This window comes from Amycolatopsis pithecellobii, assembly GCF_009707865.1.
GTDB classification, from domain to species: domain Bacteria; phylum Actinomycetota; class Actinomycetes; order Mycobacteriales; family Pseudonocardiaceae; genus Amycolatopsis_E; species Amycolatopsis_E pithecellobii.
In genome coordinates this window covers 1-55310 of sequence record NZ_WMBA01000035.1, presented here as the reverse complement: position 1 = coordinate 55310, position 55310 = coordinate 1, and the positions used below count along the sequence as shown (strand labels likewise).

The window sequence follows — 55310 nt, the reverse complement described above, 5'->3', positions numbered from 1 at the left end:
TCTCGCTCGAGCAGTTCCTGGCCCTCGGACACGACGAGCCCGCGCCCGATCTGGGCGATCCATTCGGCGCCCCGAACGCGGTGGCGGCCATCGTGGGGACGGGGGGAACGACCGGGCGTTCGAAGGCCGTTGTCCTCACGAACCAGGTGTTCGCGACGGCGTTCGAGGCTGGCGCGCAATGCTTTCCGCAGCGCGGGAAACTCGTGAACTTGGCGGTCGCGCCGTTGACGCATGGTGCCGGAATGACCGCGGCGATGCTGTCGGCCCTCGGAGCGACAATCGTCGTCCACGAGCGCTTCGACGCGGGGGAGACCTTGGCCGCCATCGAGCGTGAGCACGTGACGCACATGTTCCTCCCGCCCACCGCGTACTACGCGATGCTGGACCACCCGGACCTCGATCGTCGTGATCTCAGCAGCCTGCAGATGCTGCTCGTCTCCGCCGCACCGGTCGCACCGGAGAAACTCCGTGAGGGCGTGAAGCGTATTGGACCGTGCCTGGCGTCCTGTTGGGGGCAGACCGAGGCACCGAATCTCCTCACCTGGCTTGCGCCGGAGGTGATCGCGGAGGCCGCGGCCGGCGTCCATCCTGAGCGGCTGGGCAGCTGTGGCGTCGCCACTATGCAGTCGCACGTCGCGGTGATGGCCGACGACGGACGACTACTCGGCACCGGTGAGCGGGGAGAACTCGTCGCGCGCGGCAGGCTCGTCTCGCCAGGCTACTTCGACAACACCGTCGCGACGACCGAGGCTCACGAGCACCAGTGGCATCACACCGGTGACATCGGTTACGTCGACGACGACGGGTACTTCTACATCGTCGACCGCAAGAAGGACGTGATCATCAGCGGCGGCTTCAACGTCTACTCCGCCGAGGTGGAGGCCGCGATCCTGTCCCGGCCGGACGTGCTCGAATGCGCCGTGGTCGGCCTCCGTGATGACTACTGGGGGGAGCGCGTCACCGCGGTCGTGGTGATGCGCGCCGGCGAGGCGGCAGACAGCGACGGCATCATCCAGATGTGCAAGTCCCTCTTGGGCAGCGTGCAGGCCCCCAAACAGGTCGTGGTTCGCGACCATCTCCCGCGCACCGCGCTCGGAAAGATCGACAAGCGTGCTTTGCGCGAAGAGCTGAACGTATGAGGCCGTAAAGTTGGTGACGCCTGTGTGAGTCGGGTGGCGGGTGGGTGGTGTCCGGCGTGCTTTGGGAAGCAGATCGATTCCGGTGGTCCGGGACGGCACCGGGGTGGCGTGAGCGCTTCCGTGGGGATCACGCCGCACGGCCCCTCGCTGCCCGTCGGTCTCGTCCTCGCGTCCGCCGGCAAAGCCATCAGCCAGAACAACGGCCTGGCGGGCGGATATCCGGGCAACAGCGGTCGCGAAGTCATCACCCGCGACGCGGACGTCACGACGATGCTCGCAAACGGGGTCATGCCGGTCTCGCTCGACGAGTTCGACGGGAACCCGGAAGTGCAGCCCTGTTACGGGCAGACGTATGTCGCCCCCGGCGAGGTGTTCTCCATGTTCTGGCAGTGTCGAGCGTCTTGGTCGACGTGCGTGATGGTCTGGTCGGCTCTGCCGCTGCCAGCGATCTGTACGGCGTGGTGATCGACCAGGACGGGCACGTCGACGAGTCCGACGAGTCCGCGACCGCGGCCCGACGGGCCGCCATCAGAGCCGCGAGGCGCCGGAACGATCACCGCTGGAGTCAGCTCCAAGATCGTGTCACCGATGCGATCCGGTTCGAGATTGGTTCGTATGACCGGCCAGCGAAGATGGGTTGCTGCTTGGGACGTGATCGGTCAGATCGGGGTCGGCGTCCACAGTCCGGCATCTGGCGGGGTCCGGTGCCAGAGGGCGAACAGGTCCTCGCCCGGACCGGCCGTGCCCCACCGGTCGGCGTAGTCGGGCGTCGCCGGCCACACGCGCGGCACCCAGCTGTCCTCATCCGGGATTTGCTCCAGCGCGGTCGTGTACTCGACCACGACGTCATCCGGGGCGGCGAAGTAGGAATAGACGTTGTCGCCCGAGCTGTGCCGGCCCGGTCCCCACAGCGGCTCGTGCCCGTGGCGCATCATCCGGCCGGTGCCGCGCATGTACTCGTCGAGCCCGCGCATCTCGAAGGACACGTGGTTCAGACCGATGTGCGGCGCATGCGTGATCGCCAGGCTGTGGTGGTTTTCCGAGCAGCGCAGGAAGCACATTCGGTCCTCGAGCCAGTCCGACAGCCGTAATCCGAGGTAGCTCTCGTAGAAGGCCATCGCCCCGGCGACGTTGGTGCTGTTGAGCACGACGTGGCTGAGCCGCTGCGGCACAGACTCGCGCTCCTCGAGTTCGCGGTAGGGCTTGTCGGCGACCTCCGCCGACACCTCGATCAGCCGACCCTCCGGGTCGAAGAACCGGAACCCGTAACCGCCGCCTGGCGTGACGAGCACGCCTGGCTCTGACGCCAGGCGCACACCGTCACGCGCGAGCGTGGCGGCCAGCTCGTCCACGGCCGCGAGCGACCGCGCCCCGAAACCAATGATGTCCGTCCGCCGCTCGGTCGCGGCCCGGACCCGGATCACGAAGGGCTCGGGGCTGCCGACCGCACCGAGGAAAACGACGTCACCGTCGCTCGCGACCGGGTAAAGTCCCCAGATGCCCTCGTAGAAGGCGACCGTCGAACGCAGGTTCTCGGTGGCGAGCGCGACGTAGCGCAGGTGGGTGATCGGCGAACGGGCGGCGCGTACGGACGGCGCTTCGCCGCTTTGGGGGGCGGGCGGCGGGAGCGGCGGTTCGGCCAGCGGCGACGGAACGGCGACGTCGACTGGTGCGCCGGACGTGACTGTCATGAGGGCCTCCGATTGGGTGGGGTCAGGCCGGCGCGTTGAGCATCCGGTCGGTCTGCTGGGACTGTGCAGGCAGGTGCTTGCGCATCCCCGCGTACGCGTCACGGCGATTGGTCTCGTCGATACTCATCTCGGCGGCGAGAATCGCGTAGGAAAGGTCCTGCACCAGCTTCACGCGCGGGTACCGGCGCTGCTGGAAGCGCTCGAGCCGCTCCTCGACGCTTTCCTGCCCGGTCAGTTCCTCAGCCAGCACGACGGCGTCCTCGAGCGCCATCGCTGCGCCCTGCGACGTGTGCGGTGCGCAGGCGTGGGCGGCGTCGCCGAGCACGCCGACCCGGCCACGGAACCACGGCAGTGGGAGCGTGATGTCGGAGATCGGGCTCCACACTATGGCGGCCGAGCCGGCGCCGAGGCCGTCGCGGACCTGCCCGGGCAGCGAGTCGTCAGCGAATCGGGTCATCCGCTCGCGCAAGATCTCCTGGAACCGCGCGGGGTTGTGGACAGTGCCCGCGGGATCGCCGGTCACGAGGAACATGTACATCGTCTCGGCGCTGAGTGGGCAGAAACCGGCTTTGGCTCCGGGCGCTTGGTACACGCGGATCCCGATGATGTCGGCCGGGCGTGGCAGGGTGATCCGGAAGACACCGAACCCGGTGTAGGTCGCGTCGTACTTCGGCCCGAATAGCCGGCGCCGTGTGGGCGAATGGATGCCGTCAAACGCGGCGACCAGGTCGTAGCGCTCGCTGCGGCCGTCGCTGAGTCGTACATCGACGAGGTCGCCCCGGTCGTTGAAGGACTGGACCGTGGTGCCGTAGTGGATCTTCACGCGACGCCGCTCCGTCGCACCGATCAGCGCGCGGTGCAGGTCGACCCGCGAGAGCGCGTTGTTGGCCGGGACATCTGGGTCGGGTGCGCTCGGCACATGCACGATGAACTCGCCGTCGCCGTCGTAGAAGTCGGCATGGCCGAACTGGAAGCCGGCCGAGAGCACCTCATCCAGCAGCCCCAGCGAACGCAGCGCACGCAGGCCGTTCGCGGGCACGTTGATGCCCACGCCGTAGACGGAGAAACTCGCCTTTTTTTCGACGACATCGACTTCGACACCGCGGTCGGCCAATGCAATCGCGGCTCCCAGGCCACCGATGCCGCCACCCACTACGAGAACCTTCACCGCTGCCTCCTCGCACCGTTACGGAGTGGTGCCATCGGAATTACGCTAGGACGGGTCGCACAGCCTGAACCAGCCAATCTTGGCGATGCTCGTTATCGACGGTGTCGATAACGAGCCGGTGTTCTGGCAGGATGCGCGCATGGATGTCTCGGCCACCCTACGACGCGCGGACCTCAACCTGGTGGTGCCGCTCAACGCGCTGCTCGAACACCGCCACGTCACGCGCGCTGCCGAGTCAATCGGCATCGGACAGCCGGCGATGAGCGCGGCTTTGGCCCGGCTCCGCCGGATGTTCGACGATCCGCTGCTCGTCCGCAACGGCCGCGTCCACGAGCTGACCCCGGTGGCGCAGTCGCTGGTCGAACCGGTCCATGTCGCGCTCACCGGCCTCGAGCAGTTGCTCGTCACGAAGCCGCACTTCGACGCGGCGGTGGACACCCACACCTTCACCGTCGTCGCCAGCGACTATGTGACGGTGATCCTGCTCCGGCCGCTACTCGAGCGGCTTTACGCCGAGGCGCCGCACGTCGCCGTCAACGTGGCCCCGGTCAGTGGAGCGACCGCGGCCGAGCTTGACCACGCGCAGGTCGACCTGGTGATCATGCCTGGCGAATTGGCTACCCCGGACCTGCGGCGGTTCCCGCAGCGGGCACTGTTCACCGACCGCTACATCGCTGCCGTCTGGAACCAGCACCGCGAGGTCACCGGCGAGGTGCTGGACCGCGATCAGCTCGAGCGGCTGCGCTACGTGCGCTACAACGCCGCGCCGGGCGGCGCGGCCTTCGTCGACATCCAGCTCGACCGGCTGGGCATCCGGCCGAACGTCGCGCTCTCGACGTTGAGCTTTGTCCTCGTCCCGTTCCTGCTGCCGGGCACCTCGCTGTTCGCCTTCGTCCACGAACGCCTGGTGCGCACGTCGCCACTGCGGCGCGAACTGAAAATCCTCGAACCCCCGGTGCCGCTGCAACCACTCGTCGAGACGATGTACTGGCACCCGGTATTCCATAACGATCCTGCGCACCACTGGCTGCGCGAACGCATAGCGACGCTGGCCGCGAACCTCTGACCAACATCGACGGCATCGATGATCGTCATCGGCGACAGCTGATTCCAGTCGGCTCTGCTCATCCGTAGGGTCGCGACCATGACCCAATACGGCCTCGGCACGTTCCGTGATACTGACGGCATTGTCTTCGGCGCAGCGATCGTCGACGACCGCGTCCTCCGGCTCGCCGACCTCACTCCCGCCACGCCGACCGTCGACGCGGTCCTCGCCGAGTGGCCGGTGGCGTCGGCCACACTCGCCGCGGCCCTGCCCGGCGCCCGACCTGGCCGTGCGCTCGGCGACTTGACGGTACTCGCCCCATTCACGCCGGGCCAGCTCTTCCAGAGCGGCGCGAACTACCACAAGCATGTCGTCGACCTCACCGTCGCGGCGGCGATCGAGGCTGGGCGGCCCGAAGCCGAGGCGCGCGCCCGCGCGAAGGCGATGATGGACGAGCAGGTGGAAAACGGCACACCCTACGTCTTCATCGGCCTGCCTTCCGCGATCTGCGGACCCTACGACGACATCGTGCTGCCGCCCATCGGCGTGCGGCACGACTGGGAGCTCGAACTCGGCGTCGTGATCGGCCACGAGGCCCGCAACGTTCGGCGCGAGGACGCGATGGCGCACGTGGCCGCATACGTCATCGCCAACGACCTGACCACACGGGACCGGGTATTCCGCCCCGACCTCCCATCGATCGGGACGGACTGGCTTGCCGGCAAGAACTCGCCCACTTTCTCGCCACTCGGACCGTGGGTAGTGCCGGCTGGGTTTGTGGCCGATCCGATGGACCTGCGCCTCACGTTGCGACTCAACGGCGAGACCATGCAGGACGAATCCACCGCGGACATGATCTTCGACATCGCGGGGCTGATCGAGCATGTTTCCTCTATCACCGCGCTGCGCCCGGGCGATTTGCTGCTCACCGGTTCCCCTGCGGGCAACGGCGCCCACCACGGTCGCTACCTCAAGCCCGGTGACGTCCTCACCGCGGCCATCACCGGCCTCGGCGAGCAGCGCAACACCTGCATGGCCATGCCGTGAGAAGACTATGCCCGAGGAACAAGCAAGCGAACATGGCTCAGATAATCACCGAAGGCGAGGAAGCACGTGAAGTGGGCAACTCTGCGGGGGCAACAACAGCCGAACCAACGCCGCGTTGCTCGTTGACGACGAGTTCCGGCTCCTGGACGGCACGACGACGTTGCTCGAACTGATCGCCGATGGACCAGCGGCGATGCAGGAGGCGGCGCAATCGGCACGCCGGGCGCCGGCCGCAGTGGTGCCGGCGGGGGCTGCCCGTCTCGTCGCACCACTGGAGCCTCGGACCATCCGCGACTTTCTCTGTTTCCTTCAGCATCTGCGCAACACGGCTGCCGCCGCCGAGATCGCGCTCCACACCGCATGGACGACATCCCTGCCTTCTCCTTCACGAACCCGACAGCCGTGCTGGGCCCGTCCGACCCGGTGCCCATCTTCCCCGGATCAGAGCAGTTCGACTTCGAGCTCGAAGTGGGAGCGGTCATCGGCCGCGCCGGCCACGACATCAACCCAAACCACGGTTGGGACCACATCGCCGGCTACACCATCTACGGCGACTGGAGCGCTCGTGGCTTGCAACGCCACGAGATGCGCCTGAGTCTCGGACCGGCCAAGGGCAAAGACGGCGCCAACACGATCGGCCCACTGTTCGTGACAGCCGACGAGATCGCCGTGCACCGCACCGGAAACGGATTTCACCTGCGGATGAACGCGTGCGTCAACGGCAAGCTGATCAGCGAAGGTTGGCTCGATCAGATGGACTGGTCGTTCGCCGAGATGGTCGCCTACGCATCTCGCGGAGCAGAACTCCGTCCCGGCGATGTGCTCGGTTCCGGCACCGTCCCGACCGGCTGCCTCTACGAACACTTCGCGATGGGCACGGAAAAATTCGATCGCTGGCTGCAGGCGGGGGACCAGGTGCGTCTCGCGGTCGAACATCTAGTGGTCGCGCCTGGAAGTTCGTCGGGTGTGGTCATGCTGCCAGTGGTTGGGGTGCGTGGCGGTCATGCCTGCCGATCCGGGTAAGTAGCTGGTTGAGGTCGTGGCGGGTGAAGGTCCAGCCGAAGGGGCGGGCGGTGGTGTTGTAGCGGCTGTGGAAGGACAGCAGCCGTTGTTCGACCTCGTTGAGGTCGTAGAAGTCGTCCGGGGTGAGTGCTTTTCGTTGGACAGCTGAGAAGTAGATCTCCACTTGGTTCAACCACGAGGCGTGTACTGGTAAGTGGATCATGTGGGCATGGGAAAACGCGTCGTTGAGGCGGGCTGCGGCGGGCCAGTTGCGATGCGAGGCACCGTTGTCCACGATCCAGAACACGCGGCGGGCACTGGCATAGGGTTCGCTGGTCATGACCTGATCGACCAGGCGGGAGAACGGGACGATGCGCGGACCAGCCGGCAGGGGGTGGTGTTTTCGGTAGCGGGCTTGGACGCCGGGTTTCTCATCGGCGCTCAGGACGAAGTCGTTCTCGCCCAGCGGTTCGCCTTCCCAGACGCGGGCATACAAGTCGAGCACCCGGGCTGCCTTGACCGCGGTGGGTCGCGGGGAAAGATCCACGAGCGATGCTGCCAGGGCTTGATCGCGTCCGCGGCCAGCCACCGGCGCACCGTGGAGGCCGATACCCGCTCGCAGACACCGCGAGTCACCGCTTCACGGGCCAGCTCCGGGCAGCTCCACCGCGCCAACGGCGCCTCTGCCTGGGCGGGCAGCTCGCAGGCCAGCGCCTTCACCTCGGCCACGACCGCGGCCGGGAAGACCCGGGGCCGCCCATCACGCGGCCGGTCGACCAATCCTGGCAGCCCTTCACGGCAGAACCGCTTGCGCCACTTGCGAACCGTGTCCACCGTAACCCCGAGCGCGCGAGCGATATCGGCATTGCATTGCCTGTCAGCGGCGAACAGCACGATCCGCGCCCGCAACACCTGGCGATGCTCGGCGCGACCACGGCGCGACAGTGCCTCCAGCGTCTGCCGGTCCGCCGGGTCCAGCGTGATCACATACGGGCTACGCGCGGCCACCAACCCACTCATTCCAAGATCGGCTATGGGAGTGAGACGGTATCGGGCAGGATCGTGCCCATGGCTTCCCCACCCGAGTCGACCAAGACCTCGCTGCGTCAGCGCCTGCTGGCCCGCGCTCGGGACCGCTGGCCCCAACTGGCCACAGTCCAAGTGCGGCACCACGGCGCGTTCGCCTACGTCACCGGCGAACTCACCGACGGCACCACTCTGCCGCTGTTCCGGTTGCGCTACAACGGATCCGCCAGCAGCTGGGGGTTCGCCATCTACCGCGCCAGCCACGAGGACTACGAAAACTCGATCCTGCCCAGCGGCTACCCCTCCGGCACACCACAAGAAGCACTCGACTGCGCCTGCGGGCTCTACCTCAACGACACCACAGCCTGACAACCCCCGACGAACTAACAGGCGCGACCACTGGACCGTTTCCTAGCCGGAGAGCCGTTCCAATCCGACAATTGTGTCCGTCCCGTTCTGACTGAATTCTCGGCCTCAGGCGGGGCCCATGCCGAACCGTTGGCTGCGGTTGGCGTTTGCGGCTGTTGGGAGGCGGGCTTCGTGTTCGAGCCACCGGCTGACGAGCCGCCGTCAGTCCTGCTGCTGACCGGCCTTCCGGAAACGTCCCGGAGACACGCCGTACACGCGGCGGAAGGCGCCGCCGAACGCGTATTCCGTGGAATAACCGACCTGGCGGGCGATCGTCGCCAACGGCGCTGCGGTTTCGCGCAGCAGCCGGGCGCCCCGAGTCAGGCGCACGGTGGTCAGGTAGGCGCGCGGCGACGTGCCCAGCACGGAGATGAAGCGCCTGGTGAACACGGTCCGGGACAGCCCGGCGGTTTCGCTGAGCTGCTGGACGGTCCACGCCTTCCGCGGGTCACCATGGATGCAGCGGAGCGCGGTGACAACGGCCGGGTCGCTGACTTGCGGCCACTCGGGCGTGCCGTTCTGCTCCAGCCACCGGCGCAGGACATGCACCACCAGCAGGTCGAGCAGCGCCGGACGGGTCACTGAGGTACCTGGCCTGGAGTCGGCGGTGTCCGCATGTAGCAGCTCAGCCAGCACCCGCAGTTGCGGGTCGTGCTCGTAGTCGGGCGACACGGCGATGATTTCGGGCAGCGCGGTGAAGTAGTGGTGCACCTGTCCGCGGTCGAGCCGGTAGGCGCCGCAGAGAGCTTCGAAATCCGCGGGCCCCGGTGCGGCCGGTTCGGCACTGAACTTCGCCCACGGCAGGTCGCCGAGTGCACTGGGCGCGTGACTGAGCCCGTGCTCGGCACCGGAAAGGACGAGCACCACATCACCCGGTTTCAGGGCGCGAGGACTGCCACTGGGCGTGATGAGCCAGCCACGACCACGCGACACGATGTGGAACCCGCTACCGGCGAACGCGGCGTATCGCAGACCCCAGGAGCCGGATTCCTTGACCTTCCGGGCATACGGATTTCCCACCCGCAAAGTGCCCATCGCTTCGCCGATTACGTCCACCATCAGATGCTAGCCCGCACGAACTCGTATCCCTCGGTCCCACCGGCGTATGGCCGGTGGGACCGAGGGAGTGGTTAAGTCGCTGATGTGATCAACTCCGTGAACACCGAGCAAACCGGGATTCTGCGCGCGAATGCGGAAAAAACCGAGCTGCGGGACCGGCTGGCCCCGGAAAGCATCGAAACGCTGAGGCGAAGCGGGGTCTTCGCCTGGCGGACACCCGCTGCCTTCGGTGGTCCTTGGGCGAGTACGACCGCGGTTGCCCGTTCTTTGGCCGAATTCGGCCGGGCCTGCCCGTCCGCCGCGTGGGTCGCCGGCACCTGTGCGACCGCGAAGACCTTGCTGGCCAGGAACTTCGATGATGAGGAGGTGCTTGGCGAGATCTTCGCCGAGCCGGACACGCTCGCGTGCGGATCGGGCCACCCGACGGCGCAAGGACAACGCACGGCGGAGGGTGTCCGCATCACCGGCCGGTGGTCGGCCCTTTCCGGCTGTGAGGACTCGGACTGGGCCGCGCTGGCGCTGACCATCGACGGCAGCTACAGCTGGGCCTACGTCCCGACCAACCGGCTGGTCCTCGATCGGACCTGGCAGGTGCCCGGTATGCGCGGCACCGGCAGTCACACCCTGGTGGCGGACGATGTGCTCGTGCCGGCCCAGTGGGTGACCGCGGGGTCGTTGCCCAGCCCTGCGGACCGGCCGTTCTACGCGATCGCGGTGCTGGCGCCCATCGTGGGTGCGGCATACGGCGCGCTCGAGGTGATCGATGCGATGTTCGCGTCTGGGCGAGCGCCATCCATGTCCAGCTATTCCAGCATGGCCGAGTCGGCCGGCGCTCGTCAGTGGCTGGCCGAGGCCACCCACCTCGTGGACCGCGCGGACCGGGCGATGATGACGGTCGCTCAGGCCGATGAGCGTGGCGACGCCCCGGCGGAACTCGACAGCGCTCGCCTGTCGATGATGCTGGCCGAGGCAGTGAGCGACTGCCGGTCCGCCATCGAACGGATGCTCGACCTGCACGGTGTCAGTGGTTTCAGCACCGCCAACCCACTCCAGCGGTACTGGCGCGACATCGCCGTCGCGAGCCGTCATCCGCAGTTCAACGGATATCTCGCGGTGGAACGCCTCGGTGCGGTCCTGGCCGGCTGAGACGCCTTGGGCGGTAAGCCGGTCACGCGCGAGCCATCCCGAGGGCGCTTTCCACGGTCTCGTGGTTCGCACCTCCCGGTGCGACGGTATACGCGGCATCCAAGACGGCGGCGTGGTGCTTCGGGAATGGGCTTCGGGTGGAACCGGCCGCAGTGGTCGCCGCCGCGCTGGCGACTGCGATGCCCGAAACCGGCCTTCACTTGGAGCCGGTCCTCGAGCTTCCTCGGGACCACGGAGACTCCAAGGAGGACGAAGAACACCACTGCGACGATCGCGACGCCGGCATACAGCAACACCACCACGACGTGGCACTGATCGATGCCAAGGGCGACCAGGTGGCCAAGCGGCGCATCAGCGATGACAGCCCGGATTCGGTGCGCTGCTCGATCTGCTGGCCCAGCAAAGCGACAGCACCGAACACCCGATCCCGGTCGCCATGGAAACCCCACGGGGCCTGCTGCCGCAATGCCTGCGCGCCACCGGCCGCAAGGTCTACGCGATCAACCCGCTCGCCGGCGCCCGCGACGGGGATCGCTAACCGCTGTCTCGGTTTTCTCGTCGCCGCAGATCTCGGCATAAGCGATGCGTGAGTGATCATCGACAACGGTGTGCACGTAGGCGCGTCCGACGATCGGATTGCGCCACTTGCTCCGCGGTTCGCCGGTACGGGCTGCCGTCGCCGATCGGTTGCGATAGCCCGGCTGCTTGCCGACGTAGCGCCAGCCGCCGCCGGGGATGTTGCCGAACTTAATGATATCGACATGGATCAGCGAACCTGGATGGTCATATTCGTAGCGGCGCACCGGCTCGCTGGTGACACGGTCGGTCGCGGCGAGCCGGTTGATCCCGCAACGCACCAGAAGCATTGGACCACTCGTTCTTAGTGGGCTGGCTTGATCCAGCCGCGCAGGCGGTCAGTGGTGTGATCACCGCGCGTCCTTCGGCCAAGGCATTTTCAGGATGCTTCGGAGGATCGCGACGGTTTCCGAGCCGAGATGGTCGCCGAGTTCGTCTTCCAGGTCCGCGAGGATATCTTGGGCTTTACGGCGTCTCTCGGTCCCGGTTTGGGTGACACGCACCAGCCCGGTACGCGGAAAACCCGTGCCCGGTTCGAGATACACCAGTCCTTCGGCGGTGAGTTGCCGGATGGCTCGGTGCATGGTCTGGCGAGTGACCCCCGCGCGGCGGGCCAGTTCGGCTGTGCTGGCGCCGGCTTCGTCCAGGTGGGCCAGGACCAGCGTATGCGCCACGGTCATCGGCGTGATACCGGCATCCTCCATGCGGGCCGTGAGCTGGTCGGTGAACCAGCGCTCCCCCTGACGCAGCAGGCTGACCAGCAGTTCGGCCGGTGGTGTGTGGTTGCGCGGGGGCATGAGGTCCTTTCGAAGCGCTTGCACCGGGCCATCATTATGCCTATGCTCAGTGTCAGCAATGCTGACACTGAGCATAGGCGGGCCGGGCGGTAAGGAGTGAATGGTGACCGCAAACGATGCAGACGTCGAAGAAAACATGAAGGCGGTGCGTTTGTTCGAATACGGCGGTCCTGACGTGCTGGTCTACGTGGATGTGCCGGTGCCGGTGGTGGGGGTGGATGAGGTGTTGATCCGCGTTCGTGCCACGTCGGCCAATGCCTGGGATCTTCGTTATCGGGCCGGCCACCTGCCGGCCAGTCTTCCGGGGCGAGGCGCGTTTCCGCTGCCGTTCCAACTCGGCCGTGACGCGGCGGGGGAAATCGTGGCCGTCGGGGCGGACGTCAACCGGTGGCACGTCGGCGATCGCGTGGTACAGATGGCACACCCGGCCTGTGGGCGCTGTGCCATGTGCCTGCGCGGCAACGACAATCTGTGCCTCGACGTCGAAGTCCCCGGCCATCAGATCTTCGGTGGGAACGCCGAGTACATCGTGCGCCACCAAGACGCCGTGCTGACCATTCCCGACGGCGTCGGCTTCGAAGTGGCCGCGGCGACCATGTGGTCGTACAGCACGCCACTGAACTGCGCGCGACGGGCTCCGGTCGGGCCGGGCGACACGGTGCTGATCACCGGCGCCAGCGGGTCGATGGCGACGGCCTGCGCTCAGGTTGCCAAGCTCAACGGCGCGATCGTCATCGGAACGACCACCAAGACCGATCGCGATGACCGGCTCAAGGCCGCCGGCTACGACCACATCGTGCACTCGACCGATCCGCGGATGACCGACCACGTCCGGGACCTCACCCGCGGGCTCGGTGTGGACGCCGTATGGGACTGCGTCGGGGGCGACGACTTCTTTCAGCTCTCGGTGCTCTGTGTCCGTGTCGGCGGTACGGTTCTCGTCCTCGGCGCGCCTCTCGACGCGGGACGGAACCTGGACATGAGCATCATGACTTTCATTGCCAAGGAAATGAACGTCCACGGTGTTCGTGGCGCCAGGCGCCGGGACAACGAAATCTGCCTGGAACTTCTCGCCGACAGGAAGATCAGCCCGGTCATCGACCGGACTTTCCCGCTGTCTCAGGCTGCGGAGGCGCACGCATATCTGGAAAGCCAGGGCCCGATCGGAAAGGTGCTCCTACTGCCGTAGAGACCTGGCTGAGGTTTCAGCTACCCCGGTGTGGGCGAGCCGGCGGTGGCATGCGGCGGATCTGTGTGTTCGAATTCTTCCAGGTCGTCGGAATCGGCCACGTCCATGCGCGTGGCGGCCCGGGTTGATCACCACCGGGCCGCCGAAGGTCACTGGTCAGCACCGGCTCGTTCCGCGGCCAGACGGAGCCAGTTCGAGCGCATGTCCCGGAGTACCCACGTCAGGCGGACGTCGGGGATGAGATACCCGCCGATTCCGATGTCGGTATGGAGGAGGTCGAAGATGCGTTCGCTGACCTCGCTCACTACCACGTCCGTTTCGCCGGGGTCCGCCGGCAGCGGCGGGATGAGGATGGTGATCAGGCCGGGCCGTTCGTCGATGCTCTCGACGTGGTGGTCGCCGTCCGGCAGGTAGCCGAAATGTCGCTTGAGCGCCGACTCGGGGTCGGTCACGAACTCGCCGCGGACCCGACTGTCCGTGGTGAGCAGGCGGAAATGCTCGTCGGCCAGTTCGTCAGGAGTCATCGCGAACCTCGGTGTTTTCACGGAACGAGCGGCGCATGGCGAGCAGGGACACCTTCATTTCTTCCGGCAGGATCCAGCAGAACATGTCCGCGCTTCGCCACAGGTCGATCTGGTTGATGCGAGGTTGTGCGGGTGCCTCGTTTCGGAGCGGGGGAACCAGGTAGTAGAGGGTGTCGCGCCGCTGGATGCGGACGTCCAGCTCGACCCCCTCCGGTACCTCGACGCCGAGTTCGGCGAGCGCCTTCTTCGGGTCGGTGCGCAGGAGATCCCGGAACCGGCCGTCGGTCCACGCTCGCTCGGTGATGGCTCGTTCGAGTTCGACGGTCATGTCGTCCGCCTTTCGTTTCCGGTGATGGCCGCACAAACCGGGGTGGCCGCAGTCCACAGTCCTAAGTGGCCAGTTGCGACCGTCAGGCACTCTGCGCCCTGTTCCAGGGCACGGGCGGCCATGGGGGTGAAGGGGGAGCGGTCGCCGAAGAGGATGTAGCGGCTTGGTGGTCGCTTGCCGTCCGCGGCCGGCGGCAAGGGTTCTTCGTGGGTGGCCAGGCCGATCGGCCGCAGCCGGGAAACCACGTCGGGGTCGGTGAAGCCGAGGGTGTCGAGCCCGAACGGAGGCACCGTCCGGCCGGCCGGATCGTGGGACGCAGCCGCTTCGGTGAATGGCTGCCGGCGCATCGGCATCAGGTCGAATGCGGATTCGCCGGGTGAGGGAAGGTAGGCGTCGAGATAGCCGTGTTCGGTGGCTGCGCCGGGGTCGGTGAGGGTGGGGCGACAACTGTGTGTCCTTGGTCGGACAACCGCGCCGCGATCCGGTCCCACACCCAGCCGTCGCACCACGGTCCGTGCACCAGGACGTAGTCGCTCATCGGGCGGGTACCTTCGCGACGACGTCGACTTCGACGAGCACGCCGGGGGCGAACAGCGCGGAGACTCCGACCAGGGTGCTCGCCGGAGCCGCGGGCACTCCTTGGCGCAGTGCCGTGAAGAGTTCGGGGAGCAGTTCGGGGTGGTAGTCCACGATGTACACGGTTTCCTTGATGATGTGTTCGCGTCCGCAGCCGGCGGCTGCGAGAGCGGTGTCGAGGTTCTGAGCGATCCGCCGCATCTGGGCCAGATGGTCCCTTCCGGACAGGTTCCCGTGTTCGTCCCAGGCGACCTGTCCGGAAAGGAAGACGAGGTCGGCGCCGGGGACGAGCACGGCGGGGGTGAAGGCCCCGGGAACATGGTGAAGACCGGCGGGCGTCAGGTACTCGGGATTGGTCATCGCCACACCGCCACACGCTCGGGAGTACCGGCCCAGGCCGTGATCCCGGCTTCCCGGACCGCGGCGTCCGGCGGGTCGTTTTCGCGGCGAACCCACGCGATATGGCCGTCCGGTCGGACAAGCACTTCGCTGACGTCCTCGGCCCAGAGCCGATCGCCACCCGTGGCCACTGTGATCCGGTTCTTCCAGCCGTCGGTGACCTGTGCTGTGCAGTCACCGGTGAAGTCGACGTAGCCGAATTTGCCGCTGTGCACCAGCTCCGAGACTCTCGTGCCCGGTGAACCAAGCGACAGGTCGGGCATGCGGGTACCGACGAGCGGGTCGTCGGCCGGTGCCGGGTAGGACGTCGCCAGCGCGGACACGAGACCGGCCAGCCGGGCGTTGACCTCGGGGATATCAAGAAGGGAGTCCAGCAGCCCGCGCAGCGCGATCACTGGACGCTGGTAGTCGGGTACCAGGGTGAGTTCTAGCAGCAGCGTCTGGGCCTGGGTATTGTCGGTGACCAGTTCTCCCACCGGAAACCGCTCGGCGTGGTAAGTGTCGAGCAGGCCCGGCGGTGCCCAGCCGTTGATCTCGCCGGCGAGTTTCCATCCGAGGTTCATCGCGTCCTGCAGGCCTGTGTTGAGGCCCTGGCCCGCCGCAGGGAAGTGGATGTGTGCCGCGTCGCCGGCGAGGAAGACCCGGCCGGCCCGGTAGGTCTCCGCCAGCCGTGTGGCGTTTCCGAAACGTGACAGCCAGTGTGGCTCCGCGATCCCGAAGGACGTGCCCGCCAGTTCCACCAGCGCTTCGCGGAACTCCTTGAGGGTCACCGGTTCCGTCGCCGGGATGCGCATGCGCTCCGGGTCGGTGAGCACGAAGCGGGTCAGGCCGCCGGCCAGTGGGGCGATCAGCACGGGGACCTGCCCGGCCGCGGCAATCTCCTCCTTGTCGGTGACGGCGAAGTCGCCGAGCATGGCGCTCATCGTGCTGTCCGATCCTGGAAAACCGATGCCGGCGGACTCCCGGACCTTGCTCCGGCCCCCGTCACAGCCAACGAGATAGGCCGCGCGTAGACGGAAGTCCCCGTCTGGCCCCACGCCCGCGACGTCGACCCCGTCGTCGTTCTGAGTCTGCGACACGACTTCGTGCCCGTAGGAGATTTCGACGCCGAGTTCCCGTGCGCGTTCTTCCAGCAGTTGCTCGGTGCGTGCCTGTTCCAGGAACAGGGTGTAGCCGTGGCGAGTGTCCAGTCCGGAGAAGTCGAGTTCCCGTGACAGGCCCGCGAAATGCCAGCTCGGGACGGTGTGGCCCAGGGCGAGAAAACGATCGGCGATGCCGCGCAGTTCGAGGATCTCGATGCTGCGGGGATGCAGTGTGAGGGCGCGGGACTGCCCGTGCCGCGTCCTCTGTCGTTCGAGTATCCGGACCCGCACTCCGGCCAGTGCCAGTTCGGTGCCGAGCAGCAGGCCCGTGGGGCCAGCTCCGCTGATCACTACATCGGTGTCCACCAGGTCGTCTCCTTGATTTTAATTTACGAACAACGTTCATTTAATACCTCGGCCAGTATCCTGGCGAAGCGTGAAGCTGTCAAACGCGTTGCTAGGCTCTATCGGGACATGACCGCGCACCAGCCCCGCACACGAGGGCGACCACCGGCCGCCGACCGAGCCAACGTCACCGCAGCCGCACTCCGGCTGCTCGACGAAGCGGGCCTTGACGCGCTCACGATGCGGAAACTGGCCACCGCGGTCGGCGTCCAAGTGGGCACGCTCTACGGCTACTTCCCGACCAAGCGGGCATTGCTGACCGCCATGGCCGAGGCGATGTTGAACGGCTGCCGTGACGCGGCTGAAGGAGTCCCCCAGCCGCGTGAACGGGTATGGGCCCTCGCGAAAAGCCTGCGCACAGCGCTCTTGTCTTATCGCGACGGAGCGCGGGTATACGCGGGGACGCACGCCACCGGACCGAACACCCTGGGCTTCGCCGACGCTCTCAACGGCGCCTTACGTGAGGCCGGACTTGACGCCCCGGCGGCGATGAAGTCCGCGCTCTTGATCCTGCACTTCGCGACCGGCCATGTCCTCGAGGAACAGGCGGCGATCCAGTCTGGCCCTGAACTACCCGCCGACATCGACAACCTGCGCCAGGCGATCCGGAAGGGCGACTATCCGCATCTTGCCCAAGCCCAAGATCACCTGACAGGAATGGATCTGACCGAACTCTTCGAACAGGGCCTGCGGCTGCTCACCTCAGAGTTATCCTGATGGTGTCAAGTCTGCGGTCTCAACTCACCACGTTCCCTGCGGCCAACCGCGGACAACTCCGCTCCAAGCCGAATCGCGAAACTCTCCTGAGTGAAACCCAGACGTGCCGTCAGCGCGTCCTGCAGGTTCGCCACCTCGACGACTTCCGCTCCGGCCGCCGCCAGGTGCCAAGAACGGGCGGGGGAGGGATCTCGCGTGAGCGCCAAGGCAGGCGTAGGCGATGTAGGCGTAGAGCCGCTGCCGATCAGCGCGGCCAGGGTCGCCTGCCACAGCTGAGGTCGAGGGTGACGCCGACGACGCCGAGGATGACCAGGACCAGGTTCGCCTGGACGCCGACCATGAACGGGTTGGCCTGCTCGACGGTCATCGTGCGTTCGGGCCCGCGCGAAAGCACGAGGCCGGGCGGTTCGAGCATCAGTGGTCGCCGAGGGTGGTGGAGGTGGAGCAGCTAGTCCGGCCGCCGTCCACGACGTGAACTCACACGCCCACACCCACGCTGGCCCACGTGGTTCCGATCTCCTCGAGCACCTGCAGATAGACCTCGTATTCCTGGCCGCCGCCTCCGTACTCCCCGGGAATAGGGCAGGCTCAGCAGCCCGTAGCTGCCAAGTTCGGCCGGCACCTCGCGAGGAAACGCCTCCTCGCGCTCGGCGTCGCCGGGCGGGCGGCAAGTTTGTTCGACGCGAGATCTCGCACCATCTCGATGAGCCTGAACGAGTATGTCGGCTGTGAACGCCGCTCGGCCGGTCGAGCGGTGAATGAGACGGAGTTGCGCTTGCCCGCCGCGCGACGTTCGGCGTGGCATCACGGGACGCCGAACGACTGCGCTCTTCCCTAAGCCGGCAGGTATGGACTTATCGCGTCGCGAAACTCCTCCATCGTGATGTCCTCCTCCGGGGACAGCTTCGTAACCACCATCTCGTCGATGGCGTAGACATCCTCGCCGATGAGCAGCGCTTCCGGCGTGTACCACCATCGGTTCGCGACCGGCGTCATCGCGATATAACGCGCAGCAGGGTCGTCTACTTCAAACCCCTGAGCCAGGAAATGTGCGCCGTCCATGATGAAGGCAGCCCGAAAGAATGCCATCAGACCCCAGTCGGCGACCAAGAAGGTGCACTGCGGTGGTCCGTAGGCGCACGCGAAGGCGATGACGCCCGCGCTTATGGTGTGTTCATAAAAGCGCCGCACCTCGTCACCTTGCATGGTCGTGAGGGCGTCGAAGCCGAGGCCTCTGAAGTGATAGGTGGGGCGCTCGACAATGAATCGCCCACTGAAAAGCTCCTCATTGTGGCCAAGCTGCTCTAGCGCTGCATGGTGCTGTAAATTGCGCAAGATTGCTTGATGATGCGGGTTGGTTGTCTTCTCGATAGTTGCCTGAAGATGTTCGTGCCAGTCTTTACATAGCTGCATGTACTTGCTCATGTGCGATGCGCTCCTCGTCGCGTGACGTGCCTCAGATCTACATAATCGACCACCCAGTAGTGTCACCTCCCGTCGGCCACACCCCCATTACTGGCTAGAAGGTAGCCTTCCGCGGATTGTCGGGACGACTTCTCGTCGCCATCACATATGAGACCGGCTGCTTTTTGGCCAATCATCATTGTCGTGGCGAATGGCCCCCGGTGCAGAGGTGTTGGGAATACAGACGCGTCCGCAACCCGCAGATTCTCGAGTCCATGAACGCGAAGATTCCGGTCGACGACCGTAGACTCCGAAGTTGACTTGCCCATCGACAGGGACCCGGCCGTGTGGGCCGTCGCGCCGAAAACGTCCCGTACCCAGGTTGTGAGTCCGGTGTCATCCTTGTAAAACTGTGATATGTGAGGCGCGATCTCTTCAATCTGGTCGTGGAAAGGCGACTGGTGCATGATGTCCAGACAGGTTGCGACGGCCGATGCAAGTCGCTCGATATCGCGCCCGGCAGATCCAAAGTTGTAAGCGAGACGTAGCGGCACTCCGGGATCGGGCGAAACGATTTCCATCGATCCTCGACTGTCTTCGCGATGAAGAATAACGCACATCGCGTGCCCGAGAGCGCCCATGGGTTGCGCGAAGAGGATCACTTCGAGGTCACCCGCCGGCGCATTTCCGGAGTCGAAATTCAGCGCGGCTTGTGGTGCGAACATCTCCTGGCGGTGAATGGCCAGTTCAGGGGTGGGCCGGTATGGCACCCAGATGCACGGATCGTCGAACCAATCACGCCCAACGCCAGGCATATCTTGAACTATCTCAATGCCGGCTCGCCGCAGCATGTCGGCTGGCCCGACGCCGGACACCATCAGCAGGTGCGGGGAATTGAACGGGCCTGCGGACAGGACGACTTCGTCGGCCATGAAATTTGTTCGGTCGCCGGCAGGGCCGACGGCTTCGACGCCAACAGCACGCTGTCCATCAAAGAGAATGCGCTGGACCTGCGTGTTGCCCATGACTGTCAGGTTGGATCTTCCCAGGTGTGGCACGATGCAGCGCACGCCTGGTTGGGAGCGGAACCCCTCTAGGGTGACATTTCCGGGAAGCAGACCTGCCCCCGGTGCCGATCCAGCATTCTTGTCGGGTTCCACTGGGAATCCTGATCGCTCACATGCTTCCAGGAACCCGACAGACAGCGGTGAGAGCAACTCGTTGGCGGCGCGGCGTACTTCGATGGGCCCTGCTGTCCCATGTGCGTGAGTGTCGAAGTCTTGATCGGTCTCGATTGCGCGGAACGACGGCAACACATCTTCGTAGGACCAGCCGTCGAGGCCCAATGCGGCCCATTCATCGAAATCCGCTGGTACCCCACGGACAAAGTAGCTGCCGTTGATCGCTGACGACCCGCCGAGGATCTTGCCGCGCGGCGTCTTCCAGCGCCGGTCCGACGTGATGCTCAGTTCGTATGACCAGGTGTTTGGATGGTTCGGGACCGTAGTCGCCTCGCGATTGGCCGAGAACCGCGCCGCCGTCGGGAATAGATCTTCGCTTGTCGGAACGTCGCCGGCCTCAATGACGAGGACACGACAGTTCGGGTCTTCCGACAAACGCATTGCAAGTACCGAACCGGCCGAGCCTGCTCCAACTACTATGACGTCATGCATATCTATTCGTTCCCCTTCTATCCGTAGCGTTCCACGATCCACTCAGCGATTTGCCTTCGTGAGGCGAACCAGACGTCGTCGTATTTTTGGGCGTATTGGATGCATTCTTCGACGGCCCAGGAACCGAACGGGCGACCGTAGATGGCTGCGTGCGCGGTGGCGCCGACCATGCCGCCGGACTTCGCACTCTCTCGGTAGATGGCATCAAATTTGCTCTTGAACCAGTCGACATAAACGCTCGGGTGGTGCTTGCCACCGATGTAGACCTTGATGTCGTTCAGATCGAGTTGATAGGGGATGGCAACCAGTGGGCCGGACTTGGTCTCGACGAAATAGGGACTGTCATCGTCCAAATAGTCTCCGTGCCACTGGTAACCTTGCTCTTTGAGCAGGTCAGGCGTGTGGACGCTCGGCTGCGCACTGGGGCTGATCCAGCCCACGGGAGCGATGCCTGTAGCAGCTTCGATGGCTTCGGAGCACCGACGGATATTGTCTCGTTCTCCGGCTTGATCGAGCTTCCAAGCGCGAACCTCTTGGGCGTAGGAGTGTGCACACAGCTCATGGCCGCCGGCATGTACTGCTTTCATCAGGTCCGGCCACTTGTGCGCCGCCAGTCCGGACACAACGGCCGTTACCGGAATGTTGTTTCTGTTGGCGATCTCGAGCAGTCGTGGCATGCCGCGACGCGGGCCGTAGTCCTGCCATGAAGCGGCGCCGGGATCGCGATAGCCATGCGAGAGCAACTCCTGCGAAATCTCGACAGGGGCACCGTCGTGATAACCGGTCTCGACTGACCCGCCCTCCCATAGTTCGAGCGCGAAAGACAAGACAACCGCAACGCGCGCATTATTGGGCCATTCGATGCTGTTGAACCTCACTGTGCCGCGGTCGCCTTGAGGGTGCGGCTGATCACTGGCCATGGAATTCGGCCTCCTAGTTGTTCTGCTCTTGTCGCTGTCTTGCAGCCGCTCATTGAGCGACCATATGAGGTTGTTTCAGGATGGAGGAACGAAACGGAAAGACGCAGGGCGATCTGAGCTGCGGTTCCCGTCGGCGGTCACCGTCCTTCAGGCGTGGTGTCAGATGATCTCCCGCCGAACCCGGTTCTCGATTGCCCCGATCTGCTCGATCTGGCAGCGGACCAGGTCGCCGTCCTGGAGAAATTGCGGTGGCTCCATGAAATTGGCGACGCCCGCGGGTGATCCGGTCAACAGCACGTCGCCTGGGTTGAGTGTCATGATGCTGCTGGCATAGGACACCAGGATGCTGATGCTGTAGATGAGGTCGGAGGTGTCGCTGTCTTGGCGAACGCCGTCGTTGACGGTCGTGCACATTCGCAGCGGCTGCGCCCAATCGATCTCATCGCCGGTAACGAGCGCGGGACCCATTGGACAGAATGTGTCGAAGCTCTTTCCCAAATAATGGGTCAATTTGAAGAGTGGCACTTCCTCGTGCTCGGCGATCTGTATGTCGCGCGCCGACAGGTCGTTGGCGACGCAGAAACCGGCAATATGATTGTTCGCCTGGTCTTCTGTGATGCGCCGGCACGGTTTGCCGATGATGGCGGCAATCTCGACCTCATAATCGAGCTTCTTGGTCTCTGGGGGCAAAACGATGTCGTCGTGTGGCCCGCATACGGATGAGGTGGATCTGCCGATAAGCATGGGCCGGTTGGGCGGATTGATTTTGCCGACGAGCGGTTCGGCCTCTCGCAGGTGCGAATAAGTGTTGGCGCCGGCAAGCAGGACATTTCCCGGTTGGGGTATTGGGGCGCCGAGACGGGTGGAGGTGGGGTCGAGAAGCTCCATGCTGTCGACCGCTTTCGCCACGCGCTCCAGCTTGTCGCGCCAGTTCTGCTGGCTCAGAAGGAGCCGTAGATCGGACACGGGATCCTCGAGGTTGGCCAGTCGCATTCCCTGCTCCAGGTCGGCGATGCCGTTGTCGAGCCAGATGCCGGCGCGGTAGGCGCCTGGTTTGCCGTAACTTACGAGTTTCACTCTGCTGCCTTTCATGGTCGTTCGAGAGCTGCAGCCTCCGGACACAACACCCGTCGCAGGACCCGCAGGGCTGCTGATGGCTTCGATCAACGAAGGTCGATGAAAGTCCGGGTTGCCGTCGCGACGCTGTCAACTGCGCGTAGCTCCCGGCGCACCCGCTTGTCGGATGACGATGCGGGCTGTAGCTGAGCGCCGGAGGCGCAGGCGTCCCCAGAGCCCGCGGCCTTCACGTTGCTCTCGGTGTCGATGCCGTGGCGTTGGCGAGCGGGCCGGCCGCGAGGACGGTCGGTCAGCGTGTCGGCGGCGCGGTACCTGGCGCGTGTGGGAGCGCAACCCACATCGAGAGCCCGGTCATCGAACGTGATGACCGGGTTTTCGATCTGATGGTTGGAGACTGGCAAGACGAACGACACCCCTTTGAGTCGATCTTCGCGCTGATGCGATATCGCTCCAGAATGGGCCTTACCCGCGGTGGCCGACAGCCACATTTGTGGGGGTCTTTACAGCAGTCCCTGGCGACGTGCTTGGACGACGGCTTGGCCGCGCGAGTGCGCGTCCAACTTGGCATAGAGGGACTTGGAGTAGGTCCGCACCGTCTCGGTTGTCAGTCCGAGCTGATCGGCGATTTCGTGGTACGACAACCCCGAGTCCAGTTCGCGCACCAAGTCGAGTTCACGTGGCGTCAAGGCCGCCACGCCCGGAGCCGATGCGCTACCCACTGGCTTCGTGTTCGCTTGTGCGATGGCCGCCAGGATTCGTTTCTTGGACCAGTGCCGAGCGATGACCACGGCGGAGCTAGTGACGATCGGGGATTCGCGGTCGGTCACGACGACGTCAGCCCAGTTCAAGGATTCGGGCAACTCCGGCGCGTACGGGCCGTGAACCAGCCGGACTTCGGCGTCGAGGCCTTGCTCGAGTATGCGGGCCAGGCCTTCGGCGGCGAGCATGTCCTGATGCAGTACGAGCACGCGCAGGGTGGGAGCCGGACCGAGCCCCAGCGTTGTAGCGATGGTGGGCGCGGCTGCTGTGATGACGCGGGCGACGGCATCCCAGGACGTGCGGTAATCGGAGGAGGACAGCAGCACGGCGCCGCACGTCTTGCCCTCAACGGCGATCGGCACGGCACATCCGGCGCGGTGGCCCGCGACCATGGATATCCTGTCAAGAAGCCGGTCGAAGTCTGGCTCGTGGCCAAGGTCGCTCGAGGCCCAAATCCGTCCGGCGGCAACGGCCTCAAGGCGGGTCGACTGTTGCGTAAATGCGACGGCTCCGACTCGGATGAGGTCCATGCCGGTGACGGCGAGCACGCGACCTTCACTCGCACGCGTATCGACAGCGGCAAGGGTCACATGCTGGACGTCGGCGCGACGAAGTATAAGATCGGCCAGTGGACCCGCTTTGTCCCGCCGCTCTCCAGCCGCGATGCGCCTGACCTGCGCGGCAAGCCCGGCTGCCTTCGGCCTGACTTCGATGTGAGCCACACAGTCAGCATAACCGCGATGTTCCGGCCGGCCGTCTCGGATGCTGCACCGGTACCGGTAGTCATGACCCAAGGCCCCTACGGCAAGGGCGTGCCGTTCCAGGAAGCGTACCGAACGCAGTGGGAATGGCTCGAACAGACCTACCCCGACCTGCTCGCCAGCTCCACCCGCTCCTACTTGACGTGGGAGACGGTCGACCCCGAACTCTGGGTGCCCTTGGGGGTACGCGGTGATCCGCGTGGACTCGCGCGGCGCAGGCCGCTCACCTGGCCGCCGGGACGTGTTCTCCCCAGGCGAGATCGCCGACTTCGCCGAGGCTATCGAGTGGGCCGGCACCCGGTCATGGAGCACCGCCAAGGCCGGCCTCAACGACATCTCCTACTACGCCATCACCCAATGGCAGGTAGCCGTCCTGCAGCCGCCTCACCTCGCGGCCATCATCCCGTGGGAAGGGGCCGGGGACTACTACCGTGACGTTTCCCGTCATGGCGGTATCGCCAGCAACGTCTTCACCGAATGGTTCAACCGGCGGGTGGCGTCGGTCCGGCACGGCAACGCAGACGCCTCCACCCGACCCATGGTTGGACGGGCTCGCGACCGGGCCTGATGTCCTGGATGCTGCGCAATGCGCCGCGTCGCGCAGCGAACCGGTCGAGGAGATCCTTGCCCGGCCCTTGGACGGGCCGTATCACCGGGAGCGGTCGGTGACTGATCGAAGGTCGTCGTACCGTTCCTGTCCGCCGCGAGCCTGGCCGGCTTCGGGCTGCACCAGCGTGGCAACTTCGAGGCGTTCATGAACGCCGCCTCGCCCCAAGCACCTCGAGATCCACCCGGATCGCCACGAGGAATGGTTCTACCTGAAAGAAGGCATCGAAACCCCGAAGCGATTCCTCGACCACTACCTCAAAGGCGAGGACAACGGCATCGACCGCGAACCCCCAGTCCTGCTTCGCCTGCGCCGGCCGTTCACCAACGACACGGAGCAGCGACACGAACACGAATGGCCCCTGGCGCGAACGCAGTGGACCCCCACTCACCTCGACGCCGCCTCGCTCGGACTGTCGATCGGCGCCGCACCCGACACGGGGTCCTGGACGCCTGCTGTGTGAGCAGGCGTGACAAGCCGAGGCTTTCGCCCTACTTGGGTGGCGTGCTTTTGAGAAGCGCGCCGAGACTAATCAGGATTTCCCCCAAGTTCGTTCTGGCGCTCGACCGCCGTTTCCGTCGCAATTTCGACCATCGACGCCGGCAGACCGATGTTGACGGCCCGGATCGCGCGGACAACCGCATCGGTCTCATCCACAACGTCCTCGGTCATTTGTCCATGCCTCCGCTCTCGCCCTTTTGGAAGGCTGAACCAGCGACATTGATCGGGGGTTCACTGCGGGAGGAGAAGTGCTCAACCCCGCCTACGCCTTAACTCCAACTCGTCGCGCAAAGTTGCGGAGCTGTGAGCGGCTGTTGTCCTGCGCCAGCGACCCCGGGCCGGTCGGTGTTTTAGCGGGGTCGCGAGCTTCACGCTCTCGGCGGTCAGGCCATCCAGTAGTTGTGTGAGCCGGGCGCCGTCGAGGTCGCCGAGGTGGTCGGGCAGGGCGTCGCTGATTGCGCGGGTGAGATCCGGCGCCGTCCACCCAGCTTTGGTGGACTGTACATCGGCCAAGGCCGTGTTCAGCACTACCTCCCGTGACCATTCGGGCGCTTCGGGCTGCTCGTGCGAGAGGGCCGGAACGTCGCGGGCCACGCCGGCGAGTCCGTCGGCGACCTCCGCACGCAGCTCCCGGTCCCAGCGCTCGAGCCGGGCCTCGGCGGTTTCACCGTCGTGGGTCCTGGCCTTGCGGGTGGCGAAGGTGGCCTGCCGTTGCAACCGGTCCAGCTCCAGCGAATTCGGCTGGCGGCCGCACTTCGCCTCGAACGCCTCGACCAGCGGCGCGGTCTTGCGGGTGATCGCTCGGCGCCTTGCGGGTGAACAGCCTTCATAACCTGCGGCGAAATCCCCACCACCTCGCGGGCCTTGCCATCCGGGTGTGACGCGAACCGCACCCCCAGGGCCCGGACGAGGTGTTCCTGCGTGGTGCGCTCCCCGACTGCGGCGGCAGCACCGCGATGCAGGTACAGGGCGCGGCCGTGCAGGGTGCGCCACAGCCCGTCGCTGCCCTCGACGCGGTTGAGGATCGCGTTGTGCATGTGCAGCTGCGGGTCGTGATTGCGCGAGTCGTGCTGAAAGAAGCTCGCGACCACCAGGTCGTGCGCGTCGATGAACCGGCCCGCGGCGCCGCCGTGGTGGCCCACTCGGGAGTAGCCGGCGTGCTCGGACAGGTAATCCAGCACCGCCCGGTTCCCGGCCCAGGCCGCGTCCTGATCGGCGCGTTGAGCATCATCGAGAACGACTTGCCGGCCGCGTTGCCCTGGAGCCACAACTACTGACCGCCAGACCACGACGTACCACAACAGTTCCCCTGAGGCCCTAGGGAATGTTTGCCGTGCACGCGGCCAGGAACTCGCTGCAGCCCGTGATCACGGTCGCGGGCATGGCCGTGGCGAACCTGTTTGCGTACGCCACGGTGGTGGAAAGATTTTGCGGAACGCCCTCGGGCTTGCCCTTGAACGAGCGGCTGGCCATGCGGGCGTGCCGAATCCGGGGTTACGACCATATTCCTTACTGGTCTCCACCGGGCGGGGCCTCCGCGAACGAGCGGAGCACTTCCCGTAGGGCCGCGGCGGTTTGGGAAAGTGCCCGGTCGCTTCGGGAGGCAAGGCCGACGTCGAAGGATGGCGGCTTTTCCACCAAATCCACCGGTGCGAGCCGGGGTCGTTCGACTAGACATTCCGCCGGCAGGAACCCGATGCCGACGCCAGCCGCGATGAGGGATTGCGCGCTGCGCGTGTCGGCCACTTCGATCGCGACCTCGCGCCGCACCCTCGCCTTGGCGAACAGTCGGTCCATTGTCCGGCGGTTGCCCCAGTCTCGCGGAAAATCCACGAACGGCCGGTCGGCCACGTCGGCCAGTCGTACCCCTTTCCGGTGTGCCAATTCGTCGTCGTCTCGGCAGGCGAGTGTGGCCTGCATACGGGACAGATGATCGATTCGGATCTGTGGCGGTTCCCTGCCGCTGACGGGGATCACGGCGAGGTCGACCTCGTCGTGCAGCAGCACATCAGTGCGGCCGTCGACGGGGCCCATCGCCAGCGTGATGCCTATTGTGACCTGCGGGGATTCTGCCCGGAAGGCTGCCAGCGCCGCGGGCAGGTCGAAGTCTCCGCACGAGACCGGCACCGCGAGTCGAACGTGGCCGCGCAGCGGGCCTTTCAGCAGCGCGAACTGCTCGCGAGTCTGGCGGGCCTCGCCGAGCATCACGCGGGCTCGCTCGAGAAGCAGGTTGCCAGCATAGGTCAACCCGACCCGGCGGCCGACCCGGTGGAACAGCTTTACGCCGAGTTCCTCTTCGAGGCGGTGCACCGCTGCCGATGCGGTCGATTGCGTCACGTGGGCCCGCCGCGCCCCGTTGGTGACATGTTCCTCTTCCGCTACGGCAACGAACAGTTCGAGCTGACGCAGGTCCACAGCGCCTCCCCATCATTCGCCTGTACCGAACGAACTTATCGGAAAACATCGTTGGACTCGATGCTTCTGCGGAGGCAATCTGGCGTGCAGAGCATCCGTTTCGTCGTCAGGAGAACAGGCCGATGACCCCCGACCAGATCGAAAAGACCCTCACCACCTTGGCGGACGGGTTCATTCAGCCGCGTTCGCCGATCTACCACCGTCCCGACGAGGCGGGACTGGCCTACGAGGACGTTACTTTCCCTTCCGTGGACGGTGTTCCGCTCGAAGCCTGGTACATCCCCGCGGAGGGCTCCGGCAAGCTGATCATCTGCAACCATCCGCGCTGGTTCAACCGTTCCGGTCTAACCTCGCACCTCGAGCCCTGGAAGTCCTTCGCCGGAGCGACCGGCAACGATTTCGAGATCAATTTCGTGCCGGACTACAGGATTCTGCACGACGCTGGCTATCACGTGCTGGCCTACGACTTGCGCAACCACGGTCACAGCGGTAGCGCCAACGGCGGGATTTTCACGGTCGGTCGTTACGAATACCGCGACGTGCTCGGCTCGCTGAAGTACGTTCGCAGCCGGCCCGACACCGCCGCTCTGACCATCGGTCTGTTCAGCCGCTGTGTCGGCGCGAACTCCACGATGTACGCGATGCAGCGCGACCCGGCCAGCTTCGAGGGCGTCCGTTGCATGGTTGCCCCGCAGCCGCTGTCCAGCGGGGTCGCGCTCGAGCGGGCGCTGGAGCGGCTGGAGATCCCGGTTGGCCACCTGGCCGACTTGGACGAGCTGATCTACCGGCGGACCAGCTTCCACATCGATGAGTTCTCGCCCGTGCCGTGGGCCAAGAGCGTTACTGTCCCAACCTTCCTGTACCAGGTCCGTGACGACGTGTACACCCGGCCGGACGACATCCAGGCCATGTACGACAACATCCCCGCCGCGAAGGAACTCTTCTGGATCGAGGGCACCACGCGGCGCTGGGATGGCTACGCCTACTTCCAGCGGCACCCCGAGCGGATGCTGGCCTGGTTCGACACCCACATGCGCTGATGTCTCCCGAGGTTCTACGACCGCCCCCGCAGTGTCAAGGCCGGGCCGCCGCCGCGAACCAGGTGGCGGCCCGTGGCCTGGGCCAGCTACGCGCCGCTGCGCACGCGTCCACCGTCGACGTGCAGGATCTGGCCGGTCATGAAGCTGGCGTTCTCAGATACCAGGAAAGCGAGCACGTTGGCCAGGTCCTCGGTCGTCGACCAGCGTTTGATCGTCTGTGTGGCCACGATGAGGTCCATTTCTTCGTCGTTGGTGAGCCCCGCCGGGCCGGGCGGCCGGGCGTAGAACCCCTCGGTCGGCACCACGCTCGGCGCGATCGCGTTAACGGTCACGCCGTCGTCCCCCAATTCGTTGGCCAGCGCCCTGGTGAGCGTGTGCACTGCGCCTTTGCTTGTCATGTAAGCGAGTTGGCCGCGCACCTGGGACAGGGTCATCGTCGAGCCGGTGTTGACGATGCGTCCCCAGCCCGCGGCTCGCATGCCAGGAGCGAATGCCTTGGCGAACAGAAACATCGAGTCGACGTTGGTCGTCTGGATGCGCCGCCAGTCGGACAGCGTGAGGTCTGCCAGGGCGGCTCGCAGGAACACGGCGGCGTTGTTGACCAGAATGTCGCATCGGCCGAACCGGGCGGTCACAGCTTTCTCCACGTCGGCGACCTGGTCGGGTTGGCTGACGTCGCAGCACACGGCAAGTTTCTCGGCCGCACCCGGCAACTCGTCGAGACTTCCGGTCGCGTCGATCACGTCGACAGCCACGACGTTCGCGCCCTCGGCCGCCAGTCGGCGGCAGTAGGCGTACCCGATACCCCGGGCGGCTCCGGTGACCACTGCGGTCTTTCCCTCGAGACTCATCTGAAACTCCATTCCTGTGCCCACGATGGGGGTGGGGAGCCGAAGACGGCAGGCGCGACCACCGTGACCTGCGCCGGGAACCGCAGTCTGCGCGATCTCGCGAGTTCAGTCCTCGGCCTTGCGGTCGGCAAGGCCGAATGTGGACGCGTAATCAGTCAGGATCTGGCATGTGCGGGTGATGTGGTCGTCGAAGAGCTTGACCGCCTTGTCGGCGTCGTGGGCCAGCGCCGCGTCGAGCAGTGCCCGGTGTTCGCCTTCGACGTCGCGGTCCGTCTCGCGGCCGCCGGCCGCCGCCCAAGCGCGGTAGAGCTCGGCTGTGTCAGACAATCGCAGCGCCAGATCGAGCAGGACCGCGTTGTCGCACCCTTCGATCAGCGTGCGGTGGAAGTCCAGATGCGCGCGAGCCCAGTCCTCGTTGCGCACCGGCGGATCGCCGTCGTGGAAGATCGGCTCGCTGGCAAGTCGGTGATGAGCGGCCAGGACCGCGGACTCCCAGGCCACATCGCCCCGCTCGACCGAGAGCCGGAGCGCGCCTCCCTCGGTCACCAACCGGGCTTCGGTCAGCTGCTCGAGCACATCCAGCGACAACGGCACCACATGAAAGCCGCGGTTACGGTCGATACGCACCAGACCCTTGGCAGCAAGGATGCCGAGCGCCTCCCTGACGACGCTCACACTTACGTCGTAGCGTGCCCCGATTTCGGCGGGTTTGAGCCGCTGCCCAGGCAGAAGCTCACTTCCGTTCAGGATCGCTGAACGTAACCGCTCGTACACGAGCACACCAAGGCTTTCGCCGCCCCCTCGCTTCGCCATAGGCCGACGATAGCACACTCTCCGGCAAAGAAAATTTTTTAGTATTGACTAGCGAATATTGGTCTGAGATTGTTTCGTCAGTTCGCTCTTAGGTAGTCGGTGCCGCCGAGGATGTTCGATCGACGGCACTCCACTCGAAAGGTCCCCTCATGCGAATAGCCGATCTCGCCGGCCGTCTTGTTCTGCTGACTGGTTCCCGAGCGGTCGGCGTCGAGGAGGCGAGCGACAAGCGCTTCGGTTCCGACTCGCAGGCCATCTACGCGCGCTGGGACGAGTTCGCCGGCTGGGCGACGGATGCGCCGACAGCTGGCGCCGCCAACTACAACGAGGCCGATCTCCGCCCACCCGCTCCCGCTCCCACGCAACTTTTCGCGGTCGGCCTCAACTACAAGAATCACGCGGCGGAGGCCAGCCTCGACCTGCCGGAGTCCCCGGCGGTCTTCACCAAGTTCGCCACGTCGCTGACGGGGCCGTTCGGCGAGGTCGTCCTGAGCGGGGACTCCGTGGACTGGGACGGCCCCACCGGCCCGTGGCTGGTGACGCCTGACGCACTGCCGGACCGGAACGACCTCGAACTGGGCTGCACCGTCAACGGCGAGACCGTCCAAACAGGACGCACCGCGGAACTCGTCTTCCCGGTTCCCGAACTCATCGCCCGGAGTCCACAACGGTTTCTGACCCCAGGGGACGAGCTGGTGAGCCGGATCGAAGGGATCGGCGAGATGCGCCACCGGCTGGTCGCGGCACAGCAAGGAGAATCTGCATGATCGTGTCAAGCCGCTGCGGTAGCGGGTTGTGGCGCGGTCGGTGTGAACTTCCGGCGGTCGCGCAGCAGCCTGCGGTTGTAGCGTTTCGGCCGGCGCAGGTTGCCGGTGACCCGGCCGGAGTCCTGCGGCACGGGCGCCAGCCCGGCGTAGGAGGCCAGTCGACCGGAGGTGGCGAAAGCAGCGAGGTCACCGCCGGTGGCCACCAGGAATTCCGCCCCCAGGATCGGTCCGAGACCGGGCAGCGACTCGATGATCTCGGCCTGCGGGTGTTCCCGGAACCGGCTGGTGATCAGCTTGTCGGTGTCCTTGGTCTGCCGGTCCAGATCGAGCAGCTGCTGGGCCAGGCGGGCGATCAGCGCGGCGGTGGTCTGCTCGCCAGGCAGTCGCAGTGTCTGAGCCCCAGCGGTGGCCAGCGCGTCGGCGGCCATGCGTGGGATGCCCTTGGCCCAGGCGCCGTGTTCAGGCAGATAAGTGTCCACACCGGACTTTCCGGCGTCGCGGATCGCTTGTGGTGTCTGGAAACCGGTGACCAGTATGAGAGCGCTGCGGGTGGAGTAGTCGAAGGCGCGTTCCAGCGCGGGGAAGATCCCGGTCAACATCTCGCGCAACCGGTTGACCCCACGCACCCAGTCGGCCATCAGGTCCTCGCGGTGCGCGGTCAGCCGGGTCAGCTCGACGACGAGGTCGTCGGTGGCGGTGACCGGGGTGAGGTCGGTGCGCATGCGGGCGGTTTCGGCGATCACCCGGGCGTCTTTGGCGTCGGACTTCGCCTCACCACGGAACACCCCGGTCATCCGGTTGACGACCCGGCCGGGCACATAGACCACCTGCTGCTCGATCGCGGCCTGGTCGTTGGCGAGTTTCTGCGAGAACACCACTGTGCCGGCCGGGTCCATCACGCACGCGTGATGGGTGGCCTTGCCGACGTCGATACCGACCCACCCCAGCGGTCGATCCGTCCCGCTCGTTCTCCTGTTGTCGCAGGTCAACCCCGTGGACAACCCCGCCAACAGGTCCCTGAACAGCGACGGCCCGCATGAGATCTAATTCAGCCAGGGCGTCCGGAACGACGGGGCGGCCATTCTCCTCGAGCCACCGTGCGGCAACCACTGATCAGCCACACCCCATCGCCCTGGGCATCCGGGGCACCAACCCCGAACAACATCAACCTTAGGGACGACTGATGGCTCTGCACAGCCTTACGGACGTCACCATCGGCGTGCCGAACGTCGAGGAGACTGCCGCCTACTACACGGAGTTCGGGCTTCGCCCGACCGCCCGCGGCGCTGAGCACAGATTCGCCACCGCTGACGGGGGCGAGCAGTTGCGGCTCCGGCCCCATCCCCGACGCCGGCTGCTCTCGCTGGGGATCGGCGTCGATGACGCGGACGACCTCGCCCGGATCGCCGCCTCGCTGGGCGGTCTCGAGGTCTCCTGCCGCCGCGAGCGCGACACCCTACGGACCGCCGACCCGGTGACCGGTCTGGTGGTGACCGTTTCGGTGGCCCCGCGGTTGCGACAGGAAGTGACTCACGCGGAGCCCGTCAACTCACCGGGAAACCTGGTTCGCCCCAACCGCCGGGCACCGGCGATCGAGCGGCAGGATCGGGTGCGGCCGCGCAAACTCGGCCACGTCGTCTTCGGCTCCGTCGATCAGGCCGCGACGCAACGATTCTTCACCCAGGGACTGGGCTTCAAGGTCAGCGACGAGGCCCCCGGCCTCGCGTCCTTCCTTCGGTGCTCGACCGAACACCACAACGTCCTCGTGCAACAGGCTCCGGTGAGCTTCCTGCACCACACGTCGTGGGAGGTCGACGACGTCGACGAGATCGGCAGGGGAGCGACCGCCATGCTCGAAGGGCATCCGGAACGGCACACCTGGGGCCTGGGCAGGCACTACATCGGCTCGAACTTCTTTTGGTACCTGCGCGATCCGGCAGGCAACTTCTCCGAGTACTACTCCGACATCGACTGCATTCTCGACGACCAGCTATGGGAGCCCGCAGTGGTCGCCGGCGAGAAGAGTCTGTACGCATGGGGCCCGCCGCCACCACCGTCGTTCCTCGCGCCCGAAGACCTCGCCGACCTGATGGCCGATTCCCACGACGGGGCATGAGCCACGTCGTTCGTCTTTCCCGCGGACCCACAAAGGGCCCGCAATCCTTCACCGATTGGAAGGAGCCGTGATGACCGTAGCAATGACGCGCGGTGCACGCTCGGCTAGCTCGCTGATCATAGTCCTTTGTGGACTCCTCATTTTTTTCGACGGGTACGACCTCGTGGTCTACGGAAACGTCGTGCCGTCTCTGCTCGCCGAGCCCGGGTGGGGACTGTCCTCCGTGGACATCGGCCGTATCGCATCGCTTACCACGACCGGAATGGGCGTCGGCGCACTGGTCTCGGGACCGCTGGCCGACCGGGTCGGCCGACGGGCGATCATCCTTGTCAGCATGGTGCTGTTCTCGGTGTCGATGGTGGCCTGCGCCCTGGTCCCGGGGGCCGGTCAGTTCGAGATCGCCCGCGCCCTCGGCGGCGTCGGCCTCGGCGCGCTGTTTCCGTCGGCGATCGCCCTGATCGTCGAGTTCGCGAGGCCCGGCAAGCAAGCCCTAACCTACTCGTTGGCCTTCTTCGGTTATCTGATCGGCGGAATCGTCGCCGCCGGTCTTGGCATTCTGCTCATCCGGTCGGCCGGCTGGCGGGTCATGTTCGGGATCGGGGCGCTGCCCCTGCTCCTGCTGCCCGTGATGCTGCGTTACCTGCCCGAGTCACCGACCTGGCTGAACGCTCGGGGGCGGATCGCGGACGCACGCGCCATCGCCGACAGGTTCGGGATTGTCCTCGGCCTGCGTGACGAGCCTGCGAAGTCGGCTTCGGGCACGGCCGGCTCGTGGCGCGGCGCCTTCGCACGGCACTACCTGGTGTCCACGTTCGTGCTGTGGCTCGTCGAAATCTGCGGCTACTTCCTGGTCTTCGGCATCGTGACCTGGTTGCCCGCGATGATGAAGGCGGTCGGGTATTCGCTGGGAGCAGCGTTGACCTTCTCGCTCGTGCTCAACCTCGGCGCCGGCATCGGTGCGCTGGCCGGCGCTCGCCATGCCGACCGTCGCGGTCCGAAGACCTCGGTCACGGTTCTGTTCGCGGTGGGGACGGTCGGGCTGGTCCTGGTGCCGCTGCGGCCTCCGGGCTGGGCGGCGTTCCTGCTGATCGCCTTGGCCGGGGTCGGCACGCTCGGCGCCCAGATGCTGCTGAACACCCTCGCGGCCTCGCTGTATCCGGTCACGTCGCGCGGCAGCGGCCTCGGTTGGGCGCTGGCCATCGGTCGCGTCGGCGCGATCGTCGGTCCGCTCGTGTTCGGCGCATTGCTGGCCAGGCACGGCGGGGCGGTCACCTCGTTCTACATCCTCGGGGCCGTGTCCGCGGCGGCCGCTGTGCTGGCGACGGCGCTGCCTCTTACACCTGCCGCCCGCGCTGCGGTGGCCGCGTTGCGGCATCCACGTCCGGCAGAGACGGCAGATCAGGCCGCGGCACCCGCGTCTGGCCAATGACCGTGCCGACTGAAACAGGAGCCGTCCATGGAGTACGTGAAGATCGGTGGTTCCGGCCTCCGGGTTTCCCGGATCTGCCTCGGAATGTTGAGCTACGGCAGGAACGTCGGCCAGTCCTGGACCGTCGATCGCTGGCCATGGACCCTTGACGAGCGGGAAGCGGAACCGATCGTCCGGTCCGCGGTGGACGGCGGGATCACCTTCTTCGACACCGCCGATGTCTACAACGGTGGCCAGAGCGAAATCGTGACCGGACGGCTCCTGCGGAAGTTCTTCGCCATGCGGGAGGAGTACGTCCTCGCCACGAAGGTGCGGATGCCGAGCATGCCCGGCGAAAACGGGTGGGGTCTCTCACGCAAGCACATCATGGCGGCGATCGACGCGTCACTGACGCGCCTGGGCACCGACTACGTCGATCTCTATCAGATTCACCGGTGGGATCCCGACACCCCGATCGAGGAAACGATGGAGGCACTGCACGACGTGGTGCGGGCCGGTAAGGCGCGCTACCTCGGGGCAAGCAACCTGTTCGCCTGGCAGTTTGCGAAAGCGCAGTCGGTGGCGCGAACCCGGATGATCTCGATGCAGAACCATTACAACCTCATCTACCGGGAGGAGGAACGGGAAATGATCCCCCAATGCCTCGACATGGGGGTCGGCGTGCTTCCGTTCAGCCCGCTTGCCCGCGGCCTGCTCGCCGGGGCCCGCGACAGCTCCGCCCGTGCCCGTTCCGACACCGTCGCCGACGAGTTCTACCGGCTCGAACTCGACCGGCCGGTGATCGACCGGCTCAACGCGGCGGCAGACCAGCGGGCCGTACCGCCGGCGCAGGTGGCGCTTGCCTGGCTGCTGCACCGGCCTGGCGTCACCGCGCCGATCGTCGGCGCCACGAAACCCGGGCACCTGCACGATTCGCTGGCCGCCGAGCAACTCGACCTGAGCGCTGAGGAAATCGCCCTCCTCGAGGAGGCGTACCAGGCGCATCCGGTCGTCGGCCACACCGTCGCTCCTGCCCCGGTTCGCGCATGACCACGCCGACCGACATCGTCGACGCCCAACTTCACCTCACCCTCGAGATGGACGAGCACCGCCTGCTGGCCTCGATGGACCGGCTCGGGATTCGCGGCGCGGTCCTCGACGAGTTCTGGTACCGCACCGACACGGCGCAATTCATGCCGTGCGTGCCGCTGCCGGGCGGCGCATTCCGGCCGTTGAGTCCGTACGTGCAAGCGGCCGTGGTGCGCAACCCCGACCGGTTCCGTTTCCTGCAGCGCGTCGAAATGGCCGACCCGCGCCGACAATCCGTCGCCGCGCTGCTTGCGGACCACCCGGGCTGCCGCGCAGTCCGGGTGATGCTGTTCACCGCTGAGGACCGGCGGCAGTTCACCAAAGGGGACTACGACGGAGTTCTCGCTGTAGCACAGGGACGATCGATGCCGTTGTGTCTGTTCGGAGCGGACCCACAGGTGCTGCGGTCGACGAAGGAGCGCTTTCCTGGGCTTCGCATCGTCCTCGATCACTGCGGTGGGGCCCGCGGGCCTGAGGACTGGGAGTCAGTCCTCGGCGCCGCCACGTTTCCCGGTGTCTACCTGAAATGGTGCCATCCGCATCGCGTGTTCGGCCACGATGGTGCACGCATGCAGCGCGAATTCCTGCGTGCGGTCGAAGCCTTCGGCGCGGAACGCGTGATGTGGGCGAGCGACATCACGATGGAGGATTCCGGCGTCGACTGGGCCGAACTGCTCGGCTTCGTCCACGACAACCCGGCGCTGTCCGACGACAACAAGCAATGGGTTCTCGGGCGCAGCGCCCGCACCGTTTTCGCCTGGACCGACGGTTCGATGGAATCGCTTTCGTCCCCCCGACTCACGGAGGTCGAACAATGAAATTCTGGGATTACAACTGGATGAAGTTGGAGACCTATCTGGAAACGGACGACCGTGTGCTTGTTCCGCTCGGCTCGACCGAACAACACGGTTACCTCTCGGTCGGCGTCGACGCGATCCTGTGCGAGGCGGCGGCGTTGGAGGCGGCAGAGCCCGCGGGGGTGCCGGTGCTGCCCACGGTGCCCTTCGGCCCCACCCCCACATTCACGGCGTTCCCCGGCGCGATCGACCTCCGCGAGTCGACGTTCCTCGCCCTGGTACGCGACATTCTCGACAGCCTGCGTAACCAAGGGTTCCGTCGGATCCTGCTCGTCAACGGGCACGGCGGCAACGCACCGGCCGAGGCCGAGGCCCAAGCCTGGGCGGCGGAACACCCGGACTGCGACGTCCAGTTCCACGGGTGGCTCATTGCCTCGGAGATCTGGGAGTTGGCCAAGGGAATCGACGAGGTCAGTCACGCCTCGTGGGTGGAGAACTTCCCGCTCGTACGGCTGCCCGGCGTGTCGATTCCCGCGGGGCGGAAACCGTTGGTCGATGCGGGCGCCCTCCGTGAGGCCGATCCGGCAGGCGTCCGTGCGCTCCTCGAGGACGGCCCCGGCGGTGGTCCGTATCAGCGTCCGGAGGAGGACACCGAGCGGGTGTGGTCGGCGGCCGTCGACCTGCTGCGCCGACGGCTGGACTCGGGGTGGAGCCGGTCATGAGCGACGGCATCGAGGATGTGATCCTGGTCGGGCTCGGTCCGGTCGGTTTGACGATGGCCGCGGTGCTCGGTCAGCGCGGGCACAGAGTCACCGCGATCGAACGGCACCCCCAGTTCTACGGGCTGCCCCGCGCGGGTCACGTCGATCACGAGATCGTGCGCATTCTCCAATCACTCGACGCCGAAGGACCGTTGCTGGCCGACTCGTACCCGACCGTCGAGTACCGGTGGGTGAACGCGACGGGCGAGACGTTGCTCGAGTTCGACTGGGGTTCGGCGGGCCTCTCCGGCTATCACTCGCACTACATGCAGTACCAGCCCGTGCTGGAGGCCGCCCTCGCGGATCGTGTACGGGCCGATCCCGCCCTGGCCCTGCTGCAGGGGTGGGAGGCCGTCGGGCTCGTCGAGCACGAGGACCACGTCGCGGTGACCGCCCGTCGCGACGGCGACGACGAAGTGCGAGTGCTGCGCGGACGGTATCTCGTGGGTGCGGACGGTGCGGGGAGTTTCGTCCGCAAGGCGCTGGGCATCGAACGCGAGGACCTCGGGTTCAACGAGCGGTGGCTCGACGTCGACGCTCGCAAAAAGCGCGAACTGCGATTCGACTTCGACTGCGGCCAGATCTGCGATCCGCGCCGCCCGGTGACGATCCTGCCGCTCGGCAAACGCCACCGCCGCTGGGAATGGGCGCTGCTGCCGGGTGAGGTGACCGGCGAGTTCGAGAAGCCGGACATGGCGTGGCGGCTGCTGGGTGAACTCGGTGTGGGACCGGACGACATCGAGATCGTCCGCCAGATCGTCTACACCTTCGAGGCCCGCACGGCGCGTGCCTTCCGCCGCGGCCGCGCCTTTCTCATCGGCGACGCCGCCCACACCATGCCGCCGTTCATGGGGCAGGGCATGTGCTCCGGGATGCGCGACGCGAAGAACCTTGGCTGGAAGCTCGACCTCGTGTTGCGGGGCCTCGCTCCCGACGGGTTGCTGGACACCTTCGAAACCGAGCTGCGTCCCTACGTGCGCGACTGGACGACGATCTCCCTGGAATCCGGGAAAGTCCCGTGCACGACGGATCCTGACGAGGCACGCGAGCGCGACGCCCGGTTCCGCGCAGGCTGGCTACCGCCGATGCCGGACTTCCCGCAGATTCGGCACGGCCTCATCCACCGCGACCCGGGAGGCGCTCCCATCGCGCCCGCCGGCGAGCTGTCGCTGCAGGCGCGCGTCGAGCGGGACGGCCGCACGGAGTTGTTCGACCGGGCCTTCGACGCGGCCGGGCGGTGGCAGGTCGTCAGCACGGCCGGCGACCCCCGCGCTGAGCTGGACGCTGCGCAGCTGGCGTTGTTGGAGCGGCTCGGCACCGTGTTCGCCCACATCGGGTCCGATGTGGGCGCCGACGCCCGCGATGTCGACGGCACCTACCGGACCTACGCCAAGGAACGCGCTGTCGAGGTGACGATCGCGCGCCCGGACTTCTACATCTTCGGTGCCGCGACCACGCAGGCCGGACTGCCGCGGCTGGTGGACGACCTCGCGGCGCAACTACGCATGACCACCGTCACGGGAGGCCTCGGATGAACCCACCAGTGATCATCACCTGCGCGCTGACCGGCGGAATCCACGGGAAGGAGGCCAACCCCAACCTGCCCGAGCAGCCGGACGAGATCGTTCGCCACGGCGTCGCGGCGGCTGCTGCCGGCGCGGCGATCCTGCACATCCACGTGCGCAATCCCGACGGGACGAACACGATGGACGTCGAGATCTTCCGCGAGGTGCACGACCGCCTGCGCGCGGAGACCGACGCGGTGCTGCAGCTGACGACGGGAGGAAGTCCGCTGCTTCCCGTCGCCGAACGGATCCAGCCCGTCAAGCTCGGCCCGGAGATGTGCTCACTCAACATGGGCCTGCTCAACTTCTTCATCCGCGGCGAGCAGGTGTTCTTCCCCAACCACCGGTCCGACATCACCTGGTTCGCCACCGAGATGGCCGAACGCGGCATCCGGCCCGAGCTGGAGGTCTACAACAGCGCGATGCTCGAGGAGGTCGCTCATCTCATCGAGCAAGGCATCCTGACCCCGCCCTACGTCGTGAACCTCGTGCTCAACACGCCGACGCAGGGTGGCATGCGCGGCACTCCCGCCAACCTGCAGGACATGGTGTCCCGCTGCCACGATCTGCCTGCCGATCCACGCGACATCCGGATCAACGTGTCGTCCATGGGCCGCACGCAACTGCCGATCACCACCATTGCGATGGCGATGGGTTGCAACGTGCGCGTCGGGATGGAGGACAACGTGTTCTGGGCGCGCGGCGAACTCCTGCGTGACAACGCGCAGCTGGTCGAGCGGGCAGCGGCTTTCGCGGGTCTCCTGCAGCGCGAGATCGCCACCCCGGACCAGGCCCGGGAAATTCTGGGAATTCCGGACAGGAAAACGGAGAAAACGACATGAGGTCCACAATGGAACCTGGCCGGAGGGCGACATGACCGGCGCGGTGCTCTCCGCCCTCAGGGCGCAGGAGTCGAGCAGCGGTGTCACGGACACCGCGCGCCTGCTCGTGTCATGCGCCGACCGGCCCGGCATCGTCGCCGGGGTTTCGCGGTTCCTCGTCGAGCGCGGCGCGAACATCGTCCAGTCGGATCAGTACTCCACCAACCCGGAAAGCGGATCGTTCTTTCTCCGCGTGGTCTTCCACCTTCCGGGCGTGTCGGCGCGGCTGGACGAGCTGAGCGAGCAGTTCGCCGTCGAAGTGGCGCAACGGTTCGGGTCGGACTTCGAGTTCCACGACGCCGCAAGGCCCAAACGGGTCGCGATCATGGTCTCGCGTTACGACCACTGCCTGCTCGACCTGCTGTGGCGCACGTCGCGCGGCGAGCTGCCGATGGAAATCGGCGCCGTAGTCAGCAACTGGGGCGATCTGCGCGACGAGGTGACCCGATTCGGCGTGCCGTACCACGAGATTCCGGTGACACGCGCGACGAAGGCGACATCGGAATCGGCTCAGCTCGACGTGCTCGGCGGCGGCCGGTACGACCTCGTCATCCTGGCCCGCTACATGCAGATTCTCTCCGACGATTTCCTCCGGCGCGTGGGCTGCCCGGTGATCAACATCCACCATTCGTTTCTCCCGGCCTTCGCCGGCGCGGGTCCGTACGAGCGAGCGAAGGAACGCGGCGTGAAACTGATCGGCGCGACTGCGCACTACGCAACGGCCGACCTCGACGAGGGGCCGATCATCGAACAGGACGTCACCCGCGTCAGCCATCGGGCGACGACGCGCGATCTGGTGCGCGCGGGCGCGGATGTCGAACGCAGCGTCCTTCAGCGCGCGGTGCGCTGGCACTGCGAGGATCGGGTTCTCCTGCACGGCAACACGACGGTGGTGTTCTGATGGACGCCAGGTTCGCGCCGCGCGCGTCTCGGTTCGAGATCCTCCCGTTCGGCGGCGCCACCGCTGCGGCGCTCGAACTCGCGGAACCGGTCACGATCACGGTCACCTGCTCGCCACGCCACGGCATCGACCGGACCGTCGAGATCGCTGCCCGGCTGGCCGCGCACGGACACGACGCCGTGGTGCACCTCGCGGCGCGGCAGGTGCTCGGGCCCGGACATCTCGATGAGCTGGCCGAGCAGATGGGCGAAGCCGGTATCCGGGACGTCTTCGTGATCGGCGGCGACGTCACCGAGCCTGCGGGCCCCTACGACTCTGCGCTGCCGGTTCTCGAAATGCTGAACGACCACCGCCGTCGGCCCGCGCGTCTCGGAATCGGGGCGTATCCGGAGGGCCACCCCCTGATCAGTCCTCCCACACTGCGCCACGCCCTGGCCGAGAAGGCGAAGCTGGCGGACTACGCCGTCACGCAAATCTGTTTCGACCCGAACCATCTCCTGGCCTGGATTTCCGAGCTGCGGACATCGGGGATCTCCGTACCCTTGTTCGCCGGCGTCCCGGGCGCGGTCGACCGCAAACGCCTGCTCGAGATCTCGATGCGGGTCGGGGTCGGCCCCTCGATCTCCTTCCTGCGCAAACAAAAGGGGCTACGAAGACTGTTGAGCAGTCCGCTGCAGGCAGCTCATCGGCTGCACCGGGCCATCGCGCCGTGGCTCGGCGATCCGGCCCTCGGTCTCGCCGGCCTGCATTGGTACACGTTCAACCGGCTCGCCCAGACGATCCGGCTGGAGAAAAGCGAACTCGGTGCCGTGTTCGACGACGAAGCATCGGAGGGGCAATGAACAGCAACCCCGTCATCGACTTCCATTCGCACATCCTCGTGGCGGACGTGGTCGAGGAGACAGCCGCGCACAACGTCTACACCGGCTTCGGAGCGCGCACCGTGCAACCGCCGGCCGGCTCCCGCTTCGACGAGGTCTTCAAGCGCATGCTCGACCCCGCGCTCCACTTGCCCGACATGGACAAGGCAGGCGTGGACGCCGAGGTTCTACTGTCCACCACGGTGATCCAGGGGTCGAGCTGGGCGCCACCGGAGCGGGACCTCGCCTTGAACGCCTGTGTCAACGACGAGATCGCCGGCTGGGTGGACCGCGACCCGGAGCGTTTCGTCGGCAGTTGCACCGTGCCGTTGCAGGACCTCGCACTGGCGATCCCGGAACTCGAGCGATGTGTCCGCGGCCTCGGTGCACGAGTCGTGCAGGTGCCCTCCCACGTCGGGGGACGCTACCTCGGACATGCCTCGCTGCGCCCGTTCTGGGAAGCCGTGCGGGACCTGGGGATCGTCGCCCTGCTGCACCCGGAAGGCATCGCGGATCCCTGGTTCCAGGACTACGCCTTGTGGAACTCGGTCGGACAACCGATCGAAGAGGCGAAGGCCCTTTCGTCCATGATCTACGACGGCCTGCTCGAAGCCATGCCGGAACTGGTGATCGTCATCGCCCACGGCGGCGGCTTCCTGCCGCACTACTTCGGGCGTCTCGACCGCAACGTGCACAACATGCCGCACAGCGCGCGCAATCTCAGCAAGAACCCCGGCGAGTACCTGGCACAGCTCTACTTCGACACCTGTGTCTACGATCCGGCGGTATTGGCAGCGCTCGTTTCCCGGTTCGGCGCCGACCACCTCGTCATGGGCGCCGACTACCCGGTTGGGGAGAACGATCCGGTCGGTTTCGTCCGCCACGCGAACCTGCCCACCGAACAGGAGAACCTGGTTCTGGGTCGCACTGCGGCCCGCCTTCTCGGCCGGTAACCCGTCTCGACTCGTGCGAAGAGGAATCATGAAAAGCCTGCAGGACCTGATCGACGCCCACGAGAACCTGGTCGACCACTTCTATCACGACACCGTCTCGCAGTTTCACCAGTCGCGGACGGATCTCTTCGCCGCCAAGAACCTGATTCAGCCGGAATACACCAACTGGCGCGACGAGCAACAGGCCATTCGCGAGACCTGTCTGCTGCTGAACCAGTCCCATCACATGCCGGTCCTGTATATCGCCGGCCCCGATGCGAAACGGATGCTCCAGTACCTCTCGCCGTGCACATTCTCGAATCTGGCCACGGACCGCGCCAAGCAGTACTTCGCCTGCACGCCACGAGGGCACCACATCGGCGACTGCGTGCTGTACTACTACGGCGAGGAAGCCGGGTTCGAGCTCGTCAGCGGGATGCCGTTGTTGAACTGGGTGCGTTTCCACGGCGAGTCGGGGGATTTCGATGTCGAGATGACGTTCGACCCGACCACACCGTTCAACCCGACAGGCGGACGGACGAAGTTCCGGTTCCAGCTCGAAGGACCGACCGCGCAGGCGGTTCTCGACCAGATCACCGACGGCGGCTGGCCGGAGCTGAAGTTCTTCCGCACCGCGCGGGTGCGCATGGCCGACCGGGACGTAACGGTGCTCCGGCACGGCATGGGCAGCGTCGGCGGCGCCGAGATTTCCGGCGACTACGCGGATCTGGAGGTCGTCCGGCAGGCGATCCTGGAGGCCGGTGCGCAGCACGGCCTTCGCGAAGGCGGCACGAAGACCTACTTCAGCAGTGGGATCGTGAGCGGGTGGGTCCCGTACCCGCTCCCCGGGATCTACACCGGCGAAGAGCTCCGGCCGTACCGGGAATGGCTTCCGGCCGACAGCTGGGAGGCCCGCATGCAGCTCGGCGGAAGCCTGCGCAGCGACAACATCGAGGACTACTACTGGACCCCGTCCGCCCTGGGCTACGACAGGTTCGTCAAGTTCGACCACGACTTCATCGGTCGAAAGGTACTCGAGGCCGCCCGGTCCGTGCCGCGCCGGGTGCGGCGAATCCTCAAGCGGCACAAGGACGACATCGTCAAGGTCCACGCATCGCAGTTCGACGACGGTCCGGTGTACAAGAGCATCGAGCTGCCGACTCCGATCTTCGGGTGGCCGCAGGCCGACGAGGTCCGGTCGCCGAACGGCGAACTGATCGGGATGTCGCAGTACTGCGCTTACACCATCAACGACCGGGACCTCATGTCAGTGAGTTCCCTCGATGAGGACCACGCCGAGATCGGGTCGCAGGTGCTCGTCACCTGGGGTGAACCGGATGGGGGTTCACGCAAGCCGCATGTGGAACACCATGTGCAGACCACGATCCGCGCGACCGTCTGCGCCGCACCGTACGGGAAATTCGCGCAGGAGCTGAAACGCTCGACCCTCACCGCGCAGGCCGAGCCACCGCAATGAACACGATCCGGATCGATGGCAAGGCACTGGCCGTGCGTGTTCGCGAGCGCGTCCGGGAGGACGTGGCGCGGCGGGTCGCCGCGGGCGCACCGCAACCGGGGCTCGCGACGATCCTGGTCGGCGACGACCCCGCCAGCGGTGTATATGTGGCCAGTAAGCGCCGAGCCGTGCGCGAAGCCGGCATGGTCGACCAACACAGGTCCCTGCCGTGCGGGAGTACGCACGATCGCGGCGGTCATCGACGAGCTCGCGGCGGACCGAAGCGTCTCCGGGATCCTTCTCCAGCTGCCGCTGCCCGACGGGCTCGACAGCGCCGTGTTCAAGCGTGCCGACGCGAAGGTTGCGGAGCTCGACGGCCAACTCGGCAACGGTCTTGCGGCGGCCGTCATCAATCACCTTGAGAATATGCTCGATCGCATCACCACGAATGCCACGAACGCCGACTCCTGACCGCCACCCCCTCCGGCTTGTCGCGTCACAACGACACGATGGGTGAGAACGGACATCGCGCAGCGGCGCTTCGATCGCTCGACCAAGGGACGGGCTGGGGTGCCGCTTGCGGCGCCAAGGGCGACTACCGGTGATCAAACGGAGGATCGCGTAGCTCACCGGATACCGGTGCCGAGTCCGGCGTCACGAACGCAACGCCGGCCACTTGCCTGCCTTCCCTCAAGTGCGGTCGACCGTTGTGGCAGCGCGAAGCGCGGCGCGGACGAACGCGGTTGTGGTCGGCCGGTCGTCACCGTCTGCGCGGGCAACGACGATCAGGCTTGGCTCGGTATCCTCCACCGGGATACAGGCCAATCCTGACGGCGTCGGGGAGATCAGGGAACGGGGAAGGACCGCGACGACCCGCCCGATGGCGACAAGGGGGATCAGTTCCGCAACGTTTGTGACGGCAGGTCCGGTGGCGCCGGGATTCTTGATGCCCTTCCAGTGGGGAAACGGATCTGTCTCCAGCTCGGCGAGTCGGATGGAACGACGGTTGGCAAGCCGGTGCGATGCCGGTAGCACAGCGACCCGATCCTCGGTATGGAGGGTCTGGCAGTCGAGCCCGGTCAGGTCATCGAACGGCGCGTAGAGCAGCGCCACATCGGCACGTCCATCGCGGATAAAGTCGGCCCGCTCCGTACCGCTGTCGAAGATGATCTCAACCTGGCAAGCGTCGGGGTCTGACGCGTAGCAGGCGAGGATGCTGGAGAGCAGATTCGCATCACCGCCCGGTTTGAGGACGAGCCTGAGATTCTCGCGAGTGCCCGCGCGCTGGGCGCTCTGCACCGCGATGTCGACCGCCTGCAGCGCGAGCCGGCCGTGCTCGAGCAGTGCAGCACCTGCGGGGGTGAGCTCGACCTTACGGCTGGTGCGGGAGAACACCTGTGTGCCAAGGCGTGCCTCAATGTGTCGGATCGTTTTCGACACCGCCGGCTGGGCGACCGACAATCGCTGCGCCGCTCGACCGAAGTGCAGCTCTTCCGCGACGGCGACGAAGTAGCGCAGCTCGCGAAGCTCAATCAGATCCATTCCTTCAAGTTATCGTGCGAGGCCGGGTTTGTATTGGACGGGCTGAACCCAGGGCGATTAGATGGGCGCATGTTGAACCACACGATGATTGTTGCGTTCGCGGACGCCATCCCCGCCGACGAACTCGACCAGTTCCTCACCGATATCGGTGAATCGGTGCAGGACAGTGGCGTTGTCGAGTCCTACTCCGCGCGCCGACACCATGCAGTGGAGGGCGAGGACGAGATCCCCGCCATGATCGCGACCGCGATCGTCCAATTCACCGTTGCCGATGAAGCGGCGTTACGAACCCTTTTCGCCGCACCTGGGGCCGGCGAAGTGATCCAGAAGTGGCAGGCGCGGCACCCCTATCGGGTTGCGTGGGCGAACCACAAGCCGCTGTCATGACCGGCTTGAGCGGCAGGAGTGGGCTCGTGACGGGCGCCGGTAGTGGGATCGGCCAAGCCACCGCGCGACAGCTGGCGCGTCGTGGCGTTTCGGTCGCGGTGCTTGATCTGGACGAGGAATCGGCTCAGAAGACTGCGGTGAGCATCCGGGAAGAGGGCGGAACCGCCCTCGCACTGCGTGTTGATGTCGCCGACGAAGATTCGGTGCGCGACGCGATCGCGAGCACGGTCGGAGCGTTCGGGGGTCTGCATCTTGCGGTCAACAATGCGGGCGTCCAGGCGCACAACCAGGACTTGACGCAGATCGACGTCACGACCTGGGAACGCGTCCTGCGGATCAATCTGACAGGTGTGTTCGTGGCGATGAAACATGAGATCCCCGAGATGGTGCGCGCCGGCGGCGGGGCCATCGTCAACATGGCCTCCAACGGCGGCCTTTACTCCATCCCGCACGCCCCGGCCTACGTGGCGAGCAAGCACGGGGTCGTCGGGCTGACCAAGACCGCGGCCGTCGATTACGCGGCCGACGGCATCAGGGTCAACGCGGTGGCTCCGTCCCTTACTCACACGCCAGGGCTCAGTCGTGTCGCCGGCGATACCGACATGCTCGCGCGGCAGGAGTCGATTACCCCTTTGGGTCGTCTCGCGGCACCTGAGGAAATCGCCGCAGCCGCCGTGTGGCTGTGTTCGGAAGAGTCGTCGTACGTGACAGGAGTCGCCCTTTCGGTCGATGGGGGGAGGCGCGCATGACCACGGCGAACACTGGTGTTCAGGACGGAGGAAACCACGCGCCGGGTGATCGTGTCATCGCCGTCGAAGAGCACATCGCCACCGAGGGGTTCCTCGCCGCCGCACACACTTTCGAAGTCGTCCCCGGTGACCGTGACGAGATCGACTTGATGCGGGTCGTCGAAACGACAGAACCGATGCGATCAGCGCTCACGGATCTCGAGGCGCGCCTGGCCACCATGGACGCCATCGGTCAGGACATGGCGCTGCTCAGTCTCAACGCCCCAGGCGTTCAGCCCTACCCTGCGAGGGACGCCGTGCCATTGGCTCGCACCGTCAACGACTCCCTCGCCGAAATCGTTCGCCGGCACCCCACCCGCTTCGGTGCGCTCGGCACCGTGGCACCACAAGATCCCACCGCGGCAGCCGCAGAGGTCGAACGGATCATGAGTCAGCTCCGGCTGAGCGGACTGATGATCAACTCACATACCGCTGGACACTACCTCGACGAGCCCCAGTTCGCGCCACTCCTCGACGCCGCCGAATCGGCTCACGCGCCCCTCTACCTGCATCCCCGATTTCCCAGCATGTTGCGTCAGTACGAGCGCTACGGGCTCCAAGGCCCCATCTGGGGATACCAGGCCGAGGCCGGCCTCCATGCCATGCGACTCATCCTCAGCGGCGTCCTCGATCGCAACCCCGACCTCACGATCGTCCTGGGCCACCTGGGAGAAGGAATCCCCTACTGGCTGAAACGCATAAACAACCGACACGCGTTCATGGCGCGCACAGCCGGTACCGCAGGCAGCATCCGTCCCCTGGAGCTCACACCCAGCGAGTACTTCCGAAGAAACTTCGTCATCACGACCAGCGGGATGACCGACCCACGAGTACTCGAGTTGGCTTTCGACGCGATCGGTGAGGACAGAATCATGTTCGCCATCGACGCCCCGTACGAGGACCCCGAAGAAACGATCAACTTCCTCCGCGACACACCCCTGAGTGCCGCCCAACGCAGCAACCTCAGTCATGCCACCGCCGAGCGAGTGTTCGGACTCCGCGAGAGCGTCAGATCCACCGCGTAAGGCCGTGGCCAATCTGTTGACGTTTGGCGTCGAATATGGCGAGGGTTCGGGTGTGATTGCGGTGGCTTCAGGGTTGAACGTCCGGCGCCGCCAATCGGAGCAGGGATGTGGTGGATGCTCTGCCCAACCGCGAAAGCATCGCTAGGCCGGAGTGTGTCTCGCGACGCTGGTGATCTTCTTGTCTGCCTATTGTGATCAAGATCAACAAGAGGTTACTGACCAGCTTGCTCGCCGCGGAGTCCGCGCAGGCTTTGCCACGCCGGAGAAAGAAATTCGTAACAGGGTCAGTTGTTGTGATCTTGGTCAGGTAGTCGGCGGGGGAGTCGAGGATCTCGTCGGCGGTCTTGGTTCAGGTGAAGGGTTGGGGTTCTGATTCCAGTCTTCGATCCAGACGGTGATGTCTTTCTCCAACGCTTTCGCGGTGTGTGCCTACTGCGTTCTTGAGCTGCGGGGTGGTGTACGTGCCGTAGCTGCACACATGAAGTGCACGTCAACGTCAGGGGCACCGCTTTGTCAATCGTGACCGGCGTTCGAGTGTGCCCGGCACCATCGGGAACATCGGCTGAGACCGGTCCAGGGGCCGGAATCTGAGCCTTCTTGTCCACACACAGCACCACCGCCTTGTCGGTCGGATCGTGATACAACCTTGTCCACGAACTGCGGGTCGGTGGACAGTGTGAACGAGTCCTGCACGGGTGATCCGAGGTCGAAGTCATCGAGCGCCAAATCCGCTTTGCGTCAGCCCGACCGTGGCTGATCATCCGAACCGGCCACCCGATCGACAGCGAACCGGGAGCGCCACTTGAACGCTGTCATCGTCTGCTCATGCGGCAAGGAAGCTCCGTCATGGCGATGCAGGAGATGATCATCGTGGCGACGTACGAATCGCCCTTTAGCCGACGTTTTACGGTTATCACAACCCTGTTGGCCCGTGCGTTGGCGGGCAGGCTGCTGGTCGCGCCGTAGCGGTCGCCCTTCAGGAAGCTGATTCTCACGGACCTCTCTTACCCACATCTGTCCACCGTGTGCCTTCACGCGTCTGTTCTCGGGTGTTCAACCGTTTGTGTGTTGACCAGCTCGAGTAGCCGGTAGCTGCCTTGGCGCGGTTCGCCATCTGATTCGCCCACCTTTGCGGCCCAGTTGGGCCTCTGCGCTCGCCTCCCCTCAGCGGCCCTTCAAACTCGGAATGGGCGGCACTCACCCTGAGAACACTCCTCGCCGCCAGTGACCAATGCCACGGAAACTGTACATCTGTACCTGATACCGTTGTATCAGGTACAGATGTACAGGATGCTGGCCGACGGGATGACACGTCGGAAGCGGAGAGTAAAGGAACGACGTTGCTTCGCATCCTTCTGGACCACTTCGACCTGGGTGGCCTGGTTCTCCGTGTCGACTATCCGGCGGCCACGCTAGCCACCTCAGTTGAATCCAGGAACGGTCCAGGCCGGCACTTCCGGTGCAGCGGCCACCTCCGGCTCGAAGGTGGGCTGAACGGTCGAAGCCCGCCCTCAACTCATTCGCCATACCCTCCGCCGACCGCTGGTCGGCCACAGAGATCTACTAGCCGAACCGTCCAAAAAAAGCTCGTCCTTCGAGGAGTGCGTGATGCCCAGCCCCGTTAACTCGTATCCCATTGCCATTCCCGAGGCGGATCTGCAGGATTTGCGGCGCCGTCTGGATAACACGCGTTGGCCTGCTCAGGAAACCACACCGGACCACAGTCAGGGCCCGAGGTTGGCCACGCTTCAGCACCTTGTGGAGCATTGGCAGACTCGCTATGACTGGCGGCGGGTGGAGAAACTCCTCAATTCCCACAACCACTCCAAGGCCGAAATCGACGGCCTGGACATCGCCTTCCTACATATCCGCTCACCGCACGGGGACGCTGTCCCTCTGCTCATGACGCATGGCTGGCCGGGCTCGATCCTGGAATTTCGGCACGTCATCGACCCGCTCACCAACCCCGAGGCCCACGGCGGGGACGCGCGGGACGCGTTTCATCTGGTTATTCCGAGTATGCCGGGCTTCGGGTTTTCCGAGGCACCCACTGAGTCCGGTTGGGACTTCACGCGGATCGCCCGGGCCTGGATCACGCTCATGGATCGGCTGGGCTATCGCGAGTGGTATGCGCAGGGTGGTGATCTCGGCGCGGCCGTCACGGAGGAGATCGCCAACCTGCAACCCGCGGGCTTGCAGGGTATTCACCTGAACTTTGCGCCGTTCCAGCCCACCCCGGAGGAACGGGCTGCCGCCACGGCCGAAGAGACGGCCTTGCTGGCGCAGGCCGACGCGTTCTGGCGAGCCGGGTCTGCCTATGCCCAGCAGCAGATGTCCAAACCGCAGACCATCGGCTACTCACTCGCGGACTCCCCGGTAGGGCTCGCCGCATGGATCTACACCCTGTTCGAAGCCACCACGGGCACTCCCGGTGACGCCGAAGCATCACTGCCGCTCGACGAGATCATCGACAACATCATGCTGTACTGGCTGCCCAATGCAGGAGTCACCTCCGCCCGCCTCTATTGGGAAATAGCCCGCGGACAGTGGACGTCCCCGGCACGCCTTGATGATCCGATCACGGTGCCCGCTGCATTCAGCATCTCGCCATACGAGCCCGTCCGCCCGGCGCGCCGCTGGGTTGAAAACCGCTATCCCAACCTGCTCCATTTCACCGAAGTGGAAAAGGGCGGTCACTTCGCTGCCTGGGAACAACCCACTATCTTTACACAAGAAGTGCGCACTGCTATCCGCCGCATACGCGAACATCACTAAACATGCACGGTCAGGGAGTTGCCTCTTTCGCTTCCTGAGAAAGAGCGGCGAGTTGAGCGCTGGTCCGCCAAGGAAGACCTGGTCAACTGGGCATCCGGCCACTTGGCCAGGTCATCGGCACACTACGGACGTCGCTGCACATCCCGGCCGCCGAAGCAGACTGGCGTCAGTTTCGGGCCGACATCGAAGCAGGTGGAGGAGGGCACAGCGATTCGCTATATCGGCTCAAAACGAATGCTCGGACCGGCTCGGCGGATCCTTTGCCCTGTTGGCTCGTCAGCATCACCTCCCGCACGATGACCATCACAACTACCTGGCCACCCCGGGATTCGTTGAAGACATCGTGTGCTGTTGCGGGGCGCCACAGTCATCGACGTGGGTCTCCACCGGACTGCGACCGGCTTGGCCCGCGATGTCCGGACCGCGGAAATCGACGGGATCGCGACGTGTGGCGCCGGTGCCAGAAGGCGTCGGCCGCATGACGATCGTCATGCTCATGGTCAAACCCTCCGGGCCGCACAACTGTCGTCGTGATCGGTTGTCCTGCAATCACTACGTCCGCCTCGGCCGCGGTGATCACTGTTCCGGCTTCGCTGGCGATGAGACTGATCTCCGCTCGCTCCTCGACGGTGTACCACGCGACACCCGGGACCGCTGCCGGGGTTGAGCTGGGCGTGCATGACCAGCCACGCGTCTTCGAACGCCGAAAATGGTGGAGTGCTACATCCGTCTTTCCGATCCCGGTTACGTCGCGGTCCAAACCATTCCCGGAATGGGGTCGACGCTGGCGGCGGTGTTGGTCGCCGAGATCGGGGACGAACGCCGTTTCACCGGCCCGGACAAGCTTGCGTGCTGGTGCGGGCTGACCCCGAAACCCCACGAGTCCGACACCCACGTGCGCCGCGGAGCGATCACCAAGCAGGGCTCACGACTGGTGCGCTGGACGGCGGTGGAATCGGTGCAAATCTTGCCGAGGACCACCACCATCGGCGCGTTCCGAGACCGGATCGGGGCGAAGCGGGGCCGCAACATCGGAGTGGTGCCCGCCGCCCGCAAGCAGGTCGGCGAGGGTCGTGCAGGTCCCCCGATGGGGCTTGTGGTAGGAACTAGGCGGAAGCCGGGGTGAGGGCCTGTGTTGGTCGCCCTTCGAGGGCTCTCATGACACTGCCGCCCCCGGTTTCCCCGGAACCGCGAAGCGATGACAAGGGGACGCGCCATTGAGCGCCGGTTAGTGACCACTCTGCTGTCGGTTCCCTCGCCTCCGCCTGGCTTCTGCCCTGAATCACACGCAGGAAGGCGACACGGTTGTCGCAGCAAGATGGGCCACTGTTCTTCGTCTGGATCGACTGGGCCGCCACCACACACGCCGTGTGCGTGCTCGATCAAACCGGCCGGAAAGTCGCCGCGTTCACCATCGAGCACACCGCCGCTGGATTCCAGCGGCTGGCCGCCCGGCTGGGCAAGGTCGCCCGGCCCGGGCAGATTCCGGCGGCGATCGAGCGCCCGGACGGGCCGGCTCGTCGACGCGCTGCTGGAGGCCGGGTATCCGGTGCTGCCGGTCAAGCCGAACGCGATCAAGGCCTGGCGCGAGGCCGAAGTGCTCTCCGGCGCGAAGTCCGACCCCGGCGACGCGCACGTGATCGCCGACTACCTGCGAGTGCGCTTTCATCGGCGGCGTCCCGCCGCGCCGTTGTCCAGTCATACCAAGGCGTTGCGCGCTGTCGTGCGTACCCGTAGTGATCTTGTCGAGGCTCGTATAGCGGCGACCAACCAGCTCGCCGCTTTGCTGGACGCGCACTGGCCTGGCGCCAAGGCCATCTTCGCCAACATCGAGTCCGCGATCGCCTTGGCGTTCCTGACCCGCTATCCCACTGCCGCCTCGGCGGCCTCGTTGACCGAGAAGCGGGTGGAAACCCGCCGCCGTCGTGCTGGCCCGGCTGCGCTCGGCCCGGTCGGCACGCTCGATCCCGTTGTGTCTAAAGGAATCCAGGACGCCGTGCTCGCCCAGGCCGGCATGCTTACCGCGCTCAACACCGCGATCAAGGCCCTGGACCGCTCCATTGCCGAGAAGATGAACACCCATCCCGACGGCGAGGTCTTCCGGTCCTTTCCCCGTGCGGGCACCATCAACGCCGCCCAGATTCTGGCCGAGTGGGGCGACGCCCGCGAGGCGTTCAACCACCCCGACGCGATCGCCGAGCTACAACGCGGCGTGTCGTTTCGCTGGGCCTGCAACAAGCGCCTGCGCCTGGCCATCACCACATTCGCCGCCAACAGCCGCTTCTCCAGCGCCTGGACGGATGGCGCTGCTGGCAAAACGGCACACCCTACGATCCCGCTCTGCACCGCAGCGCCCGTCAGCGCATCAAAACGCAGGTCGCGGCCTGATTTCGATCTACAGGTTGACACAGGGGGTGTCATGACCCCACCCGGCGCGGTCGCCCCGTCTGAGGGATCCCGCCGACCCCAGCACAGCGCGCCCCGTTATGCCGCGCCCAGCCCGCGGCGAAGGGATGACCGGCAGCCGCTTACCGCCTGCCCCAGGCCGGGACACCGGCCCCGTTGAGCGCAACGCCCCCACGCCCGCGCAAGTCCACGAGCACACCTGACCACACCCTTCCTCGCTCAGTTCGAACGCAGCTGGCCCTGCCGCTACTCGGTCACCGATGGGATGATCCTGCTGCCCAGTCATGCTCGACCCCATCGCGAGCCAAAGGTGAAGTGCTGTGCGGACTCTCCGTCCCGGGCGAGCGCCTCAAGTCTGGCTACGCCGTCCGACCAGCTGGGCACCACGTCGTCCTCGATGTTCCAGAGAACGTGACCCGGCCAGGGCCCCTTGAGGAACCAGTCGTACCTGAGCTTCAGGCTCTCGCGGTGCAGGCCGTTGTAGACGAACAAACGTGCGCTCTCGACGTCTCGCCACAGGCTCAATGTTGCGATGTGGGCATGCGGGTCGTGACCTGCGAAGTCCGGAAGACCCAGGGGTAGGAGGTAAATACCCCATCGCCCGAAATCTTCGCCGGGTTCATGTGCCGTATACCCGTCACCGTCTCCACCGGCTCGACCAAGGAATCCCGGGGCATCGTCGCTGGCGCTGAAGATTTTCGGACCCCGCGTGGAGAAGTCGTCCATCGCGGCGGGATCCGCCGCGGGGTCAAGCACGCCGAACGTGTAGAGGGCAATGTTGCTCACGGGACTACTTCCTATTCTGTGAATGGGTATTTCGGTCCGAACGAACGATGCGCTGCCTGGCCGCGCAGCCCGACTGCCGGGCAGAGCAACTTGGGGAGATGTCGGCGTCGACGTTGCGGATGCGGCCATGCTGCCCCGGGGCACGCACCACCAGCGGAGACCGGCTGGCAGGGTGGAAGGAGCCTCGATCGCTCCCCTTCGATTCAGCAGAGGATAAGGGTTGCAGGAAGGCCGCGGGCGCTTTGCGAAAGTCCGACTGGTCGCAGCACCGGGGTGTGATGATCGGCTTTGGGGAGCACGACGTGCGGCGCCGGGACGTCCACGCCGTGTCGAGGCCGATGAAGCCGTTGGCTGTGTTCGAGCCCGATGCGGTGGTCGTGGTCGCCGTGCACCATCAGGAAAGGCGGCGTAGGGATCAACCTGGGGTGAGGGCCAGGCGATTTCGGTGCGCTGTGGCCTGCTGCGAGATACGTGGCCGAGGCGCAGACGATGGCGGAGCCCGACTGGGTCCATGAACTCGACGATGTCCTGGGGCACGTCGCGACCAGCGGGCAACCAGTCGGTGAGGTGGCGGTTGCTCCGTTCGCAGCGGTGCGCTGGCGGGGAATGATGGGGTGAGTTCGCGGCGGCCGAGCAATTCATCGGCAAGCGCGACGTGTACCTGGAAACGGGCCAGGGCTTTGACGCCGTGGACAAATCGCGTGAGTCGCACTGCCGTGGCCTCGCGGAGCAGAGCGAAACCCTTGCCGTATCTGCGGCTTCCGCGATCGGTGGCACGTTCGGTTGCGGCCAGCCGAACGCCCCGCGATCGCACGGTATCCAAGTTGAGGGCGGGTGAGGCGGTGGCCAGCCGGTCTGGTGCGGGTGTCGTCGGGCAGCATATGTGAATGTATATCACACATTCACATATTGCCGTCGAGGGAAGAACGGGGGCAAGGCTGTGGTTGTTCTCATCCGCTACCGTGTGATTCGGCGGTAGCCTCGGGGATCATGACGGCCGAAGACACGACACTCGGCGGACGGGCTCCGCAGCAGGCGCGTAGCCGCGAGACGCGCGCCAAGCTCCTCGCCGTAACCGAGGACTTACTCATCGAGGTTGGCGCGGACGCGATCACGATGGGCGCGGTCGCCGCCCGTGCCGAGGTTGCCGTCGGCACTGTTTACCGCCGCTTCGAGAGCAGAGAGCTGCTCCTGCGCGCGGTGAAGGACCGCATGCTCACCCGGCTCGGAGACCGACTCATCGCTCGACTTCGGGACCCGCTGGCCGACCTGGAGTCGGTGATCAACGCCTACACCCAGGCGGTCGTCGATTGGATGGCCGAGAGTGGACGCCTTCTGCCTGAGGTCTTCGGGGTTGGCCTGCATCCCGTCCCGCAGGAGCGCGCCGAGGGCCTGGCTGCCCTGCGGCGGCAGCTCATTGAGGCAGCTACCCCACATAGGGGGGCGGTCCGGCTTCGAGACGCCGACGCCGAGCTTGCCTTCATCGGTCGCACTATCACCGCCTCGGCAATGCACCGAGCGCTCAGTGTCGAGGCGGCTCCGGACGGGATGACCTGGGAGCAGTGGCGTATCCGGACGGCGCTGATGGCGGTGGCCTACCTGACCACTGACCGATCGCTGGCCTTGGACACGCTGTGAGGCACCGTGATGGCCGTACCGATGTGAGCGAACGCAGGCGGCGAATGATCGAAAGCGCGCATCCGGCCGAGACGGCGTTGACTTCGATGGACAGCCGGACGGCAATCTACTTCGGGTGCCGTGCCGCCGTGGCGCCTAGATGACTGATTCCGTGAAGATCATGTGAAGTGGCCCGGGGTCTGGGCATGGGTGGAGGGTGTCCATGATCATTTTGTGACGAACGATCTGAACACCCTCCTGACGGCACTGTACGTGCTCGTCGACGACCATGTGGTGATGCCCCGG

General features: G+C 65.9%; 61 protein-coding genes and 3 pseudogenes (1 of these 64 running past the window's edge). 33 read left to right on the top strand and 31 right to left on the bottom strand.

All coding sequences use genetic code 11. The features are described 5' to 3' along the window. Both GKO32_RS21515 and GKO32_RS21510 read left to right on the top strand, forming a co-directional pair. Positions 1-1139: the 3' portion of a class I adenylate-forming enzyme family protein gene (locus GKO32_RS21515; RefSeq protein ID WP_154758690.1), read on the top strand. The gene continues 403 nt to the left of window position 1, outside the view; only the last 1139 of its 1542 coding nucleotides appear in the window; its start codon lies beyond the left edge, outside the window; it ends in the stop codon at positions 1137-1139. Between the two features lie 108 nt (positions 1140-1247). Further along, on the top strand, positions 1248-1604 hold the full coding sequence (locus tag GKO32_RS21510; protein ID WP_312868285.1) for a hypothetical protein: 357 nt from the start codon (positions 1248-1250) through the stop codon (positions 1602-1604). A gap of 194 nt (positions 1605-1798) precedes the next feature. On the opposite strand, the gene GKO32_RS21505 is transcribed toward GKO32_RS21510, so the two are convergent. Both GKO32_RS21505 and GKO32_RS21500 read right to left on the bottom strand, forming a co-directional pair. Then, a complete protein-coding gene (locus GKO32_RS21505; RefSeq protein ID WP_154758689.1) occupies positions 1799-2830 on the bottom strand; it encodes a VOC family protein in 1032 nt (343 codons plus the stop codon). Positions 2831-2852: 22 nt separating this feature from the next. Further along, the gene (locus GKO32_RS21500; RefSeq protein WP_154758688.1) at positions 2853-3998 is read right to left on the bottom strand and encodes an FAD-dependent monooxygenase; all 1146 of its coding nucleotides are present in this window, start codon (positions 3996-3998) and stop codon (positions 2853-2855) included. A gap of 85 nt (positions 3999-4083) precedes the next feature. Here GKO32_RS21500 and GKO32_RS21495 point away from each other — a divergent pair, with 85 nt between their 5' ends. Both GKO32_RS21495 and GKO32_RS21490 read left to right on the top strand, forming a co-directional pair. Next, entirely contained in the window at positions 4084-5064 is a 981-nt protein-coding gene (locus GKO32_RS21495) for a LysR family transcriptional regulator (protein ID WP_208024491.1), read from the top strand. Between the two features lie 78 nt (positions 5065-5142). Next, complete coding sequence (locus GKO32_RS21490) at positions 5143-6090, top strand: fumarylacetoacetate hydrolase family protein (protein ID WP_154758686.1); 948 nt, start codon at positions 5143-5145, stop codon at positions 6088-6090. A 37-nt stretch (positions 6091-6127) separates the two neighbouring features. Here the strand turns inward: GKO32_RS21490 and GKO32_RS21485 are convergent, their stop codons facing one another. Next, positions 6128-6445, bottom strand: coding sequence for a hypothetical protein (locus GKO32_RS21485; protein WP_154758685.1), 318 nt, complete (start codon positions 6443-6445; stop codon positions 6128-6130). A gap of 47 nt (positions 6446-6492) precedes the next feature. On the opposite strand from GKO32_RS21485, the gene GKO32_RS21480 reads away from it, so the two are divergent. Further along, positions 6493-7113 carry a fumarylacetoacetate hydrolase family protein gene (locus GKO32_RS21480; RefSeq protein ID WP_312868284.1) on the top strand — a complete coding sequence of 207 codons (621 nt, stop codon included), beginning with the start codon at positions 6493-6495 and terminating at the stop codon, positions 7111-7113. Here the strand turns inward: GKO32_RS21480 and GKO32_RS38480 are convergent. Both GKO32_RS38480 and GKO32_RS38475 read right to left on the bottom strand, forming a co-directional pair. Further along, positions 7061-7639, bottom strand: coding sequence for a transposase (locus GKO32_RS38480; protein WP_208024490.1), 579 nt, complete (start codon positions 7637-7639; stop codon positions 7061-7063). The genes GKO32_RS21480 and GKO32_RS38480 overlap by 53 nt on opposite strands. After that, a complete protein-coding gene (locus tag GKO32_RS38475; protein ID WP_208024489.1) occupies positions 7534-8100 on the bottom strand; it encodes a helix-turn-helix domain-containing protein in 567 nt (188 codons plus the stop codon). Before GKO32_RS38475 ends, GKO32_RS38480 begins: the two co-directional genes overlap by 106 nt. A gap of 60 nt (positions 8101-8160) precedes the next feature. On the opposite strand from GKO32_RS38475, the gene GKO32_RS21470 reads away from it, so the two are divergent. Further along, positions 8161-8487: a hypothetical protein gene (locus GKO32_RS21470; protein WP_154758683.1), complete on the top strand. Its 327-nt coding sequence runs from the start codon at positions 8161-8163 to the stop codon at positions 8485-8487. A gap of 201 nt (positions 8488-8688) precedes the next feature. On the opposite strand, the gene GKO32_RS21465 is transcribed toward GKO32_RS21470, so the two are convergent. Then, positions 8689-9585: an AraC family transcriptional regulator gene (locus GKO32_RS21465; RefSeq protein ID WP_154758682.1), complete on the bottom strand. Its 897-nt coding sequence runs from the start codon at positions 9583-9585 to the stop codon at positions 8689-8691. Positions 9586-9681: 96 nt separating this feature from the next. On the opposite strand from GKO32_RS21465, the gene GKO32_RS21460 reads away from it, so the two are divergent. Further along, the gene (locus GKO32_RS21460) at positions 9682-10731 is read left to right on the top strand and encodes an acyl-CoA dehydrogenase family protein (protein WP_312868282.1); all 1050 of its coding nucleotides are present in this window, start codon (positions 9682-9684) and stop codon (positions 10729-10731) included. Positions 10732-11267: 536 nt separating this feature from the next. Here GKO32_RS21460 and GKO32_RS21455 read toward each other — a convergent pair. Continuing rightward, positions 11268-11642: pseudogene (locus GKO32_RS21455) on the bottom strand (hypothetical protein); the annotation flags it as partial. A gap of 15 nt (positions 11643-11657) precedes the next feature. Then, positions 11658-12128, bottom strand: coding sequence for a MarR family winged helix-turn-helix transcriptional regulator (locus GKO32_RS21450; protein WP_208024488.1), 471 nt, complete (start codon positions 12126-12128; stop codon positions 11658-11660). 79 nt (positions 12129-12207) lie between these two features. Here GKO32_RS21450 and GKO32_RS21445 point away from each other — a divergent pair, with 79 nt between their 5' ends. Beyond that, positions 12208-13293 carry a quinone oxidoreductase family protein gene (locus GKO32_RS21445; RefSeq protein ID WP_166459677.1) on the top strand — a complete coding sequence of 362 codons (1086 nt, stop codon included), beginning with the start codon at positions 12208-12210 and terminating at the stop codon, positions 13291-13293. Between the two features lie 149 nt (positions 13294-13442). On the opposite strand, the gene GKO32_RS21440 is transcribed toward GKO32_RS21445, so the two are convergent. The 5 genes from GKO32_RS21440 to GKO32_RS21420 are packed head-to-tail and all read right to left on the bottom strand — an operon-like array spanning position 13443 to position 16568. Continuing rightward, entirely contained in the window at positions 13443-13817 is a 375-nt protein-coding gene (locus GKO32_RS21440; RefSeq protein ID WP_154758679.1) for a hypothetical protein, read from the bottom strand. Then, positions 13807-14145 carry a nitrile hydratase gene (locus tag GKO32_RS21435; RefSeq protein WP_154758678.1) on the bottom strand — a complete coding sequence of 113 codons (339 nt, stop codon included), beginning with the start codon at positions 14143-14145 and terminating at the stop codon, positions 13807-13809. The genes GKO32_RS21440 and GKO32_RS21435 overlap by 11 nt, the downstream gene beginning before the upstream one ends. Beyond that, entirely contained in the window at positions 14142-14654 is a 513-nt protein-coding gene (locus GKO32_RS21430) for a hypothetical protein (RefSeq protein ID WP_154758677.1), read from the bottom strand. The genes GKO32_RS21435 and GKO32_RS21430 overlap by 4 nt, the downstream gene beginning before the upstream one ends. Before the next feature lie 25 nt (positions 14655-14679). Then, the gene (locus GKO32_RS21425) at positions 14680-15081 is read right to left on the bottom strand and encodes a RidA family protein (protein WP_154758676.1); all 402 of its coding nucleotides are present in this window, start codon (positions 15079-15081) and stop codon (positions 14680-14682) included. Further along, complete coding sequence (locus GKO32_RS21420; protein ID WP_208024487.1) at positions 15078-16568, bottom strand: FAD-dependent monooxygenase; 1491 nt, start codon at positions 16566-16568, stop codon at positions 15078-15080. The genes GKO32_RS21425 and GKO32_RS21420 overlap by 4 nt, the downstream gene beginning before the upstream one ends. Positions 16569-16580: 12 nt before the next feature. Here GKO32_RS21420 and GKO32_RS21415 point away from each other — a divergent pair, with 12 nt between their 5' ends. Further along, positions 16581-17324, top strand: a complete 744-nt coding sequence (locus GKO32_RS21415; RefSeq protein ID WP_246244287.1) for a TetR/AcrR family transcriptional regulator C-terminal domain-containing protein — start codon at positions 16581-16583, stop codon at positions 17322-17324. A gap of 244 nt (positions 17325-17568) precedes the next feature. Here GKO32_RS21415 and GKO32_RS21410 read toward each other — a convergent pair whose 3' ends face one another. From GKO32_RS21410 to GKO32_RS40210, 8 genes are all read right to left on the bottom strand, one after another. Then, the gene (locus GKO32_RS21410) at positions 17569-17739 is read right to left on the bottom strand and encodes a hypothetical protein (protein WP_154758674.1); all 171 of its coding nucleotides are present in this window, start codon (positions 17737-17739) and stop codon (positions 17569-17571) included. Between the two features lie 62 nt (positions 17740-17801). Then, complete coding sequence (locus GKO32_RS40575) at positions 17802-17903, bottom strand: hypothetical protein (RefSeq protein WP_376765986.1); 102 nt, start codon at positions 17901-17903, stop codon at positions 17802-17804. A 255-nt stretch (positions 17904-18158) separates the two neighbouring features. After that, a complete protein-coding gene (locus tag GKO32_RS21405; protein ID WP_154758673.1) occupies positions 18159-18749 on the bottom strand; it encodes a hypothetical protein in 591 nt (196 codons plus the stop codon). A 62-nt stretch (positions 18750-18811) separates the two neighbouring features. After that, positions 18812-20401 (bottom strand): mycofactocin dehydrogenase MftG, encoded by a 1590-nt coding sequence (gene mftG, locus GKO32_RS21400; RefSeq protein WP_154758672.1) that lies wholly within the window; start codon positions 20399-20401, stop codon positions 18812-18814. A gap of 17 nt (positions 20402-20418) precedes the next feature. Continuing rightward, positions 20419-21321 carry a polysaccharide deacetylase family protein gene (locus GKO32_RS21395; RefSeq protein WP_154758671.1) on the bottom strand — a complete coding sequence of 301 codons (903 nt, stop codon included), beginning with the start codon at positions 21319-21321 and terminating at the stop codon, positions 20419-20421. 159 nt (positions 21322-21480) lie between these two features. After that, on the bottom strand, positions 21481-22398 hold the full coding sequence (locus GKO32_RS21390) for a fumarylacetoacetate hydrolase family protein (protein ID WP_166459676.1): 918 nt from the start codon (positions 22396-22398) through the stop codon (positions 21481-21483). An 86-nt stretch (positions 22399-22484) separates the two neighbouring features. Beyond that, positions 22485-22811 carry a hypothetical protein gene (locus GKO32_RS21385; RefSeq protein WP_154758669.1) on the bottom strand — a complete coding sequence of 109 codons (327 nt, stop codon included), beginning with the start codon at positions 22809-22811 and terminating at the stop codon, positions 22485-22487. A gap of 87 nt (positions 22812-22898) precedes the next feature. Further along, positions 22899-23879 (bottom strand): response regulator transcription factor, encoded by a 981-nt coding sequence (locus GKO32_RS40210; RefSeq protein WP_208024486.1) that lies wholly within the window; start codon positions 23877-23879, stop codon positions 22899-22901. Positions 23880-24108: 229 nt separating this feature from the next. Here GKO32_RS40210 and GKO32_RS38465 point away from each other — a divergent pair, with 229 nt between their 5' ends. Further along, positions 24109-24486 carry a CocE/NonD family hydrolase gene (locus GKO32_RS38465; RefSeq protein WP_312868281.1) on the top strand — a complete coding sequence of 126 codons (378 nt, stop codon included), beginning with the start codon at positions 24109-24111 and terminating at the stop codon, positions 24484-24486. Between the two features lie 184 nt (positions 24487-24670). Here GKO32_RS38465 and GKO32_RS38460 read toward each other — a convergent pair whose 3' ends face one another. From GKO32_RS38460 to GKO32_RS21360, 5 genes and pseudogenes are all read right to left on the bottom strand, one after another. Then, positions 24671-24877, bottom strand: a complete 207-nt coding sequence (locus GKO32_RS38460; RefSeq protein WP_208024485.1) for a hypothetical protein — start codon at positions 24875-24877, stop codon at positions 24671-24673. A gap of 176 nt (positions 24878-25053) precedes the next feature. Then, on the bottom strand, positions 25054-25197 hold the full coding sequence (locus tag GKO32_RS21370) for a hypothetical protein (protein ID WP_154758667.1): 144 nt from the start codon (positions 25195-25197) through the stop codon (positions 25054-25056). Positions 25198-25278: 81 nt separating this feature from the next. After that, positions 25279-25743, bottom strand: a complete 465-nt coding sequence (locus tag GKO32_RS39230; RefSeq protein ID WP_246244282.1) for a hypothetical protein — start codon at positions 25741-25743, stop codon at positions 25279-25281. A 161-nt stretch (positions 25744-25904) separates the two neighbouring features. Beyond that, positions 25905-26207, bottom strand: a pseudogene (locus tag GKO32_RS40570) (relaxase domain-containing protein); the annotation flags it as partial. 328 nt (positions 26208-26535) lie between these two features. Next, on the bottom strand, positions 26536-27441 hold the full coding sequence (locus tag GKO32_RS21360; RefSeq protein ID WP_154758666.1) for a LysR family transcriptional regulator: 906 nt from the start codon (positions 27439-27441) through the stop codon (positions 26536-26538). A 158-nt stretch (positions 27442-27599) separates the two neighbouring features. Between GKO32_RS21360 and GKO32_RS21355 the strand changes: the two genes are divergently transcribed. Continuing rightward, the gene (locus tag GKO32_RS21355) at positions 27600-28481 is read left to right on the top strand and encodes an alpha/beta hydrolase (RefSeq protein ID WP_208024484.1); all 882 of its coding nucleotides are present in this window, start codon (positions 27600-27602) and stop codon (positions 28479-28481) included. A gap of 86 nt (positions 28482-28567) precedes the next feature. Here the strand turns inward: GKO32_RS21355 and GKO32_RS21350 are convergent, their stop codons facing one another. Then, the gene (locus tag GKO32_RS21350; protein WP_166459673.1) at positions 28568-29332 is read right to left on the bottom strand and encodes an SDR family NAD(P)-dependent oxidoreductase; all 765 of its coding nucleotides are present in this window, start codon (positions 29330-29332) and stop codon (positions 28568-28570) included. 105 nt (positions 29333-29437) lie between these two features. Beyond that, the gene (locus tag GKO32_RS21345; protein ID WP_154758663.1) at positions 29438-30145 is read right to left on the bottom strand and encodes a GntR family transcriptional regulator; all 708 of its coding nucleotides are present in this window, start codon (positions 30143-30145) and stop codon (positions 29438-29440) included. Between the two features lie 149 nt (positions 30146-30294). Here GKO32_RS21345 and GKO32_RS21340 point away from each other — a divergent pair, with 149 nt between their 5' ends. Further along, positions 30295-30912 carry a fumarylacetoacetate hydrolase family protein gene (locus GKO32_RS21340; protein ID WP_154758662.1) on the top strand — a complete coding sequence of 206 codons (618 nt, stop codon included), beginning with the start codon at positions 30295-30297 and terminating at the stop codon, positions 30910-30912. A 5-nt stretch (positions 30913-30917) separates the two neighbouring features. Here the strand turns inward: GKO32_RS21340 and GKO32_RS21335 are convergent, their stop codons facing one another. Beyond that, complete coding sequence (locus GKO32_RS21335; RefSeq protein ID WP_246244296.1) at positions 30918-31859, bottom strand: IS110 family RNA-guided transposase; 942 nt, start codon at positions 31857-31859, stop codon at positions 30918-30920. Positions 31860-32095: 236 nt separating this feature from the next. Between GKO32_RS21335 and GKO32_RS21330 the strand changes: the two genes are divergently transcribed. The 12 genes from GKO32_RS21330 to GKO32_RS40565 all read left to right on the top strand — a co-directional run bounded on the left by GKO32_RS21330 (position 32096) and on the right by GKO32_RS40565 (position 44100). Continuing rightward, on the top strand, positions 32096-33028 hold the full coding sequence (locus tag GKO32_RS21330) for a VOC family protein (protein ID WP_154758660.1): 933 nt from the start codon (positions 32096-32098) through the stop codon (positions 33026-33028). Positions 33029-33098: 70 nt separating this feature from the next. Continuing rightward, positions 33099-34457: an MFS transporter gene (locus GKO32_RS21325; protein WP_154758659.1), complete on the top strand. Its 1359-nt coding sequence runs from the start codon at positions 33099-33101 to the stop codon at positions 34455-34457. Positions 34458-34484: 27 nt separating this feature from the next. Then, positions 34485-35486: an aldo/keto reductase gene (locus GKO32_RS21320; RefSeq protein WP_154758658.1), complete on the top strand. Its 1002-nt coding sequence runs from the start codon at positions 34485-34487 to the stop codon at positions 35484-35486. Beyond that, positions 35483-36343, top strand: coding sequence for an amidohydrolase family protein (locus GKO32_RS21315; RefSeq protein ID WP_154758657.1), 861 nt, complete (start codon positions 35483-35485; stop codon positions 36341-36343). The genes GKO32_RS21320 and GKO32_RS21315 overlap by 4 nt, the downstream gene beginning before the upstream one ends. Further along, positions 36340-37044, top strand: a complete 705-nt coding sequence (locus GKO32_RS21310; protein ID WP_154758656.1) for a creatininase family protein — start codon at positions 36340-36342, stop codon at positions 37042-37044. Before GKO32_RS21315 ends, GKO32_RS21310 begins: the two co-directional genes overlap by 4 nt. Then, entirely contained in the window at positions 37041-38618 is a 1578-nt protein-coding gene (gene mhpA, locus GKO32_RS21305; RefSeq protein WP_154758655.1) for a bifunctional 3-(3-hydroxy-phenyl)propionate/3-hydroxycinnamic acid hydroxylase MhpA, read from the top strand. Before GKO32_RS21310 ends, mhpA begins: the two co-directional genes overlap by 4 nt. Beyond that, on the top strand, positions 38615-39490 hold the full coding sequence (locus GKO32_RS21300) for a beta-keto acid cleavage family enzyme (RefSeq protein WP_154758654.1): 876 nt from the start codon (positions 38615-38617) through the stop codon (positions 39488-39490). Before mhpA ends, GKO32_RS21300 begins: the two co-directional genes overlap by 4 nt. A 31-nt stretch (positions 39491-39521) precedes the next feature. Then, the gene (gene purU, locus GKO32_RS21295) at positions 39522-40430 is read left to right on the top strand and encodes a formyltetrahydrofolate deformylase (protein WP_154758653.1); all 909 of its coding nucleotides are present in this window, start codon (positions 39522-39524) and stop codon (positions 40428-40430) included. Next, a complete protein-coding gene (locus GKO32_RS21290) occupies positions 40430-41272 on the top strand; it encodes a methylenetetrahydrofolate reductase (protein ID WP_154758652.1) in 843 nt (280 codons plus the stop codon). Before purU ends, GKO32_RS21290 begins: the two co-directional genes overlap by 1 nt. Next, on the top strand, positions 41269-42243 hold the full coding sequence (locus GKO32_RS21285) for an amidohydrolase family protein (protein WP_154758651.1): 975 nt from the start codon (positions 41269-41271) through the stop codon (positions 42241-42243). The genes GKO32_RS21290 and GKO32_RS21285 overlap by 4 nt, the downstream gene beginning before the upstream one ends. Before the next feature lie 28 nt (positions 42244-42271). Next, a complete protein-coding gene (locus GKO32_RS21280; RefSeq protein ID WP_154758650.1) occupies positions 42272-43699 on the top strand; it encodes an aminomethyltransferase family protein in 1428 nt (475 codons plus the stop codon). Then, entirely contained in the window at positions 43696-44100 is a 405-nt protein-coding gene (locus GKO32_RS40565) for a tetrahydrofolate dehydrogenase/cyclohydrolase catalytic domain-containing protein (RefSeq protein WP_208024483.1), read from the top strand. The genes GKO32_RS21280 and GKO32_RS40565 overlap by 4 nt, the downstream gene beginning before the upstream one ends. Positions 44101-44368: 268 nt before the next feature. Here GKO32_RS40565 and GKO32_RS21270 read toward each other — a convergent pair whose 3' ends face one another. Further along, on the bottom strand, positions 44369-45220 hold the full coding sequence (locus GKO32_RS21270) for a LysR family transcriptional regulator (protein WP_154758649.1): 852 nt from the start codon (positions 45218-45220) through the stop codon (positions 44369-44371). A 69-nt stretch (positions 45221-45289) separates the two neighbouring features. Here GKO32_RS21270 and GKO32_RS21265 point away from each other — a divergent pair, with 69 nt between their 5' ends. From GKO32_RS21265 to GKO32_RS21240, 7 genes and pseudogenes are all read left to right on the top strand, one after another. Beyond that, positions 45290-45607: a hypothetical protein gene (locus GKO32_RS21265; RefSeq protein ID WP_154758648.1), complete on the top strand. Its 318-nt coding sequence runs from the start codon at positions 45290-45292 to the stop codon at positions 45605-45607. Next, positions 45604-46356 (top strand): SDR family NAD(P)-dependent oxidoreductase, encoded by a 753-nt coding sequence (locus tag GKO32_RS21260; RefSeq protein WP_154758647.1) that lies wholly within the window; start codon positions 45604-45606, stop codon positions 46354-46356. Before GKO32_RS21265 ends, GKO32_RS21260 begins: the two co-directional genes overlap by 4 nt. After that, positions 46353-47420: an amidohydrolase family protein gene (locus tag GKO32_RS21255; protein WP_154758646.1), complete on the top strand. Its 1068-nt coding sequence runs from the start codon at positions 46353-46355 to the stop codon at positions 47418-47420. The genes GKO32_RS21260 and GKO32_RS21255 overlap by 4 nt, the downstream gene beginning before the upstream one ends. 1608 nt (positions 47421-49028) lie before the next feature. Beyond that, complete coding sequence (locus GKO32_RS21250) at positions 49029-50195, top strand: epoxide hydrolase family protein (RefSeq protein ID WP_154758645.1); 1167 nt, start codon at positions 49029-49031, stop codon at positions 50193-50195. 709 nt (positions 50196-50904) lie between these two features. Then, entirely contained in the window at positions 50905-51321 is a 417-nt protein-coding gene (locus GKO32_RS21245; RefSeq protein ID WP_154758644.1) for a transposase, read from the top strand. A 179-nt stretch (positions 51322-51500) separates the two neighbouring features. Then, a pseudogene (locus GKO32_RS39885) lies at positions 51501-51674 on the top strand (IS110 family transposase); the annotation flags it as partial. Between the two features lie 70 nt (positions 51675-51744). Continuing rightward, the gene (locus GKO32_RS21240) at positions 51745-52761 is read left to right on the top strand and encodes an IS110 family transposase (RefSeq protein WP_312868280.1); all 1017 of its coding nucleotides are present in this window, start codon (positions 51745-51747) and stop codon (positions 52759-52761) included. Between the two features lie 122 nt (positions 52762-52883). Here GKO32_RS21240 and GKO32_RS38085 read toward each other — a convergent pair whose 3' ends face one another. Continuing rightward, a complete protein-coding gene (locus tag GKO32_RS38085; RefSeq protein WP_166459671.1) occupies positions 52884-53387 on the bottom strand; it encodes a DUF3291 domain-containing protein in 504 nt (167 codons plus the stop codon). 489 nt (positions 53388-53876) lie between these two features. Here GKO32_RS38085 and GKO32_RS39880 point away from each other — a divergent pair, with 489 nt between their 5' ends. Together GKO32_RS39880 and GKO32_RS21230 are read left to right on the top strand one after the other, a co-directional pair. Continuing rightward, positions 53877-54005 carry a hypothetical protein gene (locus GKO32_RS39880; RefSeq protein WP_281353905.1) on the top strand — a complete coding sequence of 43 codons (129 nt, stop codon included), beginning with the start codon at positions 53877-53879 and terminating at the stop codon, positions 54003-54005. Between the two features lie 372 nt (positions 54006-54377). Continuing rightward, positions 54378-55025, top strand: coding sequence for a TetR/AcrR family transcriptional regulator (locus GKO32_RS21230; RefSeq protein WP_154758642.1), 648 nt, complete (start codon positions 54378-54380; stop codon positions 55023-55025). The last annotated feature ends 285 nt before the right edge of the window (positions 55026-55310 follow it).

Bases quoted from the DNA above. Each gene is read 5' to 3' on its own strand.
- GKO32_RS21505 (WP_154758689.1), bottom strand. From the start codon at position 2,830: ATGACAGTCACGTCCGGCGCACCAGTCGACGTCGCCGTTCCGTCGCCG.
- GKO32_RS21495 (WP_208024491.1), top strand. From the start codon at position 4,084: ATGCTCGTTATCGACGGTGTCGATAACGAGCCGGTGTTCTGGCAGGAT.
- GKO32_RS21490 (WP_154758686.1), top strand. From the start codon at position 5,143: ATGACCCAATACGGCCTCGGCACGTTCCGTGATACTGACGGCATTGTC.
- GKO32_RS21470 (WP_154758683.1), top strand. From the start codon at position 8,161: ATGGCTTCCCCACCCGAGTCGACCAAGACCTCGCTGCGTCAGCGCCTG.
- GKO32_RS21465 (WP_154758682.1), bottom strand. From the start codon at position 9,585: ATGGTGGACGTAATCGGCGAAGCGATGGGCACTTTGCGGGTGGGAAAT.
- GKO32_RS21440 (WP_154758679.1), bottom strand. From the start codon at position 13,817: ATGACTCCTGACGAACTGGCCGACGAGCATTTCCGCCTGCTCACCACG.
- GKO32_RS21435 (WP_154758678.1), bottom strand. From the start codon at position 14,145: ATGACCGTCGAACTCGAACGAGCCATCACCGAGCGAGCGTGGACCGAC.
- GKO32_RS21425 (WP_154758676.1), bottom strand. From the start codon at position 15,081: ATGACCAATCCCGAGTACCTGACGCCCGCCGGTCTTCACCATGTTCCC.
- GKO32_RS21410 (WP_154758674.1), bottom strand. From the start codon at position 17,739: ATGCTCGAACCGCCCGGCCTCGTGCTTTCGCGCGGGCCCGAACGCACG.
- GKO32_RS21405 (WP_154758673.1), bottom strand. From the start codon at position 18,749: ATGAGCAAGTACATGCAGCTATGTAAAGACTGGCACGAACATCTTCAG.
- mftG (WP_154758672.1), bottom strand. From the start codon at position 20,401: ATGCATGACGTCATAGTAGTTGGAGCAGGCTCGGCCGGTTCGGTACTT.
- GKO32_RS21395 (WP_154758671.1), bottom strand. From the start codon at position 21,321: ATGGCCAGTGATCAGCCGCACCCTCAAGGCGACCGCGGCACAGTGAGG.
- GKO32_RS21370 (WP_154758667.1), bottom strand. From the start codon at position 25,197: ATGACCGAGGACGTTGTGGATGAGACCGATGCGGTTGTCCGCGCGATC.
- GKO32_RS21350 (WP_166459673.1), bottom strand. From the start codon at position 29,332: ATGAGTCTCGAGGGAAAGACCGCAGTGGTCACCGGAGCCGCCCGGGGT.
- GKO32_RS21345 (WP_154758663.1), bottom strand. From the start codon at position 30,145: ATGGCGAAGCGAGGGGGCGGCGAAAGCCTTGGTGTGCTCGTGTACGAG.
- GKO32_RS21340 (WP_154758662.1), top strand. From the start codon at position 30,295: ATGCGAATAGCCGATCTCGCCGGCCGTCTTGTTCTGCTGACTGGTTCC.
- GKO32_RS21330 (WP_154758660.1), top strand. From the start codon at position 32,096: ATGGCTCTGCACAGCCTTACGGACGTCACCATCGGCGTGCCGAACGTC.
- GKO32_RS21325 (WP_154758659.1), top strand. From the start codon at position 33,099: ATGACCGTAGCAATGACGCGCGGTGCACGCTCGGCTAGCTCGCTGATC.
- GKO32_RS21320 (WP_154758658.1), top strand. From the start codon at position 34,485: ATGGAGTACGTGAAGATCGGTGGTTCCGGCCTCCGGGTTTCCCGGATC.
- GKO32_RS21315 (WP_154758657.1), top strand. From the start codon at position 35,483: ATGACCACGCCGACCGACATCGTCGACGCCCAACTTCACCTCACCCTC.
- GKO32_RS21310 (WP_154758656.1), top strand. From the start codon at position 36,340: ATGAAATTCTGGGATTACAACTGGATGAAGTTGGAGACCTATCTGGAA.
- mhpA (WP_154758655.1), top strand. From the start codon at position 37,041: ATGAGCGACGGCATCGAGGATGTGATCCTGGTCGGGCTCGGTCCGGTC.
- GKO32_RS21300 (WP_154758654.1), top strand. From the start codon at position 38,615: ATGAACCCACCAGTGATCATCACCTGCGCGCTGACCGGCGGAATCCAC.
- purU (WP_154758653.1), top strand. From the start codon at position 39,522: ATGACCGGCGCGGTGCTCTCCGCCCTCAGGGCGCAGGAGTCGAGCAGC.
- GKO32_RS21290 (WP_154758652.1), top strand. From the start codon at position 40,430: ATGGACGCCAGGTTCGCGCCGCGCGCGTCTCGGTTCGAGATCCTCCCG.
- GKO32_RS21285 (WP_154758651.1), top strand. From the start codon at position 41,269: ATGAACAGCAACCCCGTCATCGACTTCCATTCGCACATCCTCGTGGCG.
- GKO32_RS21280 (WP_154758650.1), top strand. From the start codon at position 42,272: ATGAAAAGCCTGCAGGACCTGATCGACGCCCACGAGAACCTGGTCGAC.
- GKO32_RS40565 (WP_208024483.1), top strand. From the start codon at position 43,696: ATGAACACGATCCGGATCGATGGCAAGGCACTGGCCGTGCGTGTTCGC.
- GKO32_RS21270 (WP_154758649.1), bottom strand. From the start codon at position 45,220: ATGGATCTGATTGAGCTTCGCGAGCTGCGCTACTTCGTCGCCGTCGCG.
- GKO32_RS21265 (WP_154758648.1), top strand. From the start codon at position 45,290: ATGTTGAACCACACGATGATTGTTGCGTTCGCGGACGCCATCCCCGCC.
- GKO32_RS21260 (WP_154758647.1), top strand. From the start codon at position 45,604: ATGACCGGCTTGAGCGGCAGGAGTGGGCTCGTGACGGGCGCCGGTAGT.
- GKO32_RS21255 (WP_154758646.1), top strand. From the start codon at position 46,353: ATGACCACGGCGAACACTGGTGTTCAGGACGGAGGAAACCACGCGCCG.
- GKO32_RS21250 (WP_154758645.1), top strand. From the start codon at position 49,029: ATGCCCAGCCCCGTTAACTCGTATCCCATTGCCATTCCCGAGGCGGAT.
- GKO32_RS21245 (WP_154758644.1), top strand. From the start codon at position 50,905: ATGGTGGAGTGCTACATCCGTCTTTCCGATCCCGGTTACGTCGCGGTC.
- GKO32_RS39880 (WP_281353905.1), top strand. From the start codon at position 53,877: ATGGCGGAGCCCGACTGGGTCCATGAACTCGACGATGTCCTGGGGCAC.
- GKO32_RS21230 (WP_154758642.1), top strand. From the start codon at position 54,378: ATGACGGCCGAAGACACGACACTCGGCGGACGGGCTCCGCAGCAGGCG.